Annotated in this window: 54 protein-coding genes, 1 tRNA gene, 1 other RNA gene and 1 pseudogene (1 of these 57 running past the window's edge); 29 read left to right on the top strand and 28 right to left on the bottom strand. The window is 65.5% G+C overall.

The features are described 5' to 3' along the window. Nucleotides 1-1,406: the 5' portion of a proton-conducting transporter transmembrane domain-containing protein gene (locus tag ACSSV8_RS15930; protein WP_454283107.1), read on the bottom strand. Its footprint begins 145 nt before the window's first position; 1,406 of the gene's 1,551 nt are visible here — the first part of the coding sequence; it begins with the start codon at nucleotides 1,404-1,406; its stop codon lies off the left edge, out of view. Nucleotides 1,407-1,510: 104 nt separating this feature from the next. Between ACSSV8_RS15930 and ACSSV8_RS15925 the strand changes: the two genes are divergently transcribed. Further along, nucleotides 1,511-2,389, top strand: coding sequence for a LysR family transcriptional regulator (locus tag ACSSV8_RS15925; protein ID WP_454283106.1), 879 nt, complete (start codon nucleotides 1,511-1,513; stop codon nucleotides 2,387-2,389). A 46-nt stretch (nucleotides 2,390-2,435) separates the two neighbouring features. Here the strand turns inward: ACSSV8_RS15925 and ACSSV8_RS15920 are convergent, their stop codons facing one another. The 7 genes from ACSSV8_RS15920 to ACSSV8_RS15890 form a co-directional block, all read right to left on the bottom strand. Beyond that, entirely contained in the window at nucleotides 2,436-4,346 is a 1,911-nt protein-coding gene (locus tag ACSSV8_RS15920) for a heavy metal translocating P-type ATPase (RefSeq protein ID WP_454283105.1), read from the bottom strand. A 5-nt stretch (nucleotides 4,347-4,351) separates the two neighbouring features. Beyond that, nucleotides 4,352-5,332 carry an FAD:protein FMN transferase gene (locus ACSSV8_RS15915; RefSeq protein WP_454283104.1) on the bottom strand — a complete coding sequence of 327 codons (981 nt, stop codon included), beginning with the start codon at nucleotides 5,330-5,332 and terminating at the stop codon, nucleotides 4,352-4,354. Continuing rightward, nucleotides 5,313-7,520 (bottom strand): PepSY domain-containing protein, encoded by a 2,208-nt coding sequence (locus ACSSV8_RS15910; protein WP_454283103.1) that lies wholly within the window; start codon nucleotides 7,518-7,520, stop codon nucleotides 5,313-5,315. Before ACSSV8_RS15910 ends, ACSSV8_RS15915 begins: the two co-directional genes overlap by 20 nt. Nucleotides 7,521-7,531: 11 nt before the next feature. Beyond that, on the bottom strand, nucleotides 7,532-8,002 hold the full coding sequence (locus ACSSV8_RS15905) for a DUF2271 domain-containing protein (RefSeq protein ID WP_354540231.1): 471 nt from the start codon (nucleotides 8,000-8,002) through the stop codon (nucleotides 7,532-7,534). A gap of 74 nt (nucleotides 8,003-8,076) precedes the next feature. Then, entirely contained in the window at nucleotides 8,077-8,463 is a 387-nt protein-coding gene (locus tag ACSSV8_RS15900; protein WP_354540230.1) for a PepSY domain-containing protein, read from the bottom strand. Nucleotides 8,464-8,614: 151 nt separating this feature from the next. Continuing rightward, entirely contained in the window at nucleotides 8,615-9,277 is a 663-nt protein-coding gene (locus tag ACSSV8_RS15895; protein ID WP_454283102.1) for a cytochrome b/b6 domain-containing protein, read from the bottom strand. Next, nucleotides 9,270-9,602: a PepSY domain-containing protein gene (locus ACSSV8_RS15890; RefSeq protein ID WP_354540228.1), complete on the bottom strand. Its 333-nt coding sequence runs from the start codon at nucleotides 9,600-9,602 to the stop codon at nucleotides 9,270-9,272. Before ACSSV8_RS15890 ends, ACSSV8_RS15895 begins: the two co-directional genes overlap by 8 nt. Nucleotides 9,603-9,750: 148 nt before the next feature. Here ACSSV8_RS15890 and ACSSV8_RS15885 point away from each other — a divergent pair, with 148 nt between their 5' ends. The 13 genes from ACSSV8_RS15885 to ACSSV8_RS15825 all read left to right on the top strand — a co-directional run bounded on the left by ACSSV8_RS15885 (nucleotide 9,751) and on the right by ACSSV8_RS15825 (nucleotide 20,190). Then, nucleotides 9,751-10,410: a response regulator transcription factor gene (locus ACSSV8_RS15885; protein ID WP_454283101.1), complete on the top strand. Its 660-nt coding sequence runs from the start codon at nucleotides 9,751-9,753 to the stop codon at nucleotides 10,408-10,410. Then, entirely contained in the window at nucleotides 10,407-11,789 is a 1,383-nt protein-coding gene (locus tag ACSSV8_RS15880) for a sensor histidine kinase (RefSeq protein ID WP_454283100.1), read from the top strand. Before ACSSV8_RS15885 ends, ACSSV8_RS15880 begins: the two co-directional genes overlap by 4 nt. Nucleotides 11,790-11,894: 105 nt before the next feature. Then, a complete protein-coding gene (locus ACSSV8_RS15875; RefSeq protein ID WP_354540225.1) occupies nucleotides 11,895-12,362 on the top strand; it encodes an RrF2 family transcriptional regulator in 468 nt (155 codons plus the stop codon). A gap of 182 nt (nucleotides 12,363-12,544) precedes the next feature. Continuing rightward, a complete protein-coding gene (locus tag ACSSV8_RS15870; protein WP_454283099.1) occupies nucleotides 12,545-13,723 on the top strand; it encodes a sulfate ABC transporter substrate-binding protein in 1,179 nt (392 codons plus the stop codon). Nucleotides 13,724-13,726: 3 nt separating this feature from the next. Beyond that, the gene (gene cysT, locus ACSSV8_RS15865; protein WP_454283098.1) at nucleotides 13,727-14,566 is read left to right on the top strand and encodes a sulfate ABC transporter permease subunit CysT; all 840 of its coding nucleotides are present in this window, start codon (nucleotides 13,727-13,729) and stop codon (nucleotides 14,564-14,566) included. Then, entirely contained in the window at nucleotides 14,559-14,828 is a 270-nt protein-coding gene (locus ACSSV8_RS15860) for a hypothetical protein (protein ID WP_454283097.1), read from the top strand. Before cysT ends, ACSSV8_RS15860 begins: the two co-directional genes overlap by 8 nt. Beyond that, nucleotides 14,821-15,684 carry a sulfate ABC transporter permease subunit CysW gene (cysW, locus tag ACSSV8_RS15855; protein ID WP_454283096.1) on the top strand — a complete coding sequence of 288 codons (864 nt, stop codon included), beginning with the start codon at nucleotides 14,821-14,823 and terminating at the stop codon, nucleotides 15,682-15,684. The genes ACSSV8_RS15860 and cysW overlap by 8 nt, the downstream gene beginning before the upstream one ends. Before the next feature lie 11 nt (nucleotides 15,685-15,695). Then, the gene (locus tag ACSSV8_RS15850; RefSeq protein WP_354540221.1) at nucleotides 15,696-16,415 is read left to right on the top strand and encodes a sulfate/molybdate ABC transporter ATP-binding protein; all 720 of its coding nucleotides are present in this window, start codon (nucleotides 15,696-15,698) and stop codon (nucleotides 16,413-16,415) included. Nucleotides 16,416-16,417: 2 nt separating this feature from the next. Continuing rightward, entirely contained in the window at nucleotides 16,418-16,897 is a 480-nt protein-coding gene (locus ACSSV8_RS15845; protein WP_454283095.1) for an Lrp/AsnC family transcriptional regulator, read from the top strand. Nucleotides 16,898-16,997: 100 nt separating this feature from the next. Further along, a complete protein-coding gene (locus ACSSV8_RS15840; RefSeq protein WP_454283094.1) occupies nucleotides 16,998-17,585 on the top strand; it encodes an RBBP9/YdeN family alpha/beta hydrolase in 588 nt (195 codons plus the stop codon). A gap of 129 nt (nucleotides 17,586-17,714) precedes the next feature. Next, complete coding sequence (locus ACSSV8_RS15835) at nucleotides 17,715-17,864, top strand: hypothetical protein (RefSeq protein ID WP_454283093.1); 150 nt, start codon at nucleotides 17,715-17,717, stop codon at nucleotides 17,862-17,864. Further along, nucleotides 17,864-18,019 (top strand): hypothetical protein, encoded by a 156-nt coding sequence (locus ACSSV8_RS15830; RefSeq protein WP_454283092.1) that lies wholly within the window; start codon nucleotides 17,864-17,866, stop codon nucleotides 18,017-18,019. The genes ACSSV8_RS15835 and ACSSV8_RS15830 overlap by 1 nt, the downstream gene beginning before the upstream one ends. 203 nt (nucleotides 18,020-18,222) lie before the next feature. Beyond that, nucleotides 18,223-20,190, top strand: coding sequence for a methylmalonyl-CoA mutase family protein (locus ACSSV8_RS15825; RefSeq protein ID WP_454283091.1), 1,968 nt, complete (start codon nucleotides 18,223-18,225; stop codon nucleotides 20,188-20,190). 143 nt (nucleotides 20,191-20,333) lie between these two features. Here the strand turns inward: ACSSV8_RS15825 and ACSSV8_RS15820 are convergent, their stop codons facing one another. The 3 genes from ACSSV8_RS15820 to ACSSV8_RS15810 all read right to left on the bottom strand — a co-directional run bounded on the left by ACSSV8_RS15820 (nucleotide 20,334) and on the right by ACSSV8_RS15810 (nucleotide 21,898). Then, complete coding sequence (locus tag ACSSV8_RS15820; RefSeq protein WP_354540216.1) at nucleotides 20,334-20,843, bottom strand: CarD family transcriptional regulator; 510 nt, start codon at nucleotides 20,841-20,843, stop codon at nucleotides 20,334-20,336. A gap of 287 nt (nucleotides 20,844-21,130) precedes the next feature. Beyond that, complete coding sequence (fdxA, locus tag ACSSV8_RS15815) at nucleotides 21,131-21,469, bottom strand: ferredoxin FdxA (protein ID WP_354540215.1); 339 nt, start codon at nucleotides 21,467-21,469, stop codon at nucleotides 21,131-21,133. A gap of 54 nt (nucleotides 21,470-21,523) precedes the next feature. Next, nucleotides 21,524-21,898 carry an RNA-binding S4 domain-containing protein gene (locus ACSSV8_RS15810; protein ID WP_454283122.1) on the bottom strand — a complete coding sequence of 125 codons (375 nt, stop codon included), beginning with the start codon at nucleotides 21,896-21,898 and terminating at the stop codon, nucleotides 21,524-21,526. 167 nt (nucleotides 21,899-22,065) lie between these two features. Here ACSSV8_RS15810 and ACSSV8_RS15805 point away from each other — a divergent pair, with 167 nt between their 5' ends. Beyond that, complete coding sequence (locus tag ACSSV8_RS15805) at nucleotides 22,066-22,239, top strand: hypothetical protein (RefSeq protein ID WP_454283090.1); 174 nt, start codon at nucleotides 22,066-22,068, stop codon at nucleotides 22,237-22,239. Between the two features lie 124 nt (nucleotides 22,240-22,363). On the opposite strand, the gene ACSSV8_RS15800 is transcribed toward ACSSV8_RS15805, so the two are convergent. Then, nucleotides 22,364-22,449: transfer RNA gene (locus ACSSV8_RS15800), tRNA-Leu, on the bottom strand. 144 nt (nucleotides 22,450-22,593) lie between these two features. Here ACSSV8_RS15800 and ACSSV8_RS15795 point away from each other — a divergent pair. Continuing rightward, complete coding sequence (locus ACSSV8_RS15795; RefSeq protein WP_354540370.1) at nucleotides 22,594-23,574, top strand: complex I NDUFA9 subunit family protein; 981 nt, start codon at nucleotides 22,594-22,596, stop codon at nucleotides 23,572-23,574. 3 nt (nucleotides 23,575-23,577) lie between these two features. On the opposite strand, the gene ACSSV8_RS15790 is transcribed toward ACSSV8_RS15795, so the two are convergent. Continuing rightward, nucleotides 23,578-24,381, bottom strand: coding sequence for an undecaprenyl-diphosphate phosphatase (locus tag ACSSV8_RS15790; RefSeq protein WP_454283089.1), 804 nt, complete (start codon nucleotides 24,379-24,381; stop codon nucleotides 23,578-23,580). A gap of 217 nt (nucleotides 24,382-24,598) precedes the next feature. Between ACSSV8_RS15790 and ACSSV8_RS15785 the strand changes: the two genes are divergently transcribed. Both ACSSV8_RS15785 and gltB read left to right on the top strand, forming a co-directional pair. Next, the gene (locus ACSSV8_RS15785; protein WP_454283088.1) at nucleotides 24,599-26,032 is read left to right on the top strand and encodes an NAD(P)-dependent oxidoreductase; all 1,434 of its coding nucleotides are present in this window, start codon (nucleotides 24,599-24,601) and stop codon (nucleotides 26,030-26,032) included. 85 nt (nucleotides 26,033-26,117) lie between these two features. Then, nucleotides 26,118-30,650: a glutamate synthase large subunit gene (gene gltB, locus ACSSV8_RS15780; RefSeq protein ID WP_454283087.1), complete on the top strand. Its 4,533-nt coding sequence runs from the start codon at nucleotides 26,118-26,120 to the stop codon at nucleotides 30,648-30,650. Between the two features lie 50 nt (nucleotides 30,651-30,700). On the opposite strand, the gene ACSSV8_RS15775 is transcribed toward gltB, so the two are convergent. The 5 genes from ACSSV8_RS15775 to dctP form a co-directional block, all read right to left on the bottom strand. Then, nucleotides 30,701-32,218 carry a malonate--CoA ligase gene (locus tag ACSSV8_RS15775; protein WP_454283086.1) on the bottom strand — a complete coding sequence of 506 codons (1,518 nt, stop codon included), beginning with the start codon at nucleotides 32,216-32,218 and terminating at the stop codon, nucleotides 30,701-30,703. A gap of 12 nt (nucleotides 32,219-32,230) precedes the next feature. Continuing rightward, on the bottom strand, nucleotides 32,231-33,472 hold the full coding sequence (locus ACSSV8_RS15770; RefSeq protein ID WP_454283085.1) for a malonyl-CoA decarboxylase: 1,242 nt from the start codon (nucleotides 33,470-33,472) through the stop codon (nucleotides 32,231-32,233). Continuing rightward, nucleotides 33,469-34,785 (bottom strand): TRAP transporter large permease, encoded by a 1,317-nt coding sequence (locus tag ACSSV8_RS15765; protein WP_454283084.1) that lies wholly within the window; start codon nucleotides 34,783-34,785, stop codon nucleotides 33,469-33,471. Before ACSSV8_RS15765 ends, ACSSV8_RS15770 begins: the two co-directional genes overlap by 4 nt. Beyond that, on the bottom strand, nucleotides 34,785-35,333 hold the full coding sequence (locus ACSSV8_RS15760; RefSeq protein ID WP_354540363.1) for a TRAP transporter small permease: 549 nt from the start codon (nucleotides 35,331-35,333) through the stop codon (nucleotides 34,785-34,787). The genes ACSSV8_RS15765 and ACSSV8_RS15760 overlap by 1 nt, the downstream gene beginning before the upstream one ends. 72 nt (nucleotides 35,334-35,405) lie before the next feature. Next, nucleotides 35,406-36,389: a TRAP transporter substrate-binding protein DctP gene (gene dctP / locus ACSSV8_RS15755; protein WP_454283083.1), complete on the bottom strand. Its 984-nt coding sequence runs from the start codon at nucleotides 36,387-36,389 to the stop codon at nucleotides 35,406-35,408. A 141-nt stretch (nucleotides 36,390-36,530) separates the two neighbouring features. Between dctP and ACSSV8_RS15750 the strand changes: the two genes are divergently transcribed. Continuing rightward, on the top strand, nucleotides 36,531-37,187 hold the full coding sequence (locus ACSSV8_RS15750; protein WP_354540362.1) for a GntR family transcriptional regulator: 657 nt from the start codon (nucleotides 36,531-36,533) through the stop codon (nucleotides 37,185-37,187). An 8-nt stretch (nucleotides 37,188-37,195) separates the two neighbouring features. On the opposite strand, the gene yihA is transcribed toward ACSSV8_RS15750, so the two are convergent. The 4 genes from yihA to ttcA all read right to left on the bottom strand — a co-directional run bounded on the left by yihA (nucleotide 37,196) and on the right by ttcA (nucleotide 41,474). After that, nucleotides 37,196-37,846, bottom strand: coding sequence for a ribosome biogenesis GTP-binding protein YihA/YsxC (gene yihA / locus ACSSV8_RS15745; RefSeq protein ID WP_354540361.1), 651 nt, complete (start codon nucleotides 37,844-37,846; stop codon nucleotides 37,196-37,198). 35 nt (nucleotides 37,847-37,881) lie between these two features. Beyond that, nucleotides 37,882-39,714, bottom strand: coding sequence for a membrane protein insertase YidC (gene yidC, locus ACSSV8_RS15740; RefSeq protein ID WP_354540360.1), 1,833 nt, complete (start codon nucleotides 39,712-39,714; stop codon nucleotides 37,882-37,884). A gap of 115 nt (nucleotides 39,715-39,829) precedes the next feature. Next, nucleotides 39,830-40,552 (bottom strand): hypothetical protein, encoded by a 723-nt coding sequence (locus ACSSV8_RS15735; RefSeq protein WP_354540359.1) that lies wholly within the window; start codon nucleotides 40,550-40,552, stop codon nucleotides 39,830-39,832. A gap of 52 nt (nucleotides 40,553-40,604) precedes the next feature. Further along, the gene (gene ttcA / locus ACSSV8_RS15730) at nucleotides 40,605-41,474 is read right to left on the bottom strand and encodes a tRNA 2-thiocytidine(32) synthetase TtcA (protein ID WP_354540357.1); all 870 of its coding nucleotides are present in this window, start codon (nucleotides 41,472-41,474) and stop codon (nucleotides 40,605-40,607) included. A 241-nt stretch (nucleotides 41,475-41,715) separates the two neighbouring features. On the opposite strand from ttcA, the gene ACSSV8_RS15725 reads away from it, so the two are divergent. The 6 genes from ACSSV8_RS15725 (at nucleotide 41,716) to ACSSV8_RS15700 (ending at nucleotide 46,135) form a co-directional block, all read left to right on the top strand. Beyond that, nucleotides 41,716-42,216 (top strand): type III secretion system chaperone family protein, encoded by a 501-nt coding sequence (locus ACSSV8_RS15725; RefSeq protein WP_354540356.1) that lies wholly within the window; start codon nucleotides 41,716-41,718, stop codon nucleotides 42,214-42,216. Between the two features lie 34 nt (nucleotides 42,217-42,250). Beyond that, a complete protein-coding gene (gene proC / locus ACSSV8_RS15720; RefSeq protein ID WP_454283082.1) occupies nucleotides 42,251-43,066 on the top strand; it encodes a pyrroline-5-carboxylate reductase in 816 nt (271 codons plus the stop codon). Then, nucleotides 43,059-43,397: a tRNA-binding protein gene (locus tag ACSSV8_RS15715; protein WP_454283081.1), complete on the top strand. Its 339-nt coding sequence runs from the start codon at nucleotides 43,059-43,061 to the stop codon at nucleotides 43,395-43,397. The genes proC and ACSSV8_RS15715 overlap by 8 nt, the downstream gene beginning before the upstream one ends. Next, on the top strand, nucleotides 43,394-44,350 hold the full coding sequence (locus tag ACSSV8_RS15710) for a 2-hydroxyacid dehydrogenase (protein WP_354540352.1): 957 nt from the start codon (nucleotides 43,394-43,396) through the stop codon (nucleotides 44,348-44,350). The genes ACSSV8_RS15715 and ACSSV8_RS15710 overlap by 4 nt, the downstream gene beginning before the upstream one ends. Nucleotides 44,351-44,440: 90 nt before the next feature. Continuing rightward, nucleotides 44,441-45,562: a beta-ketoacyl-ACP synthase III gene (locus ACSSV8_RS15705; RefSeq protein WP_454283080.1), complete on the top strand. Its 1,122-nt coding sequence runs from the start codon at nucleotides 44,441-44,443 to the stop codon at nucleotides 45,560-45,562. Nucleotides 45,563-45,676: 114 nt separating this feature from the next. Next, a complete protein-coding gene (locus ACSSV8_RS15700; protein ID WP_354540350.1) occupies nucleotides 45,677-46,135 on the top strand; it encodes a hypothetical protein in 459 nt (152 codons plus the stop codon). A 6-nt stretch (nucleotides 46,136-46,141) separates the two neighbouring features. Here ACSSV8_RS15700 and ACSSV8_RS15695 read toward each other — a convergent pair whose 3' ends face one another. The 4 genes from ACSSV8_RS15695 to ACSSV8_RS15680 all read right to left on the bottom strand — a co-directional run bounded on the left by ACSSV8_RS15695 (nucleotide 46,142) and on the right by ACSSV8_RS15680 (nucleotide 49,325). Further along, nucleotides 46,142-46,471 (bottom strand): DUF1294 domain-containing protein, encoded by a 330-nt coding sequence (locus tag ACSSV8_RS15695; RefSeq protein ID WP_454283079.1) that lies wholly within the window; start codon nucleotides 46,469-46,471, stop codon nucleotides 46,142-46,144. Between the two features lie 38 nt (nucleotides 46,472-46,509). Next, on the bottom strand, nucleotides 46,510-47,103 hold the full coding sequence (gene recR / locus ACSSV8_RS15690; RefSeq protein WP_454283078.1) for a recombination mediator RecR: 594 nt from the start codon (nucleotides 47,101-47,103) through the stop codon (nucleotides 46,510-46,512). A gap of 70 nt (nucleotides 47,104-47,173) precedes the next feature. Next, on the bottom strand, nucleotides 47,174-47,518 hold the full coding sequence (locus tag ACSSV8_RS15685; protein ID WP_354540374.1) for a YbaB/EbfC family nucleoid-associated protein: 345 nt from the start codon (nucleotides 47,516-47,518) through the stop codon (nucleotides 47,174-47,176). Between the two features lie 67 nt (nucleotides 47,519-47,585). Next, complete coding sequence (locus tag ACSSV8_RS15680; RefSeq protein WP_454283077.1) at nucleotides 47,586-49,325, bottom strand: DNA polymerase III subunit gamma/tau; 1,740 nt, start codon at nucleotides 49,323-49,325, stop codon at nucleotides 47,586-47,588. Between the two features lie 118 nt (nucleotides 49,326-49,443). Here ACSSV8_RS15680 and ypfJ point away from each other — a divergent pair, with 118 nt between their 5' ends. Both ypfJ and ACSSV8_RS15670 read left to right on the top strand, forming a co-directional pair. Next, a complete protein-coding gene (ypfJ, locus tag ACSSV8_RS15675; RefSeq protein WP_454283076.1) occupies nucleotides 49,444-50,280 on the top strand; it encodes a KPN_02809 family neutral zinc metallopeptidase in 837 nt (278 codons plus the stop codon). Between the two features lie 6 nt (nucleotides 50,281-50,286). Next, on the top strand, nucleotides 50,287-50,781 hold the full coding sequence (locus ACSSV8_RS15670; protein WP_454283075.1) for a protein-tyrosine phosphatase family protein: 495 nt from the start codon (nucleotides 50,287-50,289) through the stop codon (nucleotides 50,779-50,781). Here the strand turns inward: ACSSV8_RS15670 and ffs are convergent. Both ffs and ACSSV8_RS15660 read right to left on the bottom strand, forming a co-directional pair. After that, nucleotides 50,768-50,865, bottom strand: an RNA gene (ffs, locus tag ACSSV8_RS15665) — signal recognition particle sRNA small type. The two genes, ACSSV8_RS15670 and ffs, sit on opposite strands and share 14 nt — an antisense overlap. A gap of 129 nt (nucleotides 50,866-50,994) precedes the next feature. Next, nucleotides 50,995-52,728, bottom strand: a pseudogene (locus tag ACSSV8_RS15660) (bifunctional 2',3'-cyclic-nucleotide 2'-phosphodiesterase/3'-nucleotidase); the annotation flags it as partial. A 303-nt stretch (nucleotides 52,729-53,031) separates the two neighbouring features. On the opposite strand from ACSSV8_RS15660, the gene nudC reads away from it, so the two are divergent. Next, nucleotides 53,032-54,003, top strand: coding sequence for an NAD(+) diphosphatase (nudC, locus tag ACSSV8_RS15655; protein WP_454283074.1), 972 nt, complete (start codon nucleotides 53,032-53,034; stop codon nucleotides 54,001-54,003). Between the two features lie 46 nt (nucleotides 54,004-54,049). Then, nucleotides 54,050-54,517, top strand: coding sequence for an SRPBCC family protein (locus ACSSV8_RS15650; RefSeq protein WP_454283073.1), 468 nt, complete (start codon nucleotides 54,050-54,052; stop codon nucleotides 54,515-54,517). Nucleotides 54,518-55,145: the final 628 nt, after the last annotated feature.

The following is a 55,145-nucleotide window of genomic DNA, read 5'->3' as shown; positions in this document are numbered from 1 at the left end:
AGCCCGAAGGACAGAAGCGCCAGCACGATCAACGCCCATTCCAGCGCCCCAGCGGCCGGGATCGGCGGCAACACACGGCCCCAAAGCGCGAAGGCAACCTGATGGAAGGTGAAATAGGCGACCGCCGCCGCGGCCGAAGCCGCCGCCGTCCGCTGCGTCAGCGCGGCGGGGGCCGCATCGGCCAGACCCTGCGCAACCAGATAGGCGACGCCGAAGACCAGGATCATGCCAAGCGCCAGCGCCTGTGCCGACTTCTCGCCCGCGACGGTCGCAAAGCCCGCCGCAACGGCGGCATAAAGCAGGACCGCGATCAGGAAGGCGCGGGCGACGGCACCCAGGCTCGGCACGGCCACCACGCCCGGCCGCCGCACCGCCGCCACCGCCTGCACCGCGCCACCGGAGGACAGGAAGGCATGTGCCTTGTAAAGCGAATGCGCCACGATATGCAGCAGCGCCAGCGCCCAGAGCCCCAGGCCGCATTGCAGCAGCATGAAGCCCATCTGTGCCACCGTGGACCAGGCAAGCGCTGTCTTGACCGCCGACTGGGTCAGCATGACCACCGCACCGAAGAGAGCAGTCAGCCCCCCGATCATCACCAGTGCCGCCATGGCACCGGGGCTTGCCTGCACCACCTCGGCCATGCGGATCAGCAGGAAGCCCCCGGCGTTGACGATCCCGGCATGCAGCAGGGCAGACACCGGGGTCGGTGCCTCCATCACCTCGGTCAGCCAGCCGTGCAGCGGAAAGGAGGCGGTCTTGAACGCCGCCGCCAATACCAGAAGCGCCACCGCACCTTGCGCGGCAAGTGGCAGGTCCGGACCCGCTGCCGCGGCGATGGCGGAAAGGTCGGCCGTCCCGTAGGCGGACCAGAGCAGCAGCGCCGCCATGATCACCGCCGCGTCGCCCGTGCCCCAGACAAGGGTGAATTTCGTTGCCGCCCGGCGCGCCTCGGCCCGCGCGGGGTAGAAGAGCAGCAGTTGCCGCAGGCCGAGGCCGGTCGCCACGAAGGCCGCCGCCAGCACCGCAAGACTGCCGGATTGGATCAGCACAAGGACCGCCGCCAGCGTGGCCAGCATCAGCGCATGAAATCGCCCCTCGCGCGCCTCGCCGTCCAGGTAACGGCGCGCATAGCGCACCACAATCCAGCCGACGAAGGCGACCAGCAGGCCCATTGTCGCACTGACAGCATCAAGCCGCAGCGCCAGAAGCCCCGGCCCCGACCCGAGATCAAGAACGCTCGACCCGGCGAGGAACACCCACACCACCCCCGCTGTCGCGAGGGCCAGCGCGGCAAGTGCGGATCCCTCGGCGATGGCCGGGATAGCACCGGGGCGGCGACCGGGCCGCAGGGCAGCAAGGACAGAGGCCGCCAGAAGCGGCAGCGGTGCGAGCGACAAGGGGTCCATTCTGAGGTCTCCGCAATGTTGTGAGAAGCGAAGGAATGGATAGCGGCTGGATATCCTCTATAAAAATACATATTATGGTGATTATCATTCCATGAAACAGAACGATGCCCCAGATCAACCTGCATCACCTGCGACTGTTCCGCGCCGTGGCGACCAATGAATCGCTGACGGCGGCGGCGCGGCGGCTGAACCTCTCGCAATCCGCGCTGTCGACCCAGATACGCACGCTGGAACAAACACTTGGCCACGATCTCTTTGAACGCCGCGGCCGGGCCATGGTGCTGACCGAAGCGGGCCGGATTGCGCTGGATCATGCCGAGGCGATTTTCCGCACCGCCGAGGATCTGACCGCGACGCTGCGCGAGACCGGTCGCAGCAAGCAGGTGCTGCGGGTTGGCGCGCTGGCGACGCTGTCGCGCAACTTCCAGCTGCAATTCCTGCGGCCCTTGATCGGCCGATCCGACGTCGAGGTGGTGCTGCGTTCGGGCAGTCAGGCCGAGCTTTTGCGAGGTCTCGGGGCGACTGCGCTTGATGTCATGCTGACGAACCTCGCCCCGCCCCGCGATGCCGCCAGCCCATGGCTGGTGCATCGGCTGTCCGAACAGCCGGTCAGCCTGATCGGCACACCAGCCCGGATCGGACCCGGCCCCCGGCGTCTGGCTGACCTGCTGGCGCGCGCCCCGGTCGTGCTGCCCACGCGCGAGACCGCGCTACGCGAGGCCTTTGACGCGCTGATCAGCCGCCTTGGCGTGACGCCCGTCATCGCGGCCGAAGTGGACGACATGGCCATGCTGCGGCTTCTGGCGCGCGAAGATGCCGGGTTGGCCGTCATTCCGCCCATTGTTGTTCAGGACGAACTGGCCTCGGGGCGTCTTGTCGAGGCTGTCAAGCTTGATGGCCTTGCGGAATCCTTTCTTGCGGTGACCCGCGACCGGCGCTTTCCGAATCCGCTTGTGGCCACTCTGCTTGGTGCGGGTGGTTGACGTGTATCCCCGGTCGCCATGTGGATTTCGGAATGTGATAGACGGCTCATGGCGTGGCCCCTTGAACAATGTCAGCTTTCTCTGACATGGGGGTGGCCCGTGGTTTGCCCGTGGCCGGCTCCTGCGGGGCGATGCGCAGCGCGCGCAGGGCGTTCAGGATCACGGCGACGTCGATCACCTCCTGCAAAAGCGCACCCTGAACCGGGGTGAGGTAGCCGAACGCGGCGGCGATCATGCCAAGGATCGACAGCCCGATCCCGGCCACCACGCTTTCCACGGCGATCCGGCGCGAGGCCCGCGCGATCTCGATCCCCGGGCCCAGCCGGTCGATCCGGTCGACGAGCAGCACCACGTCGGCAGCCTCGGCAGAGGCCGCGGCACCCCGTGCCCCCATCGCCACGCCCACATCGGCCGCGGCCAGGGCGGGCGCGTCGTTGACGCCGTCACCCACCATCATCACCGGCCCGTGTTTGTGCTCGGAGAGCACCAGCAACACCTTCTGGTCCGGCGTGAGGCCAGCCCGTAGCCCGTCAAGGCCCAGCCCCTCGGTCACGCGCTCGGCCACGTCCGCGCGGTCGCCGGTGGCCAGAAGGATGCGCGCAATCCCTTGGCGGCGCAGACCTTCCAGCATGGTGCCCGCCCCCTCGCGCAGCGGGTCGGACATCACCAGATGCCCGGCCATGTGACCGTCAACCGCCACGGCGACAAGGACCGAGCCGGCACCCTTGGCGGGGTGATCGCCCACCATCCGCCCGACCCGGGACGCCACGAACCCGTCGCCGCCGACGATCACCTCGCGGCCCTCGACACGGCCCAAGACCCCTTCGCCCGGGATCTCGGCCACCTCTGTCGGAACGGGCAGCGAGAGGCCGCGCGCCTTTGCGGCGGCGACGATGGCCTGCGCGACAGGGTGCTTGGATGCCTGGTCGAGTGCTGCGGCAAGGCGCAGGATATCGTCCGCGCCCATGCTGTCCGCGCTGTCGATTGATACGATCTGCGGGCGGCCATCCGTCAGGGTGCCGGTCTTGTCGAGGATGAGCGTGCGGATGCGCGCCATGGTTTCCAGCGGCCCCGCGCCCTTGATCAGCACGCCGAAATGCGCCGCGCGCGAGAGGCCCGCCACCAGCGCGACCGGCACGGCGAGGATGAGCGGGCAGGGCGTGGCCACCACCAGCACGGCGACCGCGCGGATCGGATCGCCGGAGACCCACCACGCCGCGAAGGCGATGCTGACGGTGACGGCCAGAAAGCCCAGCGACCAGCGGTCCGCCAGCCGCGACATCGGCGCCTTCGATGCCTGCGCCTCCTCGACCAGGCGGACGATCCCGGCATAGGTGCTGTCCTTCGCCTCGCGCAAAGCCGTCAGGTCAAAAGCCTCGCCCGCGTTGGTCGATCCGCTCATCGCGTCGGCCCCACGCGCCAGCCGGACTGGCAGCGATTCGCCGGTCAGCGCCGACGTGTCGAGGAAGGCCGTGTCGGAGGCCACCCTGCCGTCCACCGGAACGACATCGCCCTGACGGATCAGCAGGAGATCACCGGGGACGAGGTCATCAAGCGGCACGTCCTCCAGCCCGCCGTTGCGGTGCCGGGTTGCCGTCCGGGGCACACGCGACAGAAGGTCCCGCATCGAGCGGCGGGCGCGGCCTTCGGCGAAGGATTCCAGAAAGGTGCCGCCCGAATACATCACCGCGACGACCGCCGCCGCCAGCGTCTCGCCGAAGATGAGCGCCGCCGACATCGAGAGCGCGGCAACGATATCGAGGCCCACCTCGCCGCGCCCGATGCTCCGGACGATCTCGACCACGAGCGCTGTGAGCGCGGGAACGACTCCTGCGATCCAGACAAGGTTCGCGATATCGGTTTGACCCGCAAGGTAGACTGCAAGTCCCGCGATCAGCCCGGTTGCGGCCATCAGCAGGAGTGCGGTCTTGAAACGGTCGGTGCGGGTCTGTTCCATACGGCTCATCCTTCCCCGGTGGGGACAATTGCGGCGGGGTCGCCGGAAAAAAGCCGTCCGACTCCAATGCCCCTTGTGGTCCCGTCATCATCGCGCACAAGGAACAGGGCGTCGAGCGCGCGTTGCCGCGCCAGTGCCGCACCCCTCTCCGGACCCAGCACCATCAGCGCCGTCGCCCAGGCGTCGGCCTCGGCACATGTCCGCGCAACGACCGTGACGGAGGCAGGCGACGCGATCAGCGGCGCGCCGCGGGCAGGGTCCATCGTGTGCGACAGGCGTCTTCCCCGCACCTCGACCCAGTGGCGGTAATCGCCCGAGGTCGCCACAGCGGCGTCCTGAAGTGCCAGGATGGAATGCGGCGTCCGGCGATCCGGATCCGGCGCTTCCACCGCGATGATCCATGCCTCGCCATCCTGCCGGAGGCCCATGGCGCGCATCTCACCGTCGATGCCGACAAGGGCATTGCCAATTCCGTGGTCGCAAAGGGTTTCTGCCAGCCGATCCACGCCATAGCCCTTGGCGATACCGTTGAGATCAATCGCAATCGGCGCGGACTTGCGCGCCCGGGCCGCGCCGACCTCGAGGCTCTCATGGGCGTGGTTCCGTTTTGCCGCCATCGCGGTGCGGATGCCATCGGGCGCGGCGGCTTCGGGCCCGAAACCCCAGGCCGTCACCGCATCGCCCATGCCGATATCAAAGGCCCCACCCGAGGCGCGCCCGATCTCCAGCCCAAGCTGCAGCACCGAATGCAGGTGATCGGGGATCGCCACCCAGGCACCGACGGGGGCGGCGTTGAGGCGCATCAGGTCGCTGCCCGCGTTCCATGTCGACATCTGCCCGTCCACCTCGTCGACGGCCGCTTGCAGCGCGGCCTCGATAGGGCCGCTGTCAAACCCCGGCTCTGCAAGGAACCGCGCCGACCAACGCGTGCCCATGGTCGGGCCGTTCAGGACGATGCGCGCGCGCTCAGTAGACATCTTCGACATACCGCCCCTCCGCCTTCAGTGTTGCAGGCGTCAGCCCCGAGGGCGCGAGGATCTCGGCCAGCGCGTCCGTGACGCCCACGGCCATGTCGCGCCCGCCGCAGACCATGACGCGCGCGCCGTCGCGGACAAGCTGCGCCACCAGCGCCGCGTCGCCGCGCAACGCGTCCTGGACGTAATGGCGCTGCGCCCCGCGCGAGACGGCCGTTATCAGCCTTGCCAGTCGACCGTCAGCCTGCCAGCCGGGCATCTCCGCGTCATAGAGGAAATCGCTGGCGGGATGGCGCATCCCGAAGAAGAGATGCACGGGCCGGTGTCGCGTATTGCCGCGGATGAACCCCGCAAGCGGCCCGATGCCGGTGCCCGCCCCGATCAGGATCAGCGGGGCGCGGCCCCGTGCGGGCCGGAAGCCGGGATTGCGGCGCAGGAAGGCGGTCACCGTGTCGCCCGGCTCCAGCGCCGTGAGATGTCCCGAGCAAAGGCCGCCCGCGTGCTTTCTGACGACGATCTCGACAAAGCCGTCGCGGCGGGCAGAGGCGAGCGAATAGAGGCGCGGCACGGCACTGCCCCGTGGCACGATGCCGATGAGATCGCCCGCGCTGAACCGGGCAAACCCCGCGCCGGTCAGCCGCTGCCAGAGCGTGGCCCGCGGCAGGGCAAAGCGCAGGATCGCCGTGGGGGCCTGCACTTCGGCACCGTAGTCGCGGCGCGAGACAAGGGTCAGCGTCTCGGACTTCGGCAGGACCGGCTGGTGCGACAAGTCGAGATCGACCCCCAGAGCCTCGCCCAGCGCGCGGCCCCAGCGGGCAAAATCCTGCGGCGACTGGCGGTCGATGGTGTCGAGCGGCATGAGGGCGCGCCAGCCCTGTGCCTGCGCCGTCGCCGCGACGGCCCTGGCATAGGCGCACCAGGCCGGAAAGCTGCGATCGCCAAAGCCGAGCACGGCCATGGGAGTATCGCGCGCGCCGGGGTCGGTGCGCAGCCGGTCGAGGAACCCCTTGGCCGTCGCGGGGGCCGCCCCGTCCCCATAGGTCGCGGCCATCACGATGATCCGCTCGGCCCGTGTGTAACGCCCCGGCGCGAAGCCCGACATCGGGCCGACATGCACGCTCTGCCCGGCGCGGCTCAGTGCTGCGTGCAATGTTGCGGCAAAGCCCCAGGTGCTGCCGCCCTCGCTGCCCACCAGCACGACCGTTTCGGCGCGCGCGGCAGGCTGATTGCCCCGGATGCGCGGCCGCCCGCGCCGCCCGGCAAGCCAGATCAGCCCACCCGTCACACCCATCGCGGGCACGCCAAGCGCCATCACCCCAAGGATCAGCCCAAGCAGCGCAGCCCCCTGTCCGGTGTGCAGCATGTATATGGTTTCCGACACGCGCTGCCAGTTGCCCGGCCGGGCCCAGGACAGCAGCGCGCCGGTGCCCTGGTCGATATGGCCGGTGCCGCTGTCGGTGGTCAGCGTAAAGACATCCGTCGCATCACCGGCATAGGGAAAGCCGAGGTCGCGCAGCGCGCTGACCGGGATATCCCGGAGGGCGGGCATCTGGCGCAGCGCGAAGCCCGTCTCGCCACTCACCTCGGCTGGGAAATCGGCCATGACCTCGGCATCGGGCAGAAGATCGAAGGTAGAGGCCGTCATCCAAAGGGCGGTGGCAGAGGACAGCACAAGGCCCGCCACCGCGATGCGGGCGATCCCGACATGCAGCCGACCAGCCAGCGGTCCGCGCAAGCGCGCGAACCAGTGCCGCCAGCCGCCCGTCCGCCGTGCCACCAGCAAGGCCCCCGACAGCGACAGCACCAGCATTGCTGCCGCCCCTGCCGCCATTGCGATGCGCCCCCCGTCGCCGAGGAAGAGCGAACGGTGCAGGTTGGTCAGCCAGCGTTGCGTCTGGTTGGGGTCGGCAGAGGCCACGCCCTGCCCGGTGGCCGGGTCGATCACGGCGGCCCCCGGCGCGCCCTGATCGAACCAATAGGCGGTGATCCGGCCCGAGGGCGCGCGGCGGATCTGCTCAACCCCCGGATAGGTGCCCTGAATCCGGTCCGCGAGGGTGGCGACGCTCAGCCCGGCCTCGGCCTGCGGCGCGGTGATGCGCTCGACCGCCGGAAAGACCGACAGCGTCGCGCCGCTCAGGCTGAGGATGGTGACAAGCACGAGGGCCAAAAGACCCGGCCAGCGGTGGAGTGCGCGGATCATGGCCCCCTCCCTTACATGTCGTATTTGAAGCTGGCGATATAGCGGCGGCCCTGCACGGGCGTGCCCGCGCCTGCGGTCGTCAGCGGCACCGCCACCTCGTTCGGGCTGTCGCGCATGTCCTCGACCGCTGCGTCGATGTGCAGCGTATAGCCCGCATCAAAGAGCGCATCGGCCAGATCGAGCGTGATCTCGAGCGTCCGCCCCGCGCCGACACTGGCCCCGGTGATGCCGTTGACCTGGCCCGTGTCGCCCCCTGTGGCGCGGTGCCAGTCGGTCAGATGCGTGTAATATTTTGACTTGCCGCCCGCCATCCACAGGCTGCCGACATAGGCGCCCGAGGCGTCCGTGACATAGAGCGCAAGGTAAGCGCCGTCGCCGCCGTAAGTGTTCAAGGTGGTGGTCAATGTGACGGGCCTCGCCATGGCGAGGCCGGGAAGCGTCAGCGCGGTGGTGAGTGCGAGCGTTGCGAGGAGTGGTTTCATGACAATGTCCTTATGGCGGTGTGATGCAGGATCCAACGCACGGCGCAGCGGAGTCCGCCGCGCCGCGGCATGGATCAGTTGACTTTGACCGTCGGCACGGTGCCGGTGCCGAAAAGGCCGTTCTGCGGCGGGGCCACGGTGCCTGCCGGCGCGGGATTGCGGGCACCGCCGCGATCATCGTCGTCGTCATCCTCCTCATATTCCATCTCGACGACCTTCAGCGTTGCGGGATCAAGTTTGGCCTCGATCTCGCGGCCATTGGCATCGCGGCCCTCGATCTCGTAACAGCCATCGTCGATCTTGAACTTGCGCACGGTCCAGCCGTTCTGTTCGGCCGCCTGCATCGCGGCCTCGCGCGGTTGCCACTGGTCGCGGGGCACATTGCAATCATCGTCATCGGCCAGCGCCGCACCTGCGGGCAGGAGGGCGACAAGGGAAAGGGCAATCAGGGTCTGTTTCATGGCAGGGTCTCCTTTTCTCTGCTGAGACCAATCTGGCGTGCCGACCTGAGCGCATCCTGACAAAGCGGTGAGTCGCGCTTCAGCTTGCCGTCAGCAAGAAAAAAGCCCCGCCGGTGAAGGCGGGGCCGGATCAAGCGGGGATTTCGCACGCTCAGGCGATGTCGCCCGGTTCCGGTGCGCGCTTGTCACCGGTGACCATGGCGCGCGCGAGGTTCTCATCGTGGCGGAACGAGGCCAGCACGACGCCCGCGACGTGCAGCGCCACGAGCAGCAGCAGCAGGTTGGCCAGAACCTCGTGCGCCTCTTCGACAAACCCGCCGCCGCCTTCGCCGTCGTCGCCATCGTCGTCGCCATCCGCAAGGGCAGGGGCCACGATCTGCGGCATATCGGGCAGCATCGCCACGCGGCCCGGCTCGTCCAGAAGCCAACCGGTGAAGGCTGTGCCCGAGAGCGCGATCAGCAACGCCACGATCATCGCCGCCCCGGCCGGATTGTGACCAAGATAGCGCCGCTCTCTGCCCCGCGTCAGGTCGCCGATATAGGCCAGCGTCTTGCGGGGCCCCTTGAGGAATTGCGCAAAGCGCGCATAGCGGCTGCCGACAAGGCCCCAGATCAGCCGGAACGCCACCAGACCGGCGACGACATAGCCCGCGACCTCGTGAACGGTGTCAAGCTCCTCGGCACTCAGCCAGGCCACCGCGAAGGCGGCGACAAGGCTCCAGTGGAACACCCGGACGAGAGGGTCCCAGACCCGGACCTTGCGATCCGTCCGGGCATCCGGTCGTGATGTGTGCATGGCGTTGGTGTCAGTCATCCTTCTCTCCTTTGCGATCCCGATCCCGATCCCGATCGTGTCGATCGTCGTCGTCATCATCCTCGTATTCGAACTCGATCACTTGCAGCGTGGCCGGGTGGACAGTCACCTCGATTCGCCGTCCGCTGGCATCCCGACCGTCGATCTCGTAGCAGCCATCGTCGATCTTGATGCGGCGCACGGTCCAGCCATTCGTCTCGGCCAGCCGCGCCACGGCATCGCGCGGTTGCCAATCGGCCATCGGCACGAAACAATCATCATCCGCCAGCGCGGCACCGGCCGGAAAGACCGCGAGAAAGCCAAGAATTGTCAATGTCCGCTTCATGGGCCAATCTCCTTGTGGAACGCCTGTTGAGGCAGCTTATGCGCGGCGAAGCTGACGGCAGGCTGAAGACATTGGCCCGCGCGCGTCAGCTTTGCGTCAGCACAAACCGCCAGAAGCGGATCAAATACACAAGGAAAGATCAAACCCCATGCGCATCCTGCTGATCGAGGACGACACGACACTCGGTGCCGCCGTGCGCGACCAGATCACTGCCGACGGTCAGTCGGTGGATTGGGTCACGCGGCTCGATGCGGCGGGCGACGCGGTGACTGGAACCGCCTATGACCTGATCCTCCTGGACCTCATGCTGCCGGACGGGCGCGGCATCGGGTTTCTGAAATCCTTGCGCGCGCGGGGCGATGTGACGCCGGTCATCATCCTGACCGCCCTCGATCAGGTCTCGGACAGGATCGAGGGCTTGAACGCGGGCGCCGACGATTACCTCGTCAAACCCTTCGACCTGTCGGAACTGTCGGCGCGCATCGGTTCGGTCGCGCGACGCTACAGCGGCAACCCGAACCCCATCGTCAGCCACGGGCCGCTGGATATCGACCTCGCCGCCCGCAGCATCCACAAGGACGGCACGCCGGTCGCCCTGACGGCGCGCGAATGGGCACTCTTCGAGGCGTTCCTGTCGCGCCCCGGGCAATTGCTGTCCAAGGCGCAACTGGAAGACAAGCTCTACAGCTTCGGTTCCGAGATCGAGAGCAACACCATCGAGGTCCACGTGAGCCGCCTGCGCAAGAAGCTGGGGAGTGCCATCATCGAGACCGAGCGCGGCATGGGCTACCGTCTGGGGCGCGCATGAGCTGGCCCGCCAGCCTTCAGGCGCGGCTCGGCCTCACGCTCGGTCTCGTGCTGACGGTCCTGTGGCTCGCCGCCGCCGCGATCACGGCGGTGATCGTCCGGGGCGAAATGGACGAGGTGTTCGACAGTGCCTTGCGCGAGACCGCCGAGCGTATCCTGCCGCTGGCCGTGACCGACATCGTCGGGCGGGAAGATCAGGGCGTGACGCAGCGCCTTGCACCGATCCGCGCGCATGACGAGTTTTTCACTTACGTCGTCCGCGATGCCCAAGAGCGCATCCTGCTGCAATCCCATGCGGCGGACCCTGCCGTTTTTCCTCCCTACGACGGTCCGGGATTTGGCCAGACCGCCACGCATCGCCTCTACAGCGACGCCGCCTTGCAAGGCACGATCCGGATCACCGTGGCCGAACCGCTGGCGCATCGCGCCTCGGTCGCTCGGGAAGTCCAGATGGGCCTCGGCCTGCCGGTGCTGGTCGTGCTGCCCCTGGCGCTTGCGGCGATCATCTTGTCTGTCCGCTTCAGCCTTGGGCCCCTGCACCGGTTCCGCACCCGGCTTGACGCGCGCGACGCCCGCGACCTCTCGGAAGTGCCGGACCAGGACCTGCCGAGGGAAATCGCCCCGCTGGCCGACACGTTGAACGCCCTTCTGACCCGGCTCCGCGCCGCGTTCGAGGCCGAGCGCAGCTTTGCGGCGAACGCGGCTCATGAGTTGCGGACGCCACTTGCGGGGGCCATCGCGCAGGCGCAACGCCTTCGGTCGGAAACCGGCGACCGCGCGGCAGCACAGCGCGCAACCGATATCGAGGAGACGCTGAAACGGCTGACCCGCCGCACCGAGCGCCTGATGCAACTGGCGCGCGCCGAAGGCGGACGCCTGTTGTCGGAAATGCCATGTGATGCGCGAATGGCGCTGCGCCTTGTCGTGGAGGACATGGCGCGCGGCCTCGAGGCACCCGCGATTGCGCTTGACCTTCCCGGGACGCCGGTCCTGTCGACCATCGACCCCGACGCCCTGGGTATCGTTTGCCGAAACCTGGTGGAGAATGCGCTTCGGCATGGTGCCGCATATGGCGATGTTGGGGTAACTCTCACGCCTGATGGCGCACTGATCGTCTCGAACGCCGGACCGGTGGTCGGCCCTGATCGCCTCGCCCACCTGACCGACCGCTTCCAGCGCGACACGCAGACCTCGGATGGCAGCGGGCTCGGACTTGCGATCGTCGCCGCCATCGCAAACCGCACCGGCGGCACGCTGACCCTCGCATCCCCAAGGCCCGACGCAGCGGACGGCTTCCAGGCACGGTTCCGACTGCCGGCGGCGACGTCCACGGCCGAGCGGAGCGGACCAGGTAATAGGCACGTGATATATTTGCTCTGATGACCCGTGGTTTTTCATAGCAAACAGCGCTCGGGTCTCGCGTTTTGCAGACATCCTGATAAAGTTGACCTTGTTAGTCGCACTTTCCAAGGCCAGATATCCGACATGATCACCCACAAGACAAAATATGCTCTCAAATCCCTGATGGTTCTGGCCGATGAAAAGGCGGACACAGGCGAGGCGTTGCGGATCGAGGAAATCGCAGAGCGTTCCGGCGCGCCGAAGCGGTTTCTGGAGCATATCCTGCTGGACCTCAAGCGCGCTGGCTTGATCGGCAGCAAGCGGGGGCGCAATGGCGGCTATGAGCTGATCAAGGAGCCGCGCCGCATTTCGATTGCCGAGGTTTTGCGCCTGATTGACGGGCCGATGGCACCGCTGCCGTGCCTCTCGCGCAAGGCTTACCGGCGTTGCGAGGATTGCAAGGATGAACAAACCTGCCGCGTGCGGGCGGTGTTTGGCGGGTTTTATGCCACCTATATCCTGATGATCGAATCGCTGACTTTGGCCGATTTGCAGCGGGATTCGGCCCCGCTGGAGCGCTTCGATGTGGCGGCGTCGCAGGCCGGAGAATAATATTCTATAATCACGACCAAGATCGCCGTGATTTTTCCTTTGCAATACTCGACCATCTCTGTCGTTATTTAGGTGTCAGATGGCGGTGCGCCGGGACAGCGCCCTTGGAAAGGGTGTTGCGTCCCATCGGCCCCGCCGCCTGACACGAGATTTGGACACGGGGTTGAACAAAGGAGACACCCATGTATCGCACCATCCAGCTTGGCGCCTATGCGCAGGCACAGGGCAAATTCATTCGCACTCTGAGCGATGGCCGCATCGAGATCGAGGCCGGCAAGACGCGCCTGATCGGACGCGCGGTCGAAAAAAGCCGCGCGGTGGTGGATCTTGGCAGCCGGTTGCTCGGCAAGCGCGGCCTGCGTGGCGGCCTCGTGGCGACTGTTGCCGCCCTTGGCCTGATGCTGAGCCCGGTCGGCAACGGCGCGGCACAGGCGCAGGAGAGCGTGGAGATCCTCAACGTGTCCTACGACCCGACCCGCGAGTTTTACCGCGAGTATAACGAGCTCTTCAACGACTGGTGGACCGCGCAGGGCAATGCGCCGGTCACGATCCAGCAATCGCATGGCGGCGCTGGCGCACAGGCGCGCGCCGTGATCGACGGGCTGGAGGCGACGGTGGTCACGCTGGCGCTCTCGGCAGATATCGACAAGATTGCCGCCAGCACCGGCAAATTGCCCGCCGACTGGCAATCGCGGCTGGCGCACAATTCCTCGCCCTATACCTCGACCATTGTGTTTCTGGTGCGCGACGGCAACCCCAAGGGCATCAAGGATTGGGATGATCTGGTCAAACCCGGTGTCGCCGTGGTGACCCCCAACCCCAAGACATCGGGCGGCGCGCGCTGGAACTTCCTTGCTGCCTGGGCCTATGCCGACAAGAACGGGCTCGATCCCAAGGACTTCGTCGGCAAGCTTTATAAAAACGTGCCGGTGCTCGATACCGGCGCGCGCGGCTCGACCACGACCTTTACGCAGCGCGGCATCGGCGATGTGTTGCTCGCGTGGGAGAACGAAGCGTTTCTGGCGCTGAAGGAGCGCGGCGAGGATGCGTTCGACATCGTGGTGCCGTCGGTCTCGGTCCTGGCGGAGCCGCCGGTGACGCTGGTCGATGGCAACATCAAGAGCGACGCACAGCGCAAGGCCGCCGAGGCCTATCTGGAACACCTCTACAGCCCCGAGGCACAGGCGCTGGCGCTCAAGCATTTCTACCGCGCCTGGGACACGTCTGCGGCCGCGCCCGAGGATGTCGCGCGCTTCCCCGATGTCACCCGTCTGTCGATTGCCGATTTCGGCGGCTGGCCCAAGGTGCAGCCCGAGTATTTCGGCGAGGGCGGCGTGTTTGATCAGATCTATTCGGAGTAAATCATGAGGGCGAGTCTTTTGCGCTCGCCCTCACCCCTGCCGGGGTTTGGGCTGAGTTTTGGCATCATGGCGGCGATCCTGTCCATCGTGGTGCTTCTTCCTATCGGTGCCCTGCTGGGCCGGGGCCTGATGATTGGCCCGGGCGATCTGTGGGACATGGTCAATTCGCGCCGCATCTGGGCGGCGCTGGAATTGTCGTTTCGCGCCGCTTTGATCGCGTCGCTGTTCAACCTCGTGTTCGGGCTGGCACTGGCCTGGGTGCTGGTGCGCTATCGGTTCTGGGGGCGCAAGCTGATCGACGCCGCCGTTGACCTGCCCTTTGCCCTGCCGACGGCGGTGGCGGGCATCGCGCTCACCGCGCTTTACGCGCCCAATGGTGTGTTCGGGCAGGCGCTGGCCCCCTTGGGAATCAAGGTCGCCTATACCGAGGTCGGCATCTGGATGGCGCTCATCTTCATCGGGCTGCCCTTCGTGGTGCGCACCGTGCAGCCGGTGATCGAGGAGTTGGAGCGCGAGGTGGAAGAGGTCAGCGCCACGCTCGGCGCGCGCCGCGCCTATACCTTGCGCCGGGTGGTTTTGCCCACGCTGACGCCGGCACTTCTGACCGGCTTCGCGCTCGCCTTGGCGCGCTCGGTCGGCGAATACGGCTCGGTCATCTTCATCGCGGGCAATATCCCGAACCTGACGGAAATCGCGCCGCTGCTGATCGTGATCCGGCTGGAGGAATACAATTACGACGCCGCCGCCGCGATCGGCATCGCCATGTTGCTGATTTCCTTCGCGATGCTGCTGGCCATCAACATCATTCAAATCTGGAGCAGACGGAGGATCGGTCTTGTCTGATATCGTGAACACACACAACGAACCCGAACTTGCTGCTGGCGCGACGTTTCTTCTCGCCGGGCTGGCAACGCTTATCCTGATCCTGGCGGCGATGGCCGCCGGCAAATCGCTTTGGGTCATCCTCGCGGTGTGGGTCGTCGGTGGCCCCCTGATCTTGATCGCGTTGATGCTTGCCCTCACGCTCGGCGAGGTTTTGGCCAACGCGCATGGCACCGGATCGCTTGACGACCTTAGCTGCGACGCAGGGGGCAAGCATGTCTGATATCGCGCTCACTCACCACACCCCCGTCACCACGGAGCCACGGCTGGCGCGACATCTTCTGATCGGCACGGTTCTGGTGCTGATCGGCGTGCTGCTCTTCGCGCCGCTCATCGCCGTCTTTGCCGAGGCGCTGCGCGATGGCTGGGCGGCCTCGCTCACGGCGCTGTCGTCGCCCGATGCGTGGTCGGCGATCCGCCTCACGCTGATCGTCGCGGCCATCGCCGTGCCGCTGAACGCGGTGTTCGGTATCGCCGCCGCCTGGGCGATCACGAAGTTCGACTTTCGCGGCAAGGCGTTCCTGATCACGCTGATCGACCTGCCGTTTTCCGTCTCGCCGGTGGTGGCGGGGCTGGCGCTGGTGCTTTTGTTCGGCGTCAACTCATCGCTCGGGGCGTGGTTGGTGGCCAATGATCTCAAGATCGTGTTCGCCTTTCCCGGCATCGTGCTGGCGACGATGTTCGTGACCTTCCCCTTTGTCGCGCGCGAACTCATCCCGGTGATGATCGAACAGGGCCAGGCCGAGGAAGAGGCGGCGTTGACGCTTGGCGCGTCGGGCTGGCGCGCCTTTTTCACTGTCACCCTGCCCAATATCCGTTGGGCGCTGCTCTATGGCGTGCTCCTGTGCAACGCGCGCGCCATGGGCGAATTCGGCGCCGTCGCCGTCATCTCGGGCAAGATCCGGGGCGAAACCACCACCATGCCGATCATGATCGAGATGTTTTACAACGAATATCTCTCGGTCGCGGCCTTCTCTCTGGCCGCTGTTCTGGCGCTTCTGGCGCTGGTCACGCTCACCCTCAAATCGCTTCTGGAATGGCGTCACGCCGATGTTCTGGCCGCGACGCGCCGTCACTGAAAGGGAAACCCATGCATATCGAGATCGAGGAACTGGCCAAGGAATTCGGCACCGAGCGGGCACTGCATCCGGTGTCGCTCGCCATCCCCTCGGGGGCGCTGATCGCACTTCTGGGGCCGTCGGGGTCCGGCAAGACCACGCTGTTGCGCATCCTTGGCGGGCTGGAATTTCCCACCTCGGGGCGGGTGCTGTTTGATGGGTCCGACGCCACCGGCCTGAGCGTTCAGGAACGGCGCGCGGGCTTCGTGTTTCAGCATTACGCACTGTTCAAACACATGACGGTGTTTGAAAACATCGCCTATGGCCTGCGCGCGCGCCCCCGCAAGACCCGCCCGACCGAGGCCGAGATCGGCCGCCGGGTGAACCGCCTGCTGGACCTGATCCAACTGCCCGACATCGGCGCGCGCTATCCCAGCCAACTCTCGGGCGGGCAGCGGCAGCGCGTGGCGCTGGCGCGCGCGCTCGCCATCGAGCCGCGGATGCTGCTGCTGGATGAACCCTTCGGCGCGCTCGACGCCAAGGTGCGCAAGGAATTGCGCCAGGGCCTGCGCGATATCCACGACACCACCGGCCTGACCACGATTTTTGTCACCCACGATCAGGAAGAGGCGATGGAACTGGCCGATCTGGTCGTCGTCATGTCGATGGGGCGCATCGAGCAGGTCGGCAAACCCTCGGAGATCCGCGCCAAGCCCGTCAATGATTTCGTGCGCGAATTCACGGCGTCCTGATCATGAGCAAGACCGATCTGGACCGTATAGACCGCAAGATCCTGTTTGAGCTGATGCGCGACGCGACCATTCCCGTCGCGCAACTGGCCGAACGCGTCGGGCTGTCGCAAACACCCTGCTGGAAACGGGTGCAAAAGCTTGAGGCCACGGGCATCATCACCGGGCGGGTGGCCATCGTTGACCCCGCCCGGATCGGCCTTGGCCTGACCGTCTTTGTCGAGATCGAGGCGCCAGACCATTCCCGCGAGTGGCGCGCCGAGTTTCGCGCCGCCATCGCGGAATTTGCGCAGATCATCGAAGTGCATCGCATGGCCGGCGATGTCGATTACCTGCTGAAAGTCGCCGTGGCCGACATGGCCAGCTTTGACGAATTCTACCTGCTGCTGACCCGCCGTTTGCCCTGTCGCAATGTCACCTCGAAATTCTCGATGGAGGTGATCCGCGACAGCACCGTGTTGCCAGTCGATACCGAGACGGTCTGACCCACCCCCGAAAAGGAGACTCACGTTCCAAAACCCGAGGGAAATTTGGAACCCTAAAACACGATAAACATGATAGTGTATTTGGGAAAGGAGATCACCCATGATCAGAACCCTGCTTCTTCCCGGCCTTGACGGCTCTCCGGCCCCCCATTGGCAGTATTGGTGGGAACGCATGGATCCGACCGCGCGCATCGTCGAGCAGAAATGCTGGGACCGCCCGCGCTCGGATCAATGGCTGACCGAGATCGCGGGCGCGCTGCTCTTGCATCCCGGCGCGGTTCTGGTGGCGCATTCCCTTGGCGCTGTGGCGGCGGTGCAGCTTCTGGCGCGCTGGCCGCAGCTCAAGGTCGGCGGCGCGCTTCTGGTGGCCCCGGCAGAACCCAGCCATGACGCGCGCACAGCCCCTTTCGGCAAGATCCCCGAAGTAGCCCTTCGCGTGCCCACCATCGTCGCCGCGAGCCGCAATGATCCGTGGATGGCCCAGCCGCGCGCGCGCTGGCTTGCCAAACGCTGGGGCGCGGAGTTTGTCGATATGGGCGAGGCGGGCCATGTCAACGTGACCTCGGGCCATGGCCCCTGGCCCGAGGGGCGCGCCCTGCGCGATCTGATCTGGACCCTGCCCGCCCTGCCGGGCCGCGCCACGGCAAGTTTCCAGACCCATCTGAGCCGACAGGAGGCCATCGCATGACACCCGTATTCAACCGCATCCGCAAGGCCGTCCCCGTGACCGTCTTTGCCGTCGCCTATCTCTCGATGCTGGCCATCCTGGTCCTCACCTGACCCCGACACCCTGACCCATGACCAAGGAGCCGCGCCCATGATCTGCTACGCCCCCGACCCCTGCCTCGCCGGTCTGGGCGCGCCGGAATACGGCATGCCCGAGGAAGGTCCCTTGCCCTCGCTCGGCGAGGCGGTTCTGGGGCTTGCCTGCCTTGTGCTCACCTGGGTGATCCTCGGGTCGTCGTGATGGATGGCTCGTTTCCGCTGAGCGAGCGAGTGGCGGAACATCTCGGCACAACTCCGGATGTTCGCCCAGAGATTTCCGGGGGACTGCTTGGCGACCTCTGGCTGATGAAAGACCTGAAGATCAAGTTGATTGAGCGGGTATATTGTCATTTTTGACGTCCTGCGGGTCAAGAACTTCGATGGGCAATAGGCCAAACGCCGTGCACAAGGGCCCCAGCCGCTCACGCTTCCGGCCCGCCCCGGCTGCAAGCGCGAAATCCCGGCTTCGCCGCAACGCAGCGAATTGACAGTGCAGGTTTGTTGCCTGTAGTTTGTCGTGAACGTAAGAAAATTACGCAACCGATTCACGAGGCCGCCTGATGTCGCAGACGCAGAAAGACCGCCCCTGGCTTATCCGCACCTATGCGGGCCATTCGACAGCGGCGAAATCCAACGCGCTCTATCGCGCGAATCTCGGCAAGGGACAGACCGGCCTTTCGGTCGCTTTCGATCTGCCCACACAGACCGGCTATGACAGCGATCATGTCCTGGCCCGCGGCGAGGTCGGCAAGGTCGGCGTGCCCATCTGCCATCTGGGCGACATGCGCACGCTGTTTGACGCGATCCCGCTCGATCAGATGAACACCTCGATGACGATCAACGCCACCGCGCCCTGGCTTCTGGCGCTCTATATCGCCGTGGCCGAAGAGCAGGGGGCGGATGTGGCCGCGTTGCAAGGCACGGTGCAGAACGACCTCATCAAGGAATATCTGTCGCGCGGGACCTATATCTGCCCGCCCGCGCCGAGCCTGAAAATGATCGGCGACGTGGCCGAATATTGCTACAAGCATGTGCCGAAATGGAACCCGATGAATGTCTGTTCCTATCACCTGCAAGAGGCGGGCGCCACGCCCGAGCAAGAGCTGGCCTTTGCGCTGGCCACCGCCGTCGCGGTGCTGGATGAGCTGCGCCCCCGTGTCCCCGCCGCCGATTTCCCGGCCCTCGCGTCGCGGATTTCGTTCTTCGTCAACGCGGGCATCCGGTTCGTGACCGAGATGTGCAAGATGCGCGCCTTTGTCGATCTCTGGGATGAAATCCTTGAGACGCGCTATGGTGTCAGTGACCCCAAACACCGCCGCTTCCGCTATGGCGTGCAGGTCAATTCGCTGGGCCTGACCGAGCAGCAACCCGAGAACAACGTCTACCGCATCCTGATCGAGATGCTGGCCGTGACGCTCTCGAAGCGCGCCCGCGCCCGCGCGGTTCAGCTTCCGGCGTGGAACGAGGCGCTGGGCCTGCCGCGCCCCTGGGATCAGCAATGGTCGATGCGGATGCAGCAAATTCTGGCCTATGAGACGGATTTGCTGGAATTCGACGACCTTTTTGACGGCAACCCGGCGGTCGATGCCAAGGTCGCGGTGCTCAAGGACGGCGCGCGGCACGAACTGGCCAATATCGAGAGCATGGGCGGCGCGGTGGCGGCGATCGAGTATATGAAATCGCGGCTGGTGGAAAGCAATGCCGACCGGCTGGGCCGGATCGAGGCGGGCGAAACCGTCGTTGTCGGCGTCAACAAATGGCAGGAGGGTGAACCCTCGCCGCTCCAGACCGAGGATGGCGGGATCATGGTCGTCGATCCGGCGGTCGAGGCCGAGCAGATTGCGCGCCTCAACGACTGGAGACGCACCCGCGACGCCGCCGCCGTCACGGCCGCGCTCGCCGATCTGCGCGCCGCGGCAAACGAGGGGCGCAACATCATGCCTTCCTCGATCGCCTGCGCCCGCGCAGGCGTGACCACGGGCGAATGGGCCGCCGAGATGCGCGCCGTGCATGGCGAATATCGCGGCCCCACCGGCGTCTCGGCCAGCCCATCGAACCGCACCGAGGGGCTCGACGATCTGCGCGCCGCCGTTGATACCGTCTCGGGGCGGCTTGGCCGGCGACTGAAGTTCCTTGTCGGCAAGCCGGGGCTTGACGGGCATTCCAACGGGGCCGAGCAGATCGCGTGCCGTGCCCGCGATTGCGGCATGGATATCCGCTACGAGGGCATCCGCCTGACGCCTGAACAGATCGTCGCCGCAGCCCTTGAGGATGAGGCGCATGTCGTCGGCCTCTCGATCCTCTCGGGCAGCCACATGCCGCTGGTCGAGGAGTTGATGGACCGGATGCGCGCGGCCGAGTTGGGGCATGTGCCGGTGATCGTCGGCGGCATCATCCCCGAGGAGGACGCGAAACGGATGCGCGAAATGGGCGTGGCACGCGTCTATACGCCCAAGGATTTCGAGTTGAACACAATCATGATGGACATCGTGGCACTCGCCGATCCGCAGGCCGTGGCGGCTGAATGAGCGTTCAACGGTCCTTGCGGCAGCCTTGACCGGGCTGGCAACCCTCAACCCGCGTGACATGCGTGCGGCAGGGCGGTGGCCGCCCGTGAGACGACAAAGGCCGCGCCCTTTCGAGGCACGGCCTTTTTCAGATAATGAACGGATCAGGCCGCGCGGGACACCAGAACCTCGCCAACCTGCTTGGCGGCCTGAACCTCATCCGCACCGGAGGCGGCCGCCACTTCGCGCGTCAGGCGCTCAAGCGCGGCCTCGTAAAGCTGACGCTCCGAATAGCTCTGTTCGCGCTGATCGTCGCTGCGGTGGAGGTCGCGCACGACCTCTGCGATGGCGATAAGGTCGCCCGAATTGATTTTCTGCTCATACTCCTGCGCGCGGCGCGACCACATCGCCCGCTTGACGCGCGCCTTGCCCTTGAGCGTGGTCATCGCCTTGGAGATCACGTCCGGGCTCGACAGGCCGCGCATCCCGATTTCCACCGCCTTGTTGGTTGGCACGCGCAAGGTCATCTTGTCCTTTTCAAAGGAGATGACGAACATCTCGAGGCTGAGGCCCGCAATCTCCTGTTCCTCGATCGAGATGATCTGGCCCACGCCATGCGCCGGATAGACAACGTAATCGTCGGGGCGAAACTCGGTCTTTCTGGTTTTCGACATTCGGTTCTTTCCTTGCATCACGCCCTAAGGCACAGCAAACGCCACATGCCTCGATCTCTCAAGATCAGGGTATATGGGTCATGTTACATGATTTGCCCCCAACGGCAGCGTAAGGGGGCCTGTGAGGCGTGTTTCTTGTGTCACCTAAGTGAGTGTAACACAAAAAAGACCCTTGCGAAAGGGGATGCTCTCAAACACCTCTTTTCAAGTCAGGATTTCAATGCGTTAAACGAATTCAAAACCTTCATCCGGTCCGGCTGCGCGCCGAATCGGGATGCGCGTCGGGCTCAGCCTCCTTCGCCGGGGGCCTCGGAGAAATACTTGTCCATCTTGCCCGTCTCGCCGTCGCGCTCTTCGGCTTCGGGCAGCGGGTCCTTCTTGGTCACGATGACCGGCCAGGCCTCGGAATACTTTCGGTTGAAGGTGACCCACGGCTCCATGTCCGGTTCGGTATCGGGGCGGATCGCGTCGGCGGGGCATTCCGGTTCGCACACGCCGCAGTCAATGCATTCGTCGGGATGGATCACCAGCATGTTCTCGCCCTCGTAGAAACAGTCCACCGGGCATACCTCGACGCAATCGGTGTATTTGCAGGCGATGCAATTGTCGGTGACGACATAGGTCATGGCGATCTCTCAGGTTTCCTCAGCGCTGCGCATCACCTAATCCAGTGTGCCGGATCATTCAAGCGTGCCGGGATCACGCGGGAGGAGTTTGCGCCGGTCGCGCTTGGTGGGCCGCCCCTTTCCCTCGAAGCGCGGTGCCGGCGGAACGGTGTCCTGCGTCTCGGGCGGGCTCAGGTCATCATAGAGGGCCTGCGCCTCGGCGGCAGGCCCGCGTCGCGCCCCAAGTGCGGCGATGCGCACCACCCGCACCCGCGTGCCTTGCGCGAACGTCAGCACATCGCCCGGGCCGACACCCTGCGCGGGCTTGCTCACCCGCGCGCCATTGACCCGGACATGACCCGCCGACACCTGCCCTGCCGCAAGCGTGCGGGTCTTGAAAAACCGCGCCTGCCAAAGCCATTTGTCAAGACGCAGCTTTGCCGGGGCAATGTCGGTCAAGAAAGACCCCCGCCCGGCCTGAAATCCGTGCTCATCCGTCTCGCTCTCGCACCCTTATTCCTGCATCGGGATCGCCTGAGGCGGTCCGCCACTTTACTCGGTTGCCCCCCTGTCCCTGTCTTATCGGGAAACGGATGTTGAGCCAACGCATAACGCGCTTGTTCAAACGAATTGACCGCCTGGATGGCACGGGCTGCGGCAAGGTGGAAAGCATAACGCCCGTGCAGCGTGACGCGCTCGACCGGTGGGCGGCTGCGATCACTTCCGGTGGTGAAGCCGAAGCGACGGCGCGGCGCGGCCTTGCCGACAGTCTGGTTGACTTTGACCCATGAGCCCGCGCCCCCGACTGACGCGTTCGAAGCATCAAGCGGCGCTCAAAGGGTGTTGGATCAAGGCGGGGCGTGAAACCATGCCGAACGATTTTTCTATACAAATCATTATGTTGTGGGAAAAACATGGTGCCCAGGAGAGGACTCGAACCTCCACGGCCTTGCGGCCACTGGCACCTGAAGCCAGCGCGTCTACCATTCCGCCACCTGGGCAGGTGTCGTGACGCTGGCGTTTAGACGCAGCCCGCGCAGGTGTCAACGGCGAATTCGCGCGATCTGTCGCAGGGTGCTTAACGCCTTGTCGCGCCGGAGCGTCGGCGCTAGGAAAGAGGATGTAATCGCGGATCGGAGGCCCTCATGTCCCAGCTTGTCACAATCTTTGGCGGATCGGGTTTTGTCGGTCGCTACATCGCGCGGCGGCTGGCGGCAAAGGGCTGGCGGGTGCGGGTCGCGGTGCGGCGGCCCAACGAGGCGATGCACGTCAAACCCTACGGCGTGCCGGGCCAGGTGGAGCCGGTGTTCTGCAATATCCGCGACGATGCGAGCGTGCGCGCGGTGATGCAGGGGGCCGATGCGGTGGTCAATTGCGTCGGCACCTTTGATCGCAAGGGCCGCAACAATTTCCAGGCCGTGCAGGCCGAGGGCGCGACGCGCATCGCGCGCATCGCCGCCGAGGAGGGCGTGGCGCGAATGGTGCACCTGTCGGCCATCGGCGCGGATGCGGGCGCGAAGAGTCTCTATGCGCAGAGCAAGGCCGCCGGTGAGGCCGGTATCCTCGACCATATGCCGCAGGCGGTGATCCTGCGCCCTTCGGTGATCTTCGGGGCCGAGGATCAGTTCTTCAACCGTTTCGCCGCGATGACACGGCTTGGTCCGATCCTGCCGGTGGTGGGCGGGGGCACGCGGTTTCAACCGGTGCATGTGGACGATGTGGCACAGGCGGCGGTCATGGGTGTCACCGACGCGGCTGCGCCGGGGATTTACGAGCTTGGCGGGCCGGAGGTGGCGACGTTCCGAGATCTCATGCAGATGATGCTTCGGGTGATCCGGCGGCGGCGGCTCATCGTGAACATTCCGTTCGGCGTTGCCGCGCTCATGGCCGGGGCGATGGAGTTGGTGCAGACGGTCACGCTTGGCCTTGTGCCGCCGCAGATCACGCGCGACCAGGTGCGCAGCCTGCGGGTGGATAATGTGGTGCAGGCCGGGGCCAAGGGCTTTGCCGATCTGGGGATCGTCCCGGTCGCGCCCGAGGCGGTGTTGCCCGATTACCTCTGGCGGTTCCGCCCGACGGGTCAGTTCGAGGCGATCCGCGAATCGGCGCGCAACCTGCGCGCCTGAGCCTTACGTGTAGGCGATCCAGAGCAGAACGGCCCCAAGTCCGATGCGGTAGATCACGTAAGGCGTGAAGCTGACGCTGCGCAACAGCCGCATCATCAGGCTGAGCGCCAGCAGCGCGGCGACAAAGGCAAAGAGCGCGGCAATCGCCCCGTCGCGCAAAAGCGCCGTATCGGCGTCCATCGCCACCTCCAGACCCAGAAGCGCGCCGCTCGCCATGATCGTCGGGATCGACATGAGCATGGAGATGCGCGCGGCGTCATGGCGCGCATAGCCCAGAAACCGCGCGCCGGTGATGGTGATGCCCGAGCGCGACGTGCCGGGAATGAGCGCCACGGCCTGCCAGAGGCCAAGCGTGACCGCCTCTCGCATCGTCCAGTTTTCGGCGGTCTTCTCGCTGCGGCCGCGCTGATCCGCCCACCACAGCAAGAGGCCGAAGATGATCGTCGCCCAGGCGATCACGGTGATCGAGCGCAGCGCGTCGTTGAGACCGGTGAGCTTGAGCAGCAATCCACACAGGATCACCGGCAGCGTGGCGACGATCAGCAAAAGCGCGAGGCGCGCGCCGGGCGTGTCGGCGCGCCCGGTCAGAAGGCGCGGCAGAGCGGCGAGCGCCGGCCCGACATCGGCACGAAAGAACAGCATGACGGCAAGCAGGGTGCCCACATGCACGGCCACGTCGATGGCCTGCCCCTGATCCGCCATGCCGGTGAGCGCAGGCAGGAGAATCAGATGACCGGAGGAGGAAATCGGCAGAAATTCGGTGATGCCCTGAAGGACAGCGACCATAAATATCTGAAAAAGTGGCATTATTGTGCGTCCTGCAAGGCTTTGCGCGAATGTATATCTGATCTGTCGCCAAGCGCAAATTCCAAGATATGACCGTATCGGAACTAAATTTAGGGGGTTTTGCAGAATAAAATCTCTCTGCGGCGCTAAAATCTTAAATTAGGTCATACTGTATGACTTTTCATTTGTGGCGATGCCTTTTATACAGAGCTTCTGGCCAGACTCGGGAGGATGCCGCATGGCAAAGCAGGCGATGTTGAAATTCGTGACGGTCGGGCGTGACATGCCCGCCAAGCGCGAGGCCGAGCAGCGGCGGCAGGATTTCGGCGAGATCTATGCCGAGTTCGCCGACGCCAAGGCCAAGGAACAATCCAGCCGATGCAGCCAATGCGGCGTGCCCTACTGCCAGACCCATTGCCCGCTGCATAACAACATCCCCGACTGGCTGCGCCTTACTGCCGAAGGGCGGTTGAAAGAGGCGTATGAAATCAGCCAGTTGACCAATACGTTTCCCGAAATTTGCGGGCGCATCTGCCCGCAGGACCGCCTCTGCGAGGGCAATTGCGTGATCGAGCAGTCGGGCCATGGCACCGTCACCATCGGCGCGGTCGAGAAATACATTACCGACACCGCCTGGGAAGAGGGCTGGGTCGAGGCCATCGCCCCCAAAACAGAGCGGGGTGAGAGCGTCGGGATCATCGGTGCGGGGCCCGGCGGCCTTGCCGCCGCTGACGTGCTGCGGCGGGCCGGTGTGCAGGTCACGGTCTATGACCGCTATGACCGCGCGGGCGGGCTCATGACCTATGGCATCCCCGGCTTCAAGCTGGAAAAGGACGTGGTGATGCGCCGTATCGAGCAGCTTGAACAGGGCGGCGTGGACTTCGTGCTGAATTGCGACGTGGGCACGGATCTGGGCTTTGACGAGATTCGCAACAAACACAACGCGGTCATGATCGCCACCGGGGTCTACAAGAGCCGCGAACTGGACGGGCCGGGGGCGGGGTCGCAAGGCATCGTGCGGGCGATTGACTACCTGACGGCAAGCAATCGCGTGGGCTTTGGCGACCGTGTGCCGGAATATGAGAGCGGCGAGTTGAACGCGGCGGGTAAGCGGGTGGTCGTGGTCGGCGGCGGCGATACCGCGATGGATTGCGTGCGCACGGCGATCCGGCAAGGCGCAAAATCGGTCACTTGCCTTTATCGTCGGGACCGCGAGAACATGCCCGGCAGCCAGCGCGAGGTGGCCAATGCCGAGGAAGAAGGCGTTGTTTTCGAATGGCTGAGCGCGCCTGTGGGCTTTGCGGGTAATCCGGTGACGGCGGTGAAGGTGCAGAAAATGCGCCTTGGCGCGCCCGATGCGACGGGCCGCCAAAGCCCCGAGCCGATCGAGGGTGCCATCGAGGACGCGCCCGCCGATCTGGTCATCAAGGCGCTTGGGTTTGAGCCCGAAAGCCTGCCGACCCTCTGGAACAAAAAGGAATTGGAAGTCACCCGCTGGGGCACGATCAAGGCCGAGTTCACCACCGGGCGCACCGCGCTGCCGGGGGTCTATGCGGTCGGCGACATCGTGCGCGGCGCCTCCCTCGTGGTCTGGGCGATCCGCGACGGGCGCGACGCGGCGGCGGCCATACTCGACGATCTCGATGGCGCCAGGGCGGTTGCGGCGGAATAGCGGTCAATCGCCGTCGTTCCGGCAGACTGCAGCAAGACAACAAGACAGACATTCTGACCCACCGGGTTGAGGAAGGGAAAGACCGATGACGACATTCGATTCCGACTGGGCGGCCAGGGAAGAGGCCAAGCGCGACTTGCTCGCCGCGAACGGCATGTATGCCCATGAGGAGGAACATTCCTCCTGCGGGGTCGGCCTTGTTGTCAGCATCGACGGCACGCCCTCGCGCCGGGTGGTGCAGGCGGGGATCGACGCGCTCAAGGCGATCTGGCACCGGGGTGCGGTTGATGCCGATGGCAAGACCGGCGACGGGGCGGGGATCCATGTCCAGATCCCGGTTCCGTTCTTTTACGACCAGATCCGCCGCACCGGGCACGAGCCGGACGAAAGCCGCCTTATCGCGGTCGGACAGGTGTTCTTGCCGCGCACGGATTTCGGCGCGCAGGAACGTTGCCGGACCATCGTGGAAACCGAAGTGCTGCGCATGGGCCACACGATCTATGGCTGGCGGCATGTGCCGGTCGATATCACCTGTCTGGGCGAAAAGGCCAATGCGACGCGGCCCGAGATCGAGCAGATCCTGATTTCCGACGCCAAGGGGCTCGATGAAGAAGAGTTCGAGCGCGAACTTTACGTGATCCGCCGCCGGATCGAGAAGGCGGTGACACAGGCCGGGATCAACGGGCTTTACATGGCGAGCCTCTCGTGTCGCAGCATCATCTACAAGGGCATGATGCTGGCCGAACAGGTGGCGGTGTTCTATCCCGATCTTATGGACGCGCGGTTCGTCAGCAACTTCGCCATCTATCATCAGCGCTATTCCACCAATACCTTCCCGCAATGGTGGCTGGCGCAACCCTTCCGGATGCTGGCGCATAACGGCGAGATCAACACCCTCAAGGGCAATGTCAACTGGATGAAGAGCCACGAGATCCGCATGGCAAGCGGGGCGTTCGGCGATCTGGCAGAGGATATCAAGCCGATCATCCCGCAAGGGTCCTCGGACAGCGGCGCACTCGATGCGGTGTTCGAGTTGCTGGTGCGCGCCGGGCGCAACGCGCCGATGGCCAAGACCATGCTTGTGCCCGAGTCGTGGTCGAAGCAGGCCGAGGAACTGCCCAAGTCATGGCGCGACATGTATTCCTATTGCAACTCGGTGATGGAGCCGTGGGACGGGCCGGCAGCATTGGCGATGACCGATGGCCGCTGGGTCTGCGCGGGGCTCGACCGCAACGGGCTGCGCCCGATGCGCTATGTCGTCACCGGTGACGGGCTGGTGATCGCCGGGTCCGAGGCCGGGATGGTGCCGGTGGACGAGGCATCGGTGAAGGAAAAGGGTGCGCTTGGCCCCGGTCAGATGCTGGCGGTGGATACGAAAGAGGGCAAGCTTTATCACGACGCGGAAATCAAGGACAAGCTGGCCCATGCCCAGCCCTATGCGGATTGGGTGGGCAAGATCAACGAGCTTGACGATGTGCTGGCGGGCGTGACGGAGCGGCCGCTCTTTACCGGCGCGGAATTGCGGCGGCGGCAGATCGCGGCGGGCTACACGATCGAGGAGATCGAGCAGATCCTTGCCCCCATGGCCGAGGATGGCAAGGAGGCGGTGGCCAGCATGGGCGATGACACGCCTGCGGCTGTTCTCTCGCGGCAATACCGCCCGCTTAGCCATTATTTCCGGCAGAATTTCAGCCAGGTGACCAATCCGGCGATTGATTCCTTGCGCGAATTCCGGGTGATGAGCCTCAAGACGCGGTTCGGCAACCTCAAGAACGTGCTGGACGAGAGCAGCGCACAGACCGAGATCATCGCGTTGGAAAGCCCGTTTGTCGCCAACGCGCAATGGGATGAGTTGCTGCGGCAATTCGGTGGCGATGTGGCCGAGATCGACTGCACCTTTGCCCCCGGCGGCACCGCGCTCCAGGACGGGCTGGAGCGCATCCGTGCCGAGGCCGAGGATGCCGTGCGCTCGGGCGTGGGCAATATCGTGCTGAGCGATCACGGGTTGAATGAGGACCGCGTGGGAATGCCGATGATCCTGGCGACAAGCGCGGTTCACAGCCACCTGACGCAAAAGGGGCTGCGGACGTTTTGCAGCCTCAACCTGCGTTCGGCCGAATGCATCGACCCGCATTATTTCGCCGTGCTGATCGGTGCGGGGGCGACCACGGTCAACGCCTATCTGGCCGAGGACACCGTGGCCGACCGCATCGCGCGCGGCCTGATCGACGGCAGCCTGACCGAGGCGATGGCGCGCTATCGCGCGGCGATTGACCTTGGCCTGCTCAAGATCATGTCGAAGATGGGCATTTCGGTGGTCTCCTCCTATCGCGGTGGCCTCAATTTCGAGGCGGTGGGGCTGAGCCGGGCGCTTTGTGCCGAGTATTTTCCGGGGCTGACCAGCCGGATTTCGGGCATCGGCGTGTCGGGGATTCAGGCGAAGCTCGAGGAGGTGCATGGCCGCGCCTTTGGCGGCGGTCAGGATATCCTGCCGATCGGCGGGTTCTACAAGGCGCGCAAGTCGGGCGAGACCCATGCCTGGGGCGCGCAGACCATGCACATGATGCAGACCGCCTGCAACAAGGCAAGCTATGCGCTGTGGAAGCGGTATTCGGCGGCGATGCAGGCCAACCCGCCCATCCATCTGCGCGATCTGATGGCGATCAAGCCGATGGGCGAGGCCATCCCCATCGAGGAGGTCGAGAGCGTGACCGCGATCCGCAAGCGGTTCGTGACGCCGGGGATGAGCCTTGGCGCGCTGTCGCCCGAGGCACACAAGACCCTCAACGTGGCGATGAACCGGATCGGCGCGCGCAGTGACAGCGGCGAGGGCGGCGAGGATCCGGCGCATTTCACGCCCGAGGCCAATGGCGACAATCCGAGCGCCAAGATCAAGCAGGTGGCCTCTGGTCGGTTCGGCGTGACGGCGGAATACCTCAACCATTGCGAGGAGTTGGAGATCAAGATCGCGCAAGGCGCCAAGCCCGGTGAGGGCGGGCAGTTGCCGGGAATGAAGGTCACCAAGCTGATCGCGCGGCTGCGCCATTCGACCGAAGGCGTCACGCTGATCAGCCCGCCGCCGCATCACGACATCTATTCCATCGAGGATCTGGCGCAGCTCATCTATGACCTCAAGCAGATCAATCCCGAGGTGAAGGTCTGCGTGAAGCTGGTGGCGCAATCGGGCGTGGGCACGATTGCTGCCGGCGTGGCCAAGGCCAAGGCAGATGTGATCCTGATTTCCGGGCACAACGGCGGCACCGGGGCAAGCCCTGCGACCAGCATCAAATATGCCGGCCTGCCCTGGGAGATGGGCCTCACCGAGGCGCATCAGGTGTTGAGCATGAACAACCTGCGCGAGCGGGTCACGCTGCGCACCGATGGGGGCCTTCGCACGGGCCGCGACATCGTCATGGCGGCGATGATGGGGGCCGAGGAATACGGCATCGGCACGGCGGCGCTGATTGCCATGGGCTGCATCATGGTGCGGCAATGCCAGAGCAACACTTGCCCGGTCGGCGTCTGCACGCAGGACGAAGCGCTGCGCGGGAAATTCACCGGCACGGCCGAGAAGGTGGTGAACCTCATCACCTTCTACGCGCAGGAGGTGCGGGAGGTTCTGGCCTCCATCGGCGCGCGGTCGCTCGACGAGGTGATCGGACGGGCGGACCTGCTGACGCAGGTCAGCCGTGGCTCGGCGCATCTGGACGATCTCGACCTCAACCCGATGCTGATCACCGTCGGTGCGGTCGGGCGGCAGCGGCTCGACCGAACCCGCCCGCGCAACGAGGTGCCCGATACGCTTGATGCGGAAATCGTGCGCGATGCGGCGCGGTTCCTCAATGATGGCGAGAAGATGCAGCTTCACTATACTGTGCAGAACACGCATCGCTCGGTGGGCACGCGGGTGTCGTCGCATATCGTGCGGCGCTTCGGGATGCGCAACAGCCTGCAACCCGATCACCTGACGGTGAAATTGACCGGCAGCGCCGGTCAGTCGCTGGGGGCCTTCGCGGCACCGGGGCTGAAGATCGAGGTCTCGGGCGATGCCAACGACTATGTCGGCAAGGGCCTCAGCGGGGCCACCATCGTGGTGCGCCCGCCGATGGCAAGCCCGCTTGTCGCGCATGAAAACACCATCATCGGCAACACGGTTCTGTATGGTGCGACGGGTGGCTGCCTTTTTGCCGCCGGGCGCGCGGGCGAGCGGTTCGCGGTGCGCAATTCGGGGGCAAAGGTGGTGGTCGAAGGCTGCGGCAGCAACGGCTGCGAATACATGACCGGCGGCGTCGCGGTGATCCTGGGCGAGATCGGGGCAAATTTCGGCGCGGGCATGACCGGGGGCATGGCCTATGTCCACGATCCCGAGGGCCGCGCGCCGATGCTCGTGAACGGCGAGACGCTGGTTGCCTGCAAGGTCGCCGAAGCGCATTGGGAGGCCGAACTCAAGGGGCTGATCGAGCGGCACCTGTCCGAGACAGGCAGTCGCCGCGCTCAGGGCATCCTGCGCTATTGGGACCGCGAATTGCCCCATTTCGTGCAGCTTTGCCCGCGTGAAATGCTGGACAAGCTTGCGCATCCGCTCGGGGTGACGCCGAAGGCGATCCCGGCGGAGTGAGGCCGCTTCAGGGGTGACATGGATGGGGGCGGGCCAATGGGCCGCCCCCTCTACGCTGTGGTGAAGAGGTTGGCATACTCGGCCCGGAGCACGTTTTTCTGCACCTTGCCCATGGTGTTGCGCGGCAGCGCCTCGAGCAGGATAAGCCTGCGCGGGTGCTTGAAGCGAGCGAGAGAAGCGGCGGCAGCGGCGGCGATGGCGTCGAGATCGGGCACGGCCCCCTTTTCGGGGACAATGAACGCCACCACCGTTTCCCCGAAATCGGGATGCGGCACGCCCACCACCGCGCTTTCGAGCACGCCGGGCTGATCGTCGAGCAGCAACTCGATTTCCTTCGGGTAGATGTTATAGCCGCCCGAGATGATGAGATCCTTGGCCCGCCCCACGATCGAGACATAGCCGCGCGCGTCGATCATCCCAAGATCGCCGGTGATGAAAAAGCCGGTCTCGCGCAATTCCTCGGCGGTCTTTTCGGGCATGTTCCAGTAGCCCTTGAACACGTTCGGGCCGCGCACCTCGATCATGCCGACCGCGCCTTGGGGTTGGTCCACGCCGGTGTCGGGATCGGTGATGCGCAATTCCACCCCGGGCAGGGGAAAGCCCACGGTGCCCGCGCGCCGTTCGCCGGCGTAAGGGTTGGAGGTGTTCATGTTGGTTTCGGTCATGCCGTAGCGTTCGAGAATGCGGTGGCCGGTGCGCGCCTCGAACGCCACATGCGTTTCCGCCAGAAGCGGCGCGGAGCCGGAGATGAAGAGCCGCATATGCGCGACAAGATCGCGGTCAAAGCGCGCGTCGTCGAGCAGGCGGGTATAGAAGGTGGGCACGCCCATCATGGTGGTGGCGCGCGGTAGATTGGCGATCATCTGATCGGTGTCGAATTTCGGCAGGAAGATCATCGAGGCCCCCGCCAGAAGAATCACGTTCGTCGCTACAAAAAGGCCGTGCGTGTGAAAGATCGGCAAGGCGTGCAGCAGCACGTCATCGCCGGTGAAACGCCAGTAATCCACCAGCACCTCGGCATTGGACAAAAGGTTCGTCTGCGTGAGCATCGCTCCCTTGGAGCGGCCCGTCGTGCCCGAGGTGTAGAGGAACGCGGCAAGGTCATCGGCACCGCGCGGCGTGGTCTCGACTGTTTCGGGCTGCGTTTGCGCGGCATCGGGGAGTGTGCCCGCGCCACCTGCCCCGAGCGTCAGCAGCGCCGCGCCGGACGCATCGGCCACCGCGCGCAAGGCGTCGGCGCGGGCAGGATCGCACAGAAGCAGCTTCGCGCCGCTGTCGGAGACGAAATAGCCCAGCTCATCGGCGGTATAGGCGGTGTTGAGAGGCAGGAACACGATCCCCGCCTGCACGGCGGCGGCATAGACCGCCAGCGCCTGCGGCGATTTCTCGACCTGCACCGCGATCCGGTCGCCGGGGGTCAGCCCCGCCGCGCGAAAGGCTTGAGCATAGCGCGCGGCCAATCGCAGAAAGGCGTCATAGCTGAGCGTGCCCCCGTCTTGCAGGTGCAGGAACGGCGCGGCGTTGCCCGCGTGGCGTCCGAACAGGCGGTCATAAAGGGGGTTGGCCATGGCGATGATCCTTCACTCGGTCTTGTCGGCGCTCGCGGCGAGGGATCGGACCCCCGAGGAGGCGGCAATGCGCCCCGCCCCGGCGAAGCGTTCGTGGTTCTGCGAAATCTGCGCGAGATCGTAAAGGTAATTCACCATCACGCCGCCCGATTGCCGTTCCCCGTTGGGCGAAAGGTCGGCACCGGCATGGACGGCATGGACCGAGGCCCCGTTGCCGAGATGGAACCGCGCCACCGGATCGACGGGCGTGCCGTCCTCGCGTCTGGCGTCGAGCAGGTAATGCGCGGCGATGGCGCGCCGCGCCTGCGGCTCTTCGGGCAGGGCGCGCCCGGTCTGCGACAGCCAGCGGCTGAGGCCGGGAATGGGCGAGAGGGTGACGAACGTCTTGAGGTCGGGCAGTTCCTGCGCGAGGTCGGCCACCACCTGCTTGATCAGTGAATTACCAAAGGAAATTCCGGCCAGCCCCGCCTGACAGTTGGAAATCGAGTAGAAAACGGCGGTATCGGCCCCTGTCGCGGGGATGGCCTCGCGCTCTTCGGACAGAACGTCATGGATCGCGCCGGGAATACCGCGCGTCAGCGCCACCTCGACAAAGATCAGCGGCTCGTCGGGCATGGCCGGGTGAAAGAAGGCGAAACAGCGCCGATCCTGCGGGGCAAGGCGGCGGCGCAGATCGTCCCAGCTGTCGATCGCGTGCACTGCCTCGTAGGCGATGATCTTTTCCAGCACAGCGGCGGGAGAGGACCAGTTGATCGGGCGCAGCACCAGAAAGCCGCGATTGAACCACGAATAGAACAGGTGCTTGAGGTCAAGATCGACCACGCCAAGGCCGGGATCGTCGCGCATCAGCCGCAGAAGATCAGCGCGCATCGTCACAAGCTGCCCCGTGGCCCCCGGCACCTGGTTGAGACGGCGGGCAAGCTCCTGCCGGGGCGGCTCGGCGGCGGCGATGAAGGCGGCATAGCGCGCGCGCGACGGATCAGCCTCGAACGCCGCCAGCGTCTCGCGCACGGCCTCGGCGTCAAAGCTCAGATCGCGGGCGAGAAAGCCGAAGAACTGCGCCTTCGCGCTGTCGTCAAGGCCCGCGAACCGCTCCAGCATATGCCGCGCCAGCACCATGCCCGAGACCTCTCCTGAACTGCCCAGCAGATCGCGCGCCAGCGTCTCGAGCGAGCGGTTGCGCGGGTCGGGCGCGCCGGAACTGAAATAGCGCCGCTCGAACACCGTCGATAGTAGATCGGCCAGCACGCTCATTGCGCCGCCCCCATGACCGCATCGGGCAGCAATGTGGCAATCCCCGGAAATAGGCACAAGAGGATGATCGCCAGCACCATGCAACCGACATAGGGCAAGGAGCCGTAGAGGATCGTCTTGAGCTTGATGTCGGGCGCAATGCCGTTGATCACATAGAGGTTGAGGCCGACGGGCGGCGAAATGAGGCCGATTTCCATGTTGATGGTCAGCACCACGGCGAACCAGATCGGATCGAACCCGGCGGTGGTGATGATCGGCAACAGGATCGGTGCTGCCATCAGGATCACCGCGACGGGCGGCAAAAAGAAGCCCGCGACCAGCAGAAAGACGTTGATCGCCGCCATCAGCACCCAGCGGTTCACGTCGAGCGTGCCGATCCATTCGGCGATGGACTGGGTGATGAAGAGCGACGAGAGCATGTAGGAAAACACCCCCGCCGCCGCGATGATGAAGAGGATCATCACGCTTTCGCGGGTCGAATCGCGCAGCACCACCCAAAGGGCTGCGGGCGACCAGAGCCGGTAGATGATCATAGCGATGAGCAGGCACAAAAGCGCGCCGACGGCCGCCGTCTCGGACGGCGTGGCGATACCGCCATACATGGCATAGAGCACGCCGAGGATGATGGCGAGAAAGGGCAGGACGCGGGGCAGGATCTCGAATTTCTGCGTCCAAGTATAGGGTGTCGCGCGCAAGAGGTTCACATCGCCCGAACGCCAGGTCTGATAGAGCGACCAGGCCATGAAGAGCGCGACCAGCAGCAGCCCCGGAAGGACGCCGGCCAGGAACAGCCGCCCGATCGAGGTCTCTGTGGCGATGCCGTAGACGATCATCGTGACCGAGGGCGGGATGAGAATGCCGAGCGTGCCGCCCGCCGCGATGGAGCCTGCGGCAACGGAATCAGGATAGCCGCGCTTGCGCATCTCGGGGATGCCCATCTTGCCGATGGCGGCACAGGTGGCAGGTGAAGAGCCGGACATGGCCGAAAAAAGCGCGCAGGCTCCGAGGTTCGAGATAACGAGGCCGCCCGGCACGCGCGTCAGCCACCGCTCCAGCGCCTCGTAAAGATCGGCACCCGCCCGGGTGGAGGCGATGGAGGCCCCCATGATGATGAACATCGGGATCGACAGCAGCGCGAAATTGTCCAGCTTGCCGAACATGATCTCGGGCATGAGCTCAAGCGAGCGCATCCCGTCGAACACGATCAGGAACCCGCCCGAGACGATCAGCAGCCCGACCGCGACCGACACGCCGGAAAAGAGCACCACGATGGTGGCAACAGCCACGATGAGGCCAAGCAGAAGCGGGTCCATCAGGCGTCCTCCAGTCCAAAGGGCTTGTCGATATCGAGCAGAACGGCGATCAGGTCCGCCACGAGTTGCAGCAGAAAGAGCGCGAGGCCGAGGGGCAGCGAAAGATAGGGGATCCAGAGCTTGATGGCCCAGACCGTGTCCGACCTCCAGCCGCGCGACCAGGCAAGGTGCCAGAATTCCGCGCCATACCAGAGCATCACCGCGATCACGAGGATCGAGAGCGACAGCGTGACCACCGCCAGCACCTTGCGCGCCCCGCGCGGGAGTGCCATCGGGATGAGATCCACGTTCACATGGCCGCGCAGGCGCTGCACATAAGGCAGACCCAGAAGCGTCGCCGCGATCATCAGGTAGACCACGGCCTCGGTCTGCCAGATGGTCGCGCCGTTGAGCACGAAGCGGATCCAGATCATCTGGCAGGTGATCAGCACCGCCGCCACGATCATCGCCGCGGATATCCAGCCCGCGAGGGTGGAGAGCGCGGCGATCGCGCGCAGGAAGGGATGTCTACCGGTGCGCGCGACGGCACCCGGGCTTTGGCCGGCCATGGTCGGACCTCATCACGTTGTCAGGGCTGGGAAAGGGGGCCGCCGTCCGATGGGGCGGCGGCCCGTGGCGAATCACTCGACAGCGAGCGCCATGTCAAGCAGCGCCTGCCCGTCGGGCACGCTTGCCACGAATTCCTTGAACGAGGTTTCCTTGGCCAGCGCCAGCCAGGCGGCGAAATCGTCCTGGCTCATCTCGGCGATCTCGACACCGGCCTCGCGGAACACCTCGACCGAGGCCGCGTCTTCCTTCTTGGCCTCTTCAAGATAGAAGGCCTCGGCCTTTTCCGCCGCCGCCAGAAGCGCGGATTGCTGTTCGGCGCTCAGCCCGTCAAAGGTGGATTTGTTCATCAGAAGCGGCTGATACATGAACCACAGCGCCACGTCGCCCGCGGGCGTGTAGCATTTCACCTGCTCGTAGATGCGGAACGACACGAAGGACGAGGACGAGGTGTTGACCGCGTCGAGAACGCCGGTCTGCATGGCGTTGTAGACCTCCGAGCTTGCCATCGAGGCGATGGAGGCACCGGCACCGGCCAGCATCTGCTCGAACGCCTTGCCTGCCGCGCGGGTCTGCATCCCCTGCACATCCTCGGGCCGACGGATGCACTTGTCCTTGGCGGCAAAGCCACCGGCAAGGTAGCCGTGCACCAGCACCATCACGTCATCCTCGGCCATCTTGGCCTCGAGCGCCTCCATGAACGGGCTGTCCGACAGGCGCGCGGCGTGGTCGTGGTTCTTCACGAGGCCCGGCATGAGGGTGAGGTTGTAGGCCGGTTGCTGGCCGCCCGCGTAGCTGAGCGGCAGCACCGTCATGTCGAGCTGTCCCCGGCTGAGGGGCGTGTATTGCTCGCGCGCCTTGAAGAGCGACTGCGACCCGAAAATCTTGATGTCGAGATCGACCCCGGCGGCGGCAACCTCATCGGCGACGATCTGCGCGACCCGGTGCCGGATGTCCTGATTGGACCATTGATGCGACAGGCGCAGGTCCGTGGCGTTGGCGGTGGTGCCCAGCAAAAGGGCGCTGGCGGCGGCTGCCGCGAGTCCGGTGAATTTCATGTTGTCCTCCCATGTCTGCCCCGGCTCTCTCATGGCCGGGGAGATTGGGGCAGTCTTTGGCAGGATGCATTCAGAGTCAAGAATTTTGTATACAATAATTTCAATCTTGCGCACCAAGAAATTCGCGCATAGCGTTGTTTCATGTCTCAACGTCGCGCCGACAGCATTGCCGATAGTCTGGAAGAGATGATCTTTACCGGAGGCTTCAGCGACGGCGATCGGCTGGACGAGACCCGGCTGGCCCAACAATTCAACGTTTCGCGCACCCCGATCCGCGAGGCGCTCGGGCGGCTTGTGGCCTCGGGGCTGGCCGAGCAGATCCCGCGCCGGGGCGTGTTCATCCGTCAGCCCGGGCCGGTCGAACTTCTGGAAATGTTCGAGACCATGGCCGAGATCGAAGGGGTCTGCGGCCGTCTTGCCGCGCTGCGCATATCCGAGAACGCGCTGGCCGAACTGGAAAACGCGAACGCGCTTTGCACGGCGGCGATCGAGGCGGGCGATACGGACGCCTATTACCGTGAGAACGAGCGGTTTCATCACGCCATCTACCGCGAGGCGGGCAATACCTTTCTGGAGCAGGAGGCGTTGCGCCTGCATCGGCGGCTCAAGCCGTTCCGGCGGATGCAATTGCGGGTGCGCGGGCGCATGGCGCAATCCATGGCCGAACACGAGGCTGTTGTTGCGGCCCTGCGCGCGGGCGCGTCCGACCGTGCCGCCGAGGTTTTGCGCGGGCATGTGGCCATTCAGGGCGAGAAGTTCCACCGCCTGATGTCAGGCCTGCGCCGCGCGGCGGAATAGCGCTGCGCTCAACCGAGCGCCGCGATGGTGGCGCGCAGCGTGGCCAGCCCCTCGTTCTTTTCCGAGGAGGTCAGGATGATTTCGGGATAGGCCGCAGGATGGGGGGCGAGGCGTGCGCGCACCTGCGTCAGCACCGTGTCGAGCGTGGCGGCGTTGATCTTGTCGGTCTTGGTCATGACGCATTGAAAGGGCACGGCGGCGCGATCCAGAAGTGCCATGATTTCCTCATCCACCGGCTTGATACCGTGCCGCGAATCCACCAGCACGAAAGCGCGGCGCAGGCTTGGGCGGCCCGAGAGATAGGCCTTGAGCAGGGCCTGCCATTTCGCCACGACCGCCACCGGCGCATTGGCAAAGCCATAGCCGGGCAGATCGACGAGGTAATGGCTCTCGCCCAGGGTGAAGAAGTTGATCTCCTGCGTGCGGCCAGGCGTGTTGGAGGCGCGCGCAAGCGCCTTGCGCCCGGTGAGCGCGTTGATCAGGCTGGATTTGCCCACATTGGAGCGGCCCGCAAAGCAGACCTCGGCGCGGTCGGCGGGTGGCATCCCGGACATGGCCACCACGCCCTTCAGGAAATCGACCGGGCCGGCAAAGAGCTTGCGACCCGCCTCCGCGGTGGCATCGTCGGGCGTCTCGGCCACGGGAAAGGCGAGTTTCATGGCGGCTTACCTGGCAAGGACGCGGGCGGGCCGCGTCACTTCCTTTTCTCGGGTTTTGTCGCGGGCGCGGGCTTGTCGCCGCGTTTGAAGCTCGACCGGATGTTGCCGAACACGTCTGGCTTGTGCCCATGGCTGCGCATGATCGCATATTGCTGCGAGAAGGTGATCATGTTGTTGGCGATCCAGTAGATCACGAGGCCGCTGGCGAAGCTGCCGAGCATGAACATGAACACCCAGGGCATCCAGGCAAAGATCATCTTTTGCGTGGGATCTGTCGGCGACGGGTTGAGCTTTTGTTGCAGCCACATCGAAATACCGAGGCCGAGCGGCAGGATGCCGATGAAGATCAGCGCGAGAACGGATCCCGGTTCGGGCGCGGCCCAGGGGAATACGCCCCAGAGGTTGAAGAGCGACGACGGATCGGGCGCGGAAAGGTCCCTGATCCAGCCGATCCAGGGTGCATGGCGCAATTCCAGCGTGACGAAGATCACCTTGTAGAGGGAAAAGAAGATCGGGATTTGCAACAGGATCGGAAGACAGCCCGCGGCCGGATTGACCTTTTCCTTCTTGTAGAGCGCCATCATTTCCTGTTGCAGCTTCTGGCGGTCGTCGCCGGCGATCTCCTTGATCTTCTCCATCTGCGGCTGGAGTTCCTTCATCTTGGCCATGGAGACGTAGGATTTGTAGGCCAGCGGCAGCACCAGCGCCTTGATGGCGAGGGTGAGCGCGATGATCGCCCAGCCCATGTTGCCGATGATCTGGTTGAACCAGTGCAGCGCCGCGAAGATCGGTTTGGTCAGGAAGAAGAACCAGCCCCAGTCGATCGAATCGAGGAACCGGTCGACGTTTTCCTCGTTCTGGTAGCGGCGGATGGTGGCCCATTCCTTGGCCCCGGCGAAGAGGCGGCTCGAGGCGGTGACGGTGGTGCCGGGCGCAAGGCTGAGGGTGGCCTGCACGGTCTCTGTCTGGAAGATGCCGCGCTGCGGGTCGAACTTGGTCACGGCCTTGAAGGGCGTGCCGGGATCGGGGATGAGCGTCGTCATCCAGTAGTGATCGGTAAAGCCGAGCCAGCCGCGATCGGTGACCTGTTCGACCTCGGCGGGCGCGCCCTCGCGCGCGTTGAAATCGAGTTTCTCGATGTCCTTGTAGCTCAGCTCCTTGAGCGTGCCATCGAACATGCCGACCACCCCCTCGTGGAGGATGAAGAAATTCTTGAGATCCGCAGGGCGGCCGTGGCGGGCGATGATGCCATAGGGCGCGAGGCTGACCGTGGCCGTGCCCCGGTTCTCGACCGACTGGCGCACGGAGAACATGTAATCGGCGTCTATGCTGATTTCGCGGCGGAAAATCAGACCCGCGCCATTGTCCCAAACCAGCGTGACCGGGCTTTGGGTGGTCAGCGCGGTGCCGCTCTCGACCGCCCAGAGCGTGTTGGCACCGGGGACCTCATCGGGAGAGAGACCCGCGCCGGGAGCCCAGCCGTGAAGCGCGTAATAGGGCGTGATCGCACCTATGGGATTGAGCAGGTGAACGGTATCGGAGTCGGGGTCGATCGTTTCCCGATAGTCCTTGAGCACGAGATCGTCGACCCGGCCCCCCAGAAGCGAGACCGAGCCGGACAGGCGGGCCGTGTCGATCTCGAGGCGGGGCGTTTCGGCGGTTGTCTCGGCTGCGACATCGCTTGCGCCCGCCACGTCGGTTGCGCCCGGCGCCGCGGTGGGGGCGGGGGGCGTGAGACTGTCCTGCGCCAGGGGCGCATTGGGATCGGTGGGTGCCGGTTCGGGCGGTGGGAACAATACGAACCACAGCAGGATCACGAGAAAGCTGAGTGCCGTCGCGAGAATGAGGTTCTTGTTCTGTTGATCCATGGTCCGGAACCGTCCGTCATTGCAGTGTCACCGGGCGTTCAACAGAGTGCGGCTCCAAAGGTCAAGCGGTTTCCGGGATTGACAGGGGGGGGCGGCGGGGATTCGTCGCGCCGCATCACGCTTTCGGCCCGTCTCGCGGACGCGCGCGCGCTGCCAGCAGGGGGGGGGCTGGACGCAAGGTTTGCGATGGCGGCAGGCGCGCGTCCCGTCCGAGGGTTGCCAGCGTGTTGCTGAGTGTCACGGGCGTGACGGGGCGGGCACGGGGCTGGATCATCTCGACTGCCGAGGATATGCCGAGCGCATCGGAGGCAAGCATGGCCGAGGTCGCGGCGCGTGCCGCGAGTTCGAGCCGATGCGCGATCTGTCGGATGGCGGCGCCGGTGAGCGACCTGTCCGCTGCAAGCAGCACGCCGAAACGCCCCTGGCCGAGGTCAAAAAGCCGATCCTCCGGGCGCAGGGCACGGGCGAGATGATCGAGGCAGGTTGTCACGAGCCGTGTCTGCATCTGCGGGCCGTGCCGCACGTGGATGGCGGCAAACCCGTCGATGCCGAGAAACAGGCACGGGGCTGTCTGCGCATCGTCGCGCGCGCGCGCAAGGTGCCGTTCGATGGCGAGGGCCATATCGGCCAGTTGTCCCGGTGCCGGTTCATGTCCCGTTGTCGCGCCGGTCCCCTGTCGCGGCAGGGTTGCGATCAGTGCGAACGGCAGTGCAAGCCACATCACCTGCGCGCCGAACCAGATCACCGCGAGCACGAAAGCCAGAGCGAAAACAAGGAGTTGCGGCCCGCGCAGCGCCTCTGACACGGCGTTGAGCCGGTCCTTCAGGGGGCTTGTCACAGGACGCATTCCGTTCTCCGATTCTGACGGAGACCATTCTGGGCCCCGAGGGTTAACGAAGCGTTGGCTGCGCTTCGGAAACTGTCTCGGATTTGACCTTTTCGCGGGTCAGCCCCGCGAAATCGAAGAGTTTCGGGTCAAGCAGATGCGACGGGCGCGCGTTCATCAGCGCGCGGAACATCACCTGCCGCCGGCCGGGGCTGCGCGCCTCCCAGCCATCAAGGATCTGTTTCACCTGCTGACGCTGCAACCCGTCCTGCGAGCCGCAGAGATCGCAGGGAATGATCGGATAGGCCATCGCCCGCGCAAACCGCGCGCAATCGGCCTCGGCCACATGCGCGAGCGGCCTGTAGACAAAGAGATCCCCCTCTTCGTTCACGAGCTTGGGGGGCATCGTCGCCAGCCGCCCGCCGTGAAAGAGGTTCATGAAGAAGGTCTCGAGGATATCGTCGCGGTGATGGCCGAGCACCACCGCCGAGCAACCTTCCTCGCGGGCGATCCGGTAGAGATGGCCGCGCCGTAGCCGCGAACACAGGGCGCAATAGGTGCGCCCCTGCGGCACCTTGTCCATGACCACGGAATAGGTGTCCTGATACTCGATCCGGTGCGGCACGCCCATGCGGTCGAGAAACGCGGGCAGCACCGTGGCCGGAAAACCGGGCTGACCCTGATCGAGATTGCAGGCGAGCAGATCCACGGGCAGAAGTCCGCGCCATTTCAGCTCGTAGAGCACGGCAAGGAGGGTGTAGCTGTCCTTGCCGCCGGAGAGGCAGACCAGCCAGCGCGCGCCCGGTTCGATCATGCCGTATTGCTCGACCGCCTCGCGCACGTTGCGCACGATCCGCTTGCGCAGCTTGCGGAACTCGGTGCCCGTGGGAGCCCCGTGAAAAAGCGGATGAATCTCGACCTCGACCTCTGACATGCGCGCGCTTTAGGGACTTTCGCGCCCTCGGGCAAGAGGGGGGGCAATGGGGCTTATCTTGGGGTCATGGGTCACTTACCCACAACAATCTGGTGGCACCCCCAACAAATTGCTTTACACCTCGCACGCCACCCATCACCATATATTGTATGGGCGGTCATGACGACGGTCGCCCGTAGAGCAGGCACCTAGCGGTTGGGGTGCGAAGGCCCCCACGCGCTATAGCAAATGAGGCGGCGCCATGGCACTTTCCGAGCATTATCTCAGCGACGATCTGCACCCCATCGACATCGTCGAACACATCGCCGAGCACCATGACTGGGAGTTCGACCGTATCGGCGACGATCAGATCGCCATGGCGATCGAGGGCCAGTGGCGCACCTATGCGATCACGCTCGCCTGGTCGGGCCATGACGAGACCCTGCGGCTGGTCTGCACCTATGAGATGGAGCCGCCCGAGGACCGCCTGGCCGTTCTCTACGAGATGCTCAACGCGGTCAACGATCAGTGCTGGAGCGGGGCCTTCACCTGGTGGGCAGAGCAGAAGTTGATGGTATGGCGCTATGGGCTTGTGATGTCGGGAACACAGGGGCCGAGTCCCGAGCAGATCGACACCGCCCTCGGTGCGGCGTTGACGGCATCGGAGCGGTATTACCCGGCGTTCCAGCTTGCGATCTGGGGTGGCAAATCTCCGCGCGATGCGATGCAGGTCGCCATTGCAGAGGCCTACGGGCGCGCGTAAACCTGCCCCCGCAAGCGAAAAGCGGGGGGCGATCATGGCGATGACAGAGGTGGCCGCGCGCGGTCTGGTCCTTCTGGGCTGCGGCAAGATGGGCGGCGCGATGCTGCGTGGCTGGCTCGAGGGCGGGCTGGCCCCGGAGGCGGTGCATGTGATCGACCCGCACCCGTCGGACTGGCTGCGCGGCACAGGCGTGGCAATCAATGCCGAGTTGCCCGAAAGCCCGGCCATCGTGATCGTCGCGGTCAAACCGCAGATGATGGGTGCGGCCCTGCCCACGCTCAAAGGCTACGGCAACGGCGCGACGCTCTTTGTTTCGGTCGCGGCGGGCACGTCCATTGCCACCTACGAGGCAATGCTGGGGGCGGCCACGCCGGTGGTGCGCGCCATGCCCAACACGCCCGCCGCCGTGGGGCGCGGCATCTCCGCGATTGTCGGCAATGCCCATGCCACACCCGCGCATCTCGATCAGGCGGAGGCGCTCTTGCGGGCCGTGGGGCAGGTGGTCCGGCTGGAGAGCGAGGATCATATGGACGCGGTCACCGGCCTGTCGGGGTCCGGCCCCGCCTATGTGTTTCACATGATCGAATGCATGGCGCGGGCGGGGGAGGCCGAAGGTCTGGCTCCTGCGCTGGCCATGCAACTGGCCCGCGCCACGGTGGCGGGGGCCGGCGCGCTGGCCGAAGCCGCAGACGAGATGCCCGCACAACTGCGCGAGAATGTCACAAGCCCGAATGGCACCACGCAGGCGGGGCTTGGCGTGCTGATGGATGAGGCCACGGGCCTGCCGCCGCTGATGGCGCGCACGGTGGCGGCGGCGACGGCCCGCTCACGGGAGTTGCGCGATGACTGAGATCACCTTCGACGATTTCCTCAAGGTGGATATCCGCGCGGGCCGGGTGATCCGGGCAGAGCCTTATCCCGAGGCCCGCAAGCCCGCGATCAAGCTCTGGATCGATTTCGGCCCCGGGATCGGCGAGAAGAAATCAAGCGCACAGATCACCGCGCATTACACGCCCGAGGGGCTGATTGGCCGACAGGTGCTGGCGGTGGTGAATTTCCCGCCCCGGCAGATCGGCAAGTTTCTTTCCGAGGTGCTGGTTCTGGGGGTGAGCGACGCGGCGGGCGGGATCGTCCTGATCGGACCTGACCTCGATGTGCCCCTGGGCGGGAGGCTCCATTGAAAAGGATCCTTATCACGAGGCCGATGCCGCAGCGCGTCACCGAGACCGCGCGCGCGTTCTTCGAGGTCGAGATGCGCGAGGAGAACACGCCGCTGAAGCCGGGCCAGATGAAGGGCGCGCTGGCGCTTTATGACGGGATCATGCCGACGCTGGGCGATATGTTCACGGCCGACATCTTTGCCGAGGCAGAGGGCAGCCGTTGCCGCATCCTCGCCAATTTCGGGGTGGGCTATAACCATATCAACGTGGCGGCGGCACGCGCGGTGGGCATTGCCGTGACCAACACGCCGGGGGCCGTGACCGACGCGACGGCCGATATCGCGCTGATGCTGATGCTGATGAGCGCGCGGCGCGCGGGCGAGGGCGAGCGGCTGGTGCGCGCAGGGCGCTGGACCGGCTGGAATCCGACGCAGATGCTGGGGCTGCACATGACCGGCAAGACGGTGGGCATCGTCGGCATGGGGCGGATCGGGCAGGCGATTGCGCGGCGCTGTCATCATGGGTTCGGGATGGAGGTGCTTTATTACAACCGCTCCCCCAAGGCGGTCGATCTTCCGGCGCGGCAGGTCGAGAGCCTGACGGCACTGGCGGGGGCGGTTGATTTCCTCGTGGTCGCCGTGCCTGGCGGCACCGAGACGCGCAACATCATCGGGTCCGAGGTGTTGGCCGCCATGCGCCCCACGGCGCATCTGGTCAACATCGCGCGGGGCGACGTGGTGGACGAGGCCGCGTTGATCGAGGCGCTTGGGCAGGGCAGGATCGCCGGGGCGGGGCTTGACGTCTACGAGCGCGAACCGGAGGTCCCCGAGGCGCTGCGGGCGCTGGAGACTGTCACGCTGCTGCCGCATCTGGGCACCGCCGCGCTGGAGGTGCGCGAGGCGATGGGGCTGATGGCGGTGGAGAACCTGCGCGCCTTCTTCGCGGGTGAGGCGCTGCCGAACCCGGTGGGATGAGTATTTTCGGAACAGTGAAGCGGGGCGATGTCCTGCTTGACGGGGCGGCGCGTTTCCGGTGATCTGGCCTGAAACCTGAGGAGCAAGACCATGGTGCAGCCCGCGATTACGGGATCGGGTGTGTTCACGCCGCCGGAGGTGATCACCAACGAGGAATTGGTGGCGACCTACAACGCCTATGCCGAGGCGTTCAACGCGCGTCATGCGGCTGAGATCGCGTCGGGCGGGATCGAGGCCAAGGGGCTGTCCTCGCCGGACTTCATCCTCAGCGCCTCGGGGATCGAGCGGCGCCACGTGATGGACAAGGCGGGGGTTCTGGACCCGGAGGTGATGCACCCGCTGTTGCGCGCGCGCAGCGATGACGAGCCGGGGATCATGGCGGAAATGGCGCTTGAGGCCTGTGGCGAGGCGCTGGCGCAGGCGGGACGGGAGGCGGGCGAGATCGACCTCGTGATCTGCGCTGCGTCCAATCACGAGCGGCCCTATCCGGCGGTGGCGATCGAGATACAGGCGTTGCTCGGCGCGGGCGGGTTTGCCTTTGACATGAACGTGGCCTGTTCCTCGGCCACGTTCGGGATTCAGGCCGCCGCCGACATGATCCGGGCGGGCAGCGCGCGCCGCGCGCTGGTGGTCAGCCCCGAGATCTGCTCGGGGCATCTGGAATGGCGCGACCGGGATTGCCATTTCATCTTCGGCGATGTCTGCACCGCGCTGGTGATCGAGGCGGCGGAGGAGGCGGAGGGCGCGCATTTCCGCATCCTCTCGACTCGCTGCGCCACGCAGTTTTCCAACAACATCCGCAACAACAACGGTTTTCTGCGCCGCTCGCGGCCCGATGGCATGGCCGACCGGCGCGACATGCTCTTCGTGCAGGAAGGGCGGAAAGTGTTCAAGGAGGTGTTGCCGATGGTCTCGGCGCATATCCTCGGGCACATGGCGGAGGATGGCGTGACGGCGGCGGATCTGCGGCGTCTCTGGCTGCATCAGGCCAACAAGACGATGAACGATTTCATCGGCCGCAAGGTCATGGGGCGTGTGCCGGAGCCGCAGGAACAGCCCAATATCCTTCAGGACTATGCCAATACCTCCTCTGCGGGGTCGATCATCGCCTTCGCGCAGCATTCGGGCGACCTGCAAACCGGCGACAAGGGTCTGATCTGTTCTTTCGGGGCGGGGTATTCGGTGGGGTCCGTGCTGGTGGAGCGGGGCTGAGGCGGGCGTTCACCCATTGCTGTTCAACGCATGATTTGAAAATGACATTCCGGAACAGACGGTTTAAGGCAAAACCTGCCCTGCGAAAGACGGGCTGTGACAAGGGGTCGAGGTATGTCGGTGATCGGAAGCTATCTCAAGAAGCACACCGAGGCGCTGGTCAAGGACGTGGGCATCGAGGCCGCCTGCAAGCTGACCGGCAAATCCAAGGCGACGCTGGGGCGCTATTATTCCGATCACGAGGAACATGCCGATAGGTTCATGCCGGTGGATGCGGTGGCAGCCCTTGAACAGGCGGCGAGTTATCCGCATGTGACCTCGGCGCTGGCGGACCTGAAGGGCATCAACCTGAGCCTCACCGAGAGCCTGCGCAACACGCGGGAGCGGGCATCGGTCAACAGCGACGTCATCGCGCTGGCGCAGCGGTTTGCGATCCTGATGGGGGAGTATCAGCAAAGCATCGAGGATGGCGTGATCTCTGTCAACGAAGCCAAGCGGCTTTTGCGCGAGACAACCCATCTGCAACAGGTTCTGCTGGAGATGAAGCTGAACCTCGAGGACGAAGTGCACTGAGCGCGGTCAGCCGAAGAGCGCGGTTGTGGTGTCGAGCAGGAGCGCCATGACCTGCGCGCGAAAGCCCGGGATGAGGAGCGCCGAGGCAAAGGCGAGGTGCAGCACCATGATCGCGTTCAGCGAGCTGCGGAACGGCTCCTTGCGGGTCTTGTGCCGGAACACACCCTGACCGGTCTTGGCACCGAAGGCACCCCCGACAAGACAGAGCGTCAGAAGCGTGCTTTCGGGCACGCGCCAGCGGCGCTGGATGGCGCATTGCTTGTCCCACCAGAACAGGCCGAAGGTCAGGATATTGAGAACCCCAAGGTAAAAAAAGGCGAAGGCCAGGGGATGCATGGCGTCTTTCCGGGTGGTGGATGGTCAGCGGCGCAGGCTCAGAACGATTTGCGCGCCGCGAGCGCCGCGCTGATCGTGCCATCGTCGAGATAGTCCAACTCGCCGCCGATGGGAACACCCTGTGCGAGCGATGTGAGCGACACTTTGCCTTCAATTTGATCGGCGATGTAATGCGCGGTGGTCTGGCCGTCGACGGTGGCATTGAGCGCAAGGATCACTTCGGTGATGCCTTCGGCCTCGATGCGGGCGACAAGCGCGGGGATGCGGAGCATGTCGGGACCGACCTGATCGAGCGCCGAGAGCGTGCCGCCAAGCACGTGATAGCGGCCCTTGAAGGCGTGCCCGCGTTCCATCGCCCAGAGATCGGCCACGTCCTCGACCACGCAGATCTGTCCATTGGCGCGTTTGGGCGCGGCGCAGATGTCGCAGACCTCTGCCGTGCCGATATTGCCGCAGATGCGGCATTCGCGCGCGGTTGCGGCGACGCTTTGAAGGAGGTCCGCCAGCGGCGACAGCAGCAACGCACGCTTGCGGATCATGTGCAGCACCGCGCGCCGCGCCGAGCGCGGGCCAAGCCCCGGCAGCCGGGCCATCATGTCGATCAGGGCGTCGATGTCGCGGGTGCTGCTCACGCGAGTGGCTCCGGGGAGGCGGGCGGTTTCGCCTTCGGCGAGAGTATTTTCAGGAACAGTGAAACACGGCTCAGAACGGCAGTTTCATGTCCTTGGGCAGGCCCATCGATTCGGTGAGTTTGCCCATCTCTTCCTTGACCTTGTCCTGCGCGCGTGATTGCGCGTCCTTGATCGCGGCAAGGATCAGATCCTCGACCACTTCCTTGTCGTCGGCGTTGAAGATCGAGGGGTCGATGTCGAGCGCCTTCAGCTCGCCCTTTGCGGTGCAGGTGGCCTTGACCAGCCCGGCACCTGATTCGCCGGTGACGGTGATCTGATGCATGTCCTCCTGGAGGGCGGCCATCTTCTGCTGCATTTCCTGGGCGGCCTTCATCATCTTGGCCATGTCGCCCATCTGTCCCAGACCCTTGAACATGTCGGTCATCTCCTGCTGAATGGTTCGCTGCGGCTTTAAGCATATCGCGCGCGGTTTGGCGAGGCGCTCAATCCTCCTCGAACGGATCCCATTCCTCGCTCACCTCGGGCAGCGCCTCGGCATCGGCCTGCGAGGCGATGTCCTGCGCGGTGCGGATGTCGCGGATCGCGGCCTTGGGAAAGGCGTCGAGCACGGCGCGCACCAAGGGGTGTTCGCGCGCCTGCGATTCAAGCGCGCTTCGGGCCGCCTCGCGGGCTTCGCGCAGGGTGGGGGCGGTGGCGGAATTGACGAGGCTGACGGCCCAGCGTTGCCCGGTCCAGCGTTGCAGCGCGGTGCCGAGGCGCTGGGCAAGGTCGGCGGGGGCGTCGGGCGTGGGGGTGAATTCGATCCGGCCCGGGCGATAGGCGGCGAGGCGCAGGCAGCCCTCGACCTCGATCAAAAGGCGCGCGTCGCGCTGGTCGCGGATGAGGTCGAGCACCGAATCGAAGGTCGCATAGGCGGCGAGGGCCGTATCCTGCGCGGGGGCGGCGGCGGTGACGGGACCCGCGCCGTGATGCGTGCTCATGCTCGCGCGGGGGGCGCTGGCCGTGCCTTGCGGCGCGGCGCGCGGGCCGGATCCACCCCCGCCGCCCCCGGTCGGCGGCTGGGCCTGCAACTGGCGCACAAGGTCTTCGGGTGCGGGCAGATCGGCCACATGGGTGAGGCGGATCACCGCCATCTCGGCGGCCATCATGGCGTTGGGGGCCTGCGCCACCTCGTCGAGCGCCTTGAGGAGCATCTGCCACATGCGAGTGAGCACGCGCATCGGCAGCGCACCCGCCATGCCAAGGCCGCGCGCGCGCTCGTCCGGGCCGATTGTCGGGTCCTCGGCGGCGCCCGGCGTGATCTTGACCACGCTGACCCAATGGGTGATCTCGGCCAGATCGCGCAGCACGGCCAGCGGATCGGCACCCTCGGCATATTGCGCGCCCAGTTCGATCAGCGCGCCTGCCGCGTCGCCCTTCATGATCAGATCGAAAAGGTCGAGCACGCGGCCCCGGTCGGCAAGGCCCAGCATGGCGCGGACCTGCTCGGCCGTCGTCTCACCCGCGCCATGCGAAATCGCCTGATCGAGAAGCGAGGTCGCGTCGCGGGCCGAGCCTTCGGCGGCGCGGGTGATGAGCGCGAGCGCCTCGTCGGTGATCGCGGCCCCCTCGGCCCCGGCGATGCGTTGCAGGAGACCGATCATCACCTCCGGCTCGATCCGGCGCAGATCGAACCGCTGACAGCGCGAGAGGACCGTGACCGGGACCTTGCGGATCTCGGTTGTGGCGAAGATGAATTTCACATGGGCGGGCGGCTCTTCCAGCGTTTTCAAAAGCGCGTTGAAGGCCGAGGTGCTGAGCATGTGCACCTCGTCGATGATGTAGATCTTGTAGCGCGCCGACGCCGCCCGGTAATGCACGCTCTCGATGATCTCGCGGATGTCGCCCACGCCGGTGCGGCTGGCGGCGTCCATCTCCATCACATCGACATGGCGGCCCTCCATGATTGCCACGCAATGCTCGCATTGCCCGCAAGGCTCGGTCGTGGGACCGCCCGCGCCATCGGGGCCGATGCAGTTCATGCCCTTGGCGATGATCCGCGCGGTGGTGGTCTTGCCGGTGCCGCGGATGCCGGTCATGATGAAGGCCTGCGCGATGCGGTCGGCGGCAAACGCGTTTTTCAGCGTGCGCACCATCGCGTCCTGGCCGACGAGATCGGCAAAGGTCTCGGGGCGGTATTTCCGCGCGAGGACCTGATAGCCGGTATCGGGGGCTTGGGACATGCGTGGGGCCTTTCTGACTCGTCTCCCCAGACCCTAAGGCCGGGGGCGCAGGCCGTCCACCTTGCTTTTTGAGCCGGGCGCGGCAAACATCAGGGCAGGTCACGAGGGGGGATCGGTGATGAGGTTGAAGGGCATCGGACGCAGCCGCAACGTGGAGGACCGGCGCGGACGCGGTGGCGGCGGCGGGGGGGCGAAGATTGGCGGTCTGGGTCTCCTGGTGGTGCTGGCCATCGGCTATTTCGCGGGGATCGACGTGACGCCGCTTCTGGAGGGACAGGGCGGCGCGCCGCGCGAGGCGCGTGCCCCCACCCCCGGAGAGGAACGCGCGGCCGAGTTTTCCGCGCGGGTTCTGGCCACGACCGAGCAGGTCTGGGAGCGGGTGCTTCCCGCGCAGGTCGGGCGCGACTATCGCCCGCCGGTTCTCGTGCTTTATTCGGGCGTGACGCAAAGCCCCTGTGGCGGGGCCTCTGGGGCGACGGGGCCGTTCTACTGTCCGGCCGACCGCAAGGCCTATCTCGACACGGAATTCTTTGACACGCTGGCGCGGCAACTCGGGGCCGAGGGCGATTTCGCCGCCGCCTATGTGATCGCGCATGAGGTGGCGCATCATGTGCAGAACGAGCTTGGCATCCTGCCCGAGGTGAACCGGATGCGGCAGGCGTCGGGCGAGGCAGAGGCCAACGCCCTGACGGTGCGGCTGGAATTGCAGGCCGATTGCCTTTCGGGGGTCTGGGCGCGGGCGGTTGACGGGTTGCTGGAGCCGGGCGATCTGAAAGAGGCACTCAACGCCGCGCGGATGATCGGCGACGATCATCTGCAACGCCGCGCGGGGCGGGTGCCCAGCCCGCACACCTTTACCCATGGCACCTCCGATCAGCGGGCGCGCTGGTTCGCGCGCGGCTACGAGAGCGGCGAGATGGCGCGTTGCGACACGTTCGGGGCCGACCGGCTCTGACGCGCCGTGACCGGGTTTATCATTCACGCGTTGCATGTAGGCGGGGGCACGCTGGCGCTCGCCCCCCTGCCGGGGGCGGGGGGGGAGTATGCCGCCGACATGGCGCATCTGGCGGACTGGAAGCCCGCGCTGGTCATCTCGATGACGACCGGGGCCGAGATGCTGGCTGCCGGGGCGGGCGATCTGGCGGCGGATGTGCAGGCGGCGGGCACGCGCTGGATCGGCGTGCCGGTGGCGGATTACGGCGTGCCGGGCCCGGATCAGGCGCTGGACTGGGGGCAGGCCAGTGCCACGGCGCGGGCGGCGCTGGCCGGCGGTGGCCGGGTGCTGGTGCATTGCCGGGGCGGCTGCGGGCGTTCGGGCATGGCGGTCTTGCGGTTGATGGTCGAGGCGGGAGAGGTGCCGGAGGCGGCGCTGGCGCGGTTGCGCGCCCTGCGGCCCTGCGCGGTGGAGACCGACGCGCAAATGGCATGGGCGATGCAGGGAAAGGTGAGAGGCTGACAACGACCCAAGCGGGGCTCGTTACGGCTGCTTCCTTCCGGACCTGACCGGGTTGGCGAGGTGCCTGCCCGCGCCAACCTCTCGCCGGCGGATATAGGCGGCTGCGGCGGGATTCGCAAGAGAGGGGTGCGCGGCCCGAGGCAGCGGCAGGGCGAGGTGCAGGAAGCCTTTCGCGTCAAGGCCGTGATCCTGCGCGCCGAGGGCCTCGATCTCTTGCGGGTAGGCGCGCAAGCCGGGCCCCGTCTCGATGGTCACGCTTGTGTCGGGCAGCGGCGCAAAGCGCCATGTGCCGGGGGGCATGGGCGCAATCGGGCCCCGACTGGCGACGTGATCGGCGATCAGATCACGGATCGGGCGGGTCGACTGGTGGATCACGCGACCCTCGGCCAGGGCCGGAAACGGCCCGCCCCCCCAGGCGCGATAGGAATTGGTGGCGATCACGAAACGGTCGCTATCGGCAACCGGACGGCCGCGATGCGTCAGGTCGCGGATGCGCCGCGCCTGCGGTGAGACCAGCACACCGTCAAGGTCATACCGGGCCGGAGAGGTGAGGTCGATGGCATAGGACAGCCCCTCGATCACGTCGAAGACATGGCCGGGTATGGCGGGATCAAGCAGCGTCTGGCCGGGCGCGCCGGGGGTGATGCGGTTGAAGCAGATCGCCGCGCGTTCGAGCCAGTCGCGCAGGTCCGCCCCGGTGACCAGGAGGCCGTAGAGCGTGTTGGGAAAGCCGTAGAGATCGGCGATGTTTCGCAGCCGCACGGGGCCTGCGGGGATGTCGGTGAAATGATCCGGGCCGCCGCGCCCGCCGGTCTTGAAGGGGGCCGAGGCTGACAGAAGCGGCAGCGCGGCATAGGGTGTGTCGCGGATGGCCTCGGCCAGCGCCGCCGCCTGCGCGGTGTTGACGAGGGCAAGGCCCGGATCGTCGCGCACCAAGGCCAGATAGCTGTGCAGCGGTGCCCGCGTCTCGCCAAGCGCAGGCTCGGTCAGGCGCAGGGTATGGGCATGGGCGCGGGCCAGCGCGCGGGTGAGGCGTGGGCAGGGCGTGGCCCCGGCTGCGAGGTGCAGCGTGACCGCGTGGCCCGTGACCTGCCAGCCCCGCGCGCCGCGCCCGAGGTGCAGGTCGATCTGCCCGAGATGAGAGGCGGCATAGCCCGGCTTGACGCAGGGCACGCCGCAAAGCGTGCCGCGCGCCATATCCGCGCCTTCGGTGCCCGCGTGGTCAGACCCCGGAAAAATCCGGTGACTGTGTCCGGCGATGAGTGCGTCGATACCGGGCACACGCGCCAGAGCGCGCGCCGCGTTCTCCATGCCGGGACGGTCGGGGCCTGCGTCAATGCCCGTGTGGGCGAGGGCGATGACCATATCGGCCCCGCGCGCGCGCAGCTCCGGCACCCATTGGCGGGCGGTCTCGATCATGTCGCGGGTGGTGATACGGCCCGCGAGATGGGCGTGGTCCCAGACCGTCACTTGCGGCGGGGTAAGGCCGATCAGGCCGATGCGGATCTCGTGACTGCCGCCGTCGGTGGCGCGCAAGTGGCGGGTCAGGATCGTGACGGATGGCAGGAACGGCGTGTCCTCGAGCGGTGATCTGCCGGTCGCGCGCACGGCATTGGCGCAGAGCACCGGGAACTTGGCCTGTGACAGGGTATCGCAAAGCCAGTCCAGACCGAAATTGAACTCGTGGTTGCCAAGGGCGGCGGCATCATAGCCCATCAGGTTCATCGCCCGGATCACGGGATGGCGGCCGCGCCAGCCATTGCCGGGCCGCGCCGTGAGGTCGGTGAGCGGCGTGCCTTGCAGGAAATCGCCATTGTCGAGCAGCAGGCAATTCTCCGGCCCCGCCTGTGCGCGGGCCTGCGCGATGAGCGTGGCAAGGCGCGCAAGGCCGACGGGGGTATCGTGCCGACTGGTGAAATAATCCTGTGGCAGGATATGGCCATGCACGTCCGAGGTGGCCAGCAGACGCAGAGTGAACGTGGGGCCGGTCGGGGACTGCGTTTCGGTGGCGGGCACGGGCTGGAACACGGGTCTGACCTGCAAATCGGGCTGGAGGGGAGGCGACCTTGCTCGCCAAAGGCATCAGGGGCAGGAAGCGACCTGCATTGAGATAGGATAAGATGTTATTTTGACATTCAATATTCTTTAAGTTGTGTTTCAGCCTTGTGGCGACAGTGTGAACCATTGGTTAGGCTGTCTTGCCTTGCGCGCCGGGCTGGTGTCTTTGGACCCAAGCGGAACGGAGGGCTCATGCGGCAGGCGGAAGAGGTGACATTCGGCGGCTCGGGGCTTGACCGGGCGGACGATATTCGCGGCGATGACGGCGCGATTGCAACGGCGCTGGCCGAAGGGCGGGCGCGCGCGGTGGTGCTCTGGCGCGGCAAGCCGCTTCTGGCCGGACCGGCGCTCGATGCGCTGGTCACGCTCTCCCCGGATCACCCCGTTCTGAAGCGCTACAAGATGCCGCCCGTTCTGCTCGGACGCGCGGCGGGGGGCGATCTTGTCCTTGCGCATGACATCTCGGCCTGGGTGCCGCCGGGGCTTGATCCCGATCAGCTCGATACCTTCCTCGACGCCTCGGAACAGGCGCATCCCGACCTGCCCGAGGGGGCGGTCTTTGCCGAGTTGCGGCGCGTGATGAGCACGCTTAGCCCGCGCGATGCGGAACTGGCCGCGACCGCCAAGGCGGTGTTTGGCTGGCACGAGAGCCACCGCCATTGCGCGCGTTGCGGCGCGAAAAGCCGGATGATCCGGGCGGGCTGGCAACGGGCCTGCGATGCCTGCGGCGCGCAGCATTTCCCGCGCACCGATCCGGTCGTGATCATGCTGATCACCCATGGCAATTCGGTGCTGATGGGACGCTCTCCGGGCTGGCCCGAGGGGATGTATTCGCTGCTTGCGGGTTTCGTCGAGCCGGGCGAGACCGTAGAGGCCGCCGTGCGCCGCGAGGTCCGGGAAGAGGCGGGTGTGCGCGTCGGAGAGGTCAGCTATCTGGCAAGCCAGCCCTGGCCGTTTCCCGCCAGCCTGATGCTCGGCTGCCGTGGCGAGGCGTTGAGTGATGCGATCACCATCGACCCGAAAGAGATCGAGGCCGCGCGCTGGATGAGCCGTGAGGAAATCCTTGCCGCCTTTGCCGGGGAACATCCCGAGGTTCTGCCCGCGCGCAAGGGGGCCGTGGCGCATTTCCTGCTCAGGAACTGGCTTGCCGACCGGCTCGATTGAGGCGAGAGTGGCACCGGGCAGGATCAGCGGCAAAACGGGACGAGTAATGGAGTTCACCAGCAAGGAAGACATCGAGGCACCGATCGAGCATGTCTTTGCCGAGATAACGGATTTCACGCGGTTCGAGCGCGCGGCGTTGCGCCGGGGCGCGGATGTGCAGCGCACGGACAGCCTGAAAGCGCCGGGCGTCGGCATGAGCTGGCGCGCGACGTTCAAGCTGCGCGGGCGGATGCGCGATCTGGCCGTGCGGCTTGCGGACTACGACCCCCCGAACGGGATCAAGGTTGCGGCCGAGGCGACGACGCTGGAGGGACGCATGACGGTGGGCCTCATCGCCTTGTCGCGTGCGCGCACACGTCTCACGGTCGATCTGACGCTAGAGCCTCGCACGCTCGCCGGACGGCTTATCGTGCAATCGCTCAAGCTGGCCCGTGGGAACATGTCCAAACGCTTTCGCCTGAGGGTGGCGGAATACGCGATGGACGTGGAAGAGCGCTACAAGCGCGCGTCCTGAGCGCCGTGGGCGCAAGCCGGGTGTGATGCGGCTGGGGGTATGCGGTGAGGGGCTGGTTGGAGTCCAAAGTGGACGGTCAGCAACTACACGATTACGATCGCTATTGATACAGAAGAAGATGGAAATTTATCTGGCTATAGAGTAAATGTTCGGAAACATGGAAACGAATGGTCGGAGATAGCAAGCCTTGTCTGAAAAGAAGTTTGAAGCTGGCCATTGCCCAAAATGCGGATCTGAACGTGCAGATGTAGTCGCAGAACATAAGGAAGAATATCACGAATGTGATTTTGATGCGGAGACTTATTTTCGCGTCTTGGAATGTCGTGGTTGTGGCCAACACTATTTCAAATCAGTGAGTTCGAACTCTGAGGATTGCCGATATTACTTCGATGAGGAACGTAGAAAAGATGTGCAAGAATACATCGAAACTATTCACTATTGGCCGCCTGCGGCAAAGCGGCGACCGCCGGAATGGGTCAGCGATATTGGTTTTGAAGATCGAGTTCTTGCTTCATTATTCGGTGACGTATATATGTCACATCCCGGAAGGTAGTATGGCTTCTTCCTGAACAACTGCGGCTTGAGTTTGTGCCAGTCCTTCATCGCCTGCAAGGGCGACCTGCTGCCC

The organism is Roseovarius sp. MBR-79 (genome assembly GCF_053628555.1).
Note: the sequence above shows the minus strand (reverse complement) of the source record. Positions and strands in the feature narration are given on the sequence as shown.

Excerpts from the sequence above, each read along its gene's own strand:
- ACSSV8_RS15895 (WP_454283102.1), bottom strand. The coding sequence starts at position 9,277 with ATGACTGACACCAACGCCATGCACACATCACGACCGGATGCCCGGACG.
- ACSSV8_RS15785 (WP_454283088.1), top strand. The coding sequence starts at position 24,599 with ATGGCAAAGCAGGCGATGTTGAAATTCGTGACGGTCGGGCGTGACATG.
- ACSSV8_RS15885 (WP_454283101.1), top strand. The coding sequence starts at position 9,751 with ATGCGCATCCTGCTGATCGAGGACGACACGACACTCGGTGCCGCCGTG.
- ACSSV8_RS15695 (WP_454283079.1), bottom strand. The coding sequence starts at position 46,471 with ATGCATCCCCTGGCCTTCGCCTTTTTTTACCTTGGGGTTCTCAATATC.
- cysT (WP_454283098.1), top strand. The coding sequence starts at position 13,727 with ATGAGGGCGAGTCTTTTGCGCTCGCCCTCACCCCTGCCGGGGTTTGGG.
- ACSSV8_RS15835 (WP_454283093.1), top strand. The coding sequence starts at position 17,715 with ATGATCTGCTACGCCCCCGACCCCTGCCTCGCCGGTCTGGGCGCGCCG.
- ACSSV8_RS15920 (WP_454283105.1), bottom strand. The coding sequence starts at position 4,346 with ATGGAACAGACCCGCACCGACCGTTTCAAGACCGCACTCCTGCTGATG.
- ttcA (WP_354540357.1), bottom strand. The coding sequence starts at position 41,474 with ATGTCAGAGGTCGAGGTCGAGATTCATCCGCTTTTTCACGGGGCTCCC.
- ACSSV8_RS15910 (WP_454283103.1), bottom strand. The coding sequence starts at position 7,520 with ATGATCCGCGCACTCCACCGCTGGCCGGGTCTTTTGGCCCTCGTGCTT.
- ACSSV8_RS15890 (WP_354540228.1), bottom strand. The coding sequence starts at position 9,602 with ATGAAGCGGACATTGACAATTCTTGGCTTTCTCGCGGTCTTTCCGGCC.
- ACSSV8_RS15925 (WP_454283106.1), top strand. The coding sequence starts at position 1,511 with ATGCCCCAGATCAACCTGCATCACCTGCGACTGTTCCGCGCCGTGGCG.
- ACSSV8_RS15750 (WP_354540362.1), top strand. The coding sequence starts at position 36,531 with ATGTCTCAACGTCGCGCCGACAGCATTGCCGATAGTCTGGAAGAGATG.
- ACSSV8_RS15795 (WP_354540370.1), top strand. The coding sequence starts at position 22,594 with ATGTCCCAGCTTGTCACAATCTTTGGCGGATCGGGTTTTGTCGGTCGC.
- ACSSV8_RS15915 (WP_454283104.1), bottom strand. The coding sequence starts at position 5,332 with ATGTCGAAGATGTCTACTGAGCGCGCGCGCATCGTCCTGAACGGCCCG.
- ACSSV8_RS15775 (WP_454283086.1), bottom strand. The coding sequence starts at position 32,218 with ATGGCCAACCCCCTTTATGACCGCCTGTTCGGACGCCACGCGGGCAAC.
- ACSSV8_RS15845 (WP_454283095.1), top strand. The coding sequence starts at position 16,418 with ATGAGCAAGACCGATCTGGACCGTATAGACCGCAAGATCCTGTTTGAG.
- ACSSV8_RS15715 (WP_454283081.1), top strand. The coding sequence starts at position 43,059 with ATGACTGAGATCACCTTCGACGATTTCCTCAAGGTGGATATCCGCGCG.
- gltB (WP_454283087.1), top strand. The coding sequence starts at position 26,118 with ATGACGACATTCGATTCCGACTGGGCGGCCAGGGAAGAGGCCAAGCGC.
- yidC (WP_354540360.1), bottom strand. The coding sequence starts at position 39,714 with ATGGATCAACAGAACAAGAACCTCATTCTCGCGACGGCACTCAGCTTT.
- fdxA (WP_354540215.1), bottom strand. The coding sequence starts at position 21,469 with ATGACCTATGTCGTCACCGACAATTGCATCGCCTGCAAATACACCGAT.
- ACSSV8_RS15875 (WP_354540225.1), top strand. The coding sequence starts at position 11,895 with ATGATCACCCACAAGACAAAATATGCTCTCAAATCCCTGATGGTTCTG.
- ACSSV8_RS15765 (WP_454283084.1), bottom strand. The coding sequence starts at position 34,785 with ATGGACCCGCTTCTGCTTGGCCTCATCGTGGCTGTTGCCACCATCGTG.
- ACSSV8_RS15725 (WP_354540356.1), top strand. The coding sequence starts at position 41,716 with ATGGCACTTTCCGAGCATTATCTCAGCGACGATCTGCACCCCATCGAC.
- dctP (WP_454283083.1), bottom strand. The coding sequence starts at position 36,389 with ATGAAATTCACCGGACTCGCGGCAGCCGCCGCCAGCGCCCTTTTGCTG.
- cysW (WP_454283096.1), top strand. The coding sequence starts at position 14,821 with ATGTCTGATATCGCGCTCACTCACCACACCCCCGTCACCACGGAGCCA.
- ACSSV8_RS15760 (WP_354540363.1), bottom strand. The coding sequence starts at position 35,333 with ATGGCCGGCCAAAGCCCGGGTGCCGTCGCGCGCACCGGTAGACATCCC.
- nudC (WP_454283074.1), top strand. The coding sequence starts at position 53,032 with ATGCGGCAGGCGGAAGAGGTGACATTCGGCGGCTCGGGGCTTGACCGG.
- ACSSV8_RS15840 (WP_454283094.1), top strand. The coding sequence starts at position 16,998 with ATGATCAGAACCCTGCTTCTTCCCGGCCTTGACGGCTCTCCGGCCCCC.
- ACSSV8_RS15870 (WP_454283099.1), top strand. The coding sequence starts at position 12,545 with ATGTATCGCACCATCCAGCTTGGCGCCTATGCGCAGGCACAGGGCAAA.
- ypfJ (WP_454283076.1), top strand. The coding sequence starts at position 49,444 with ATGAGGTTGAAGGGCATCGGACGCAGCCGCAACGTGGAGGACCGGCGC.
- ACSSV8_RS15790 (WP_454283089.1), bottom strand. The coding sequence starts at position 24,381 with ATGCCACTTTTTCAGATATTTATGGTCGCTGTCCTTCAGGGCATCACC.
- ACSSV8_RS15680 (WP_454283077.1), bottom strand. The coding sequence starts at position 49,325 with ATGTCCCAAGCCCCCGATACCGGCTATCAGGTCCTCGCGCGGAAATAC.
- proC (WP_454283082.1), top strand. The coding sequence starts at position 42,251 with ATGGCGATGACAGAGGTGGCCGCGCGCGGTCTGGTCCTTCTGGGCTGC.
- ACSSV8_RS15850 (WP_354540221.1), top strand. The coding sequence starts at position 15,696 with ATGCATATCGAGATCGAGGAACTGGCCAAGGAATTCGGCACCGAGCGG.
- ACSSV8_RS15880 (WP_454283100.1), top strand. The coding sequence starts at position 10,407 with ATGAGCTGGCCCGCCAGCCTTCAGGCGCGGCTCGGCCTCACGCTCGGT.
- ACSSV8_RS15900 (WP_354540230.1), bottom strand. The coding sequence starts at position 8,463 with ATGAAACAGACCCTGATTGCCCTTTCCCTTGTCGCCCTCCTGCCCGCA.
- ACSSV8_RS15705 (WP_454283080.1), top strand. The coding sequence starts at position 44,441 with ATGGTGCAGCCCGCGATTACGGGATCGGGTGTGTTCACGCCGCCGGAG.
- ACSSV8_RS15770 (WP_454283085.1), bottom strand. The coding sequence starts at position 33,472 with ATGAGCGTGCTGGCCGATCTACTATCGACGGTGTTCGAGCGGCGCTAT.
- ACSSV8_RS15830 (WP_454283092.1), top strand. The coding sequence starts at position 17,864 with ATGGATGGCTCGTTTCCGCTGAGCGAGCGAGTGGCGGAACATCTCGGC.
- ACSSV8_RS15650 (WP_454283073.1), top strand. The coding sequence starts at position 54,050 with ATGGAGTTCACCAGCAAGGAAGACATCGAGGCACCGATCGAGCATGTC.
- ACSSV8_RS15905 (WP_354540231.1), bottom strand. The coding sequence starts at position 8,002 with ATGAAACCACTCCTCGCAACGCTCGCACTCACCACCGCGCTGACGCTT.
- ACSSV8_RS15685 (WP_354540374.1), bottom strand. The coding sequence starts at position 47,518 with ATGTTCAAGGGTCTGGGACAGATGGGCGACATGGCCAAGATGATGAAG.
- ACSSV8_RS15700 (WP_354540350.1), top strand. The coding sequence starts at position 45,677 with ATGTCGGTGATCGGAAGCTATCTCAAGAAGCACACCGAGGCGCTGGTC.
- ACSSV8_RS15820 (WP_354540216.1), bottom strand. The coding sequence starts at position 20,843 with ATGTCGAAAACCAGAAAGACCGAGTTTCGCCCCGACGATTACGTTGTC.
- ACSSV8_RS15825 (WP_454283091.1), top strand. The coding sequence starts at position 18,223 with ATGTCGCAGACGCAGAAAGACCGCCCCTGGCTTATCCGCACCTATGCG.
- yihA (WP_354540361.1), bottom strand. The coding sequence starts at position 37,846 with ATGAAACTCGCCTTTCCCGTGGCCGAGACGCCCGACGATGCCACCGCG.